The organism is Acinetobacter sp. SwsAc2 (genome assembly GCF_013391465.1).
In the GTDB taxonomy this organism is placed as follows: Bacteria; Pseudomonadota; Gammaproteobacteria; order Pseudomonadales; family Moraxellaceae; genus Acinetobacter; species Acinetobacter johnsonii.
Genome location: NZ_JACBEZ010000024.1, coordinates 1 through 54,901, shown reverse-complemented (window position 1 = coordinate 54,901; position 54,901 = coordinate 1). Strand labels below are relative to the sequence as shown.

54 protein-coding genes, 1 other RNA gene and 2 pseudogenes are annotated in these 54,901 nt (G+C 42.5%); 38 read left to right on the top strand and 19 right to left on the bottom strand.

Annotation, left to right across the window (positions count from 1 at the left end):
• Nucleotides 1-126, top strand: a pseudogene (locus tag HYI04_RS11530) (elongation factor Tu); the annotation flags it as partial.
• 61 nt (nucleotides 127-187) lie between these two features.
• Here the strand turns inward: HYI04_RS11530 and HYI04_RS11525 are convergent.
• Together HYI04_RS11525 and HYI04_RS11520 are read right to left on the bottom strand one after the other, a co-directional pair.
• Complete coding sequence (locus HYI04_RS11525) at nucleotides 188-460, bottom strand: helix-turn-helix domain-containing protein (RefSeq protein ID WP_159152999.1); 273 nt, start codon at nucleotides 458-460, stop codon at nucleotides 188-190.
• Nucleotides 461-465: 5 nt separating this feature from the next.
• Nucleotides 466-1,224: an AraC family transcriptional regulator ligand-binding domain-containing protein gene (locus HYI04_RS11520; RefSeq protein WP_159153000.1), complete on the bottom strand. Its 759-nt coding sequence runs from the start codon at nucleotides 1,222-1,224 to the stop codon at nucleotides 466-468.
• A gap of 111 nt (nucleotides 1,225-1,335) precedes the next feature.
• On the opposite strand from HYI04_RS11520, the gene HYI04_RS11515 reads away from it, so the two are divergent.
• From HYI04_RS11515 to rimI, 4 genes are all read left to right on the top strand, one after another.
• The gene (locus HYI04_RS11515) at nucleotides 1,336-2,826 is read left to right on the top strand and encodes an NAD(P)/FAD-dependent oxidoreductase (RefSeq protein ID WP_178896176.1); all 1,491 of its coding nucleotides are present in this window, start codon (nucleotides 1,336-1,338) and stop codon (nucleotides 2,824-2,826) included.
• 73 nt (nucleotides 2,827-2,899) lie between these two features.
• A complete protein-coding gene (locus tag HYI04_RS11510) occupies nucleotides 2,900-3,805 on the top strand; it encodes an alpha/beta hydrolase (protein WP_178896175.1) in 906 nt (301 codons plus the stop codon).
• A gap of 203 nt (nucleotides 3,806-4,008) precedes the next feature.
• Nucleotides 4,009-4,872, top strand: a complete 864-nt coding sequence (locus HYI04_RS11505; protein ID WP_178896174.1) for a metal-dependent hydrolase — start codon at nucleotides 4,009-4,011, stop codon at nucleotides 4,870-4,872.
• Between the two features lie 122 nt (nucleotides 4,873-4,994).
• Nucleotides 4,995-5,453 carry a ribosomal protein S18-alanine N-acetyltransferase gene (gene rimI, locus HYI04_RS11500; protein WP_159153004.1) on the top strand — a complete coding sequence of 153 codons (459 nt, stop codon included), beginning with the start codon at nucleotides 4,995-4,997 and terminating at the stop codon, nucleotides 5,451-5,453.
• A gap of 29 nt (nucleotides 5,454-5,482) precedes the next feature.
• On the opposite strand, the gene HYI04_RS11495 is transcribed toward rimI, so the two are convergent.
• The 3 genes from HYI04_RS11495 to trxB form a co-directional block, all read right to left on the bottom strand.
• The gene (locus tag HYI04_RS11495) at nucleotides 5,483-6,298 is read right to left on the bottom strand and encodes an arginyltransferase (protein ID WP_004694916.1); all 816 of its coding nucleotides are present in this window, start codon (nucleotides 6,296-6,298) and stop codon (nucleotides 5,483-5,485) included.
• A gap of 21 nt (nucleotides 6,299-6,319) precedes the next feature.
• Nucleotides 6,320-7,051: a leucyl/phenylalanyl-tRNA--protein transferase gene (gene aat / locus HYI04_RS11490; RefSeq protein ID WP_130235182.1), complete on the bottom strand. Its 732-nt coding sequence runs from the start codon at nucleotides 7,049-7,051 to the stop codon at nucleotides 6,320-6,322.
• Nucleotides 7,052-7,137: 86 nt separating this feature from the next.
• Nucleotides 7,138-8,091, bottom strand: coding sequence for a thioredoxin-disulfide reductase (gene trxB / locus HYI04_RS11485; protein WP_004694912.1), 954 nt, complete (start codon nucleotides 8,089-8,091; stop codon nucleotides 7,138-7,140).
• Between the two features lie 295 nt (nucleotides 8,092-8,386).
• On the opposite strand from trxB, the gene HYI04_RS11480 reads away from it, so the two are divergent.
• Together HYI04_RS11480 and HYI04_RS11475 are read left to right on the top strand one after the other, a co-directional pair.
• Nucleotides 8,387-11,482 (top strand): DNA translocase FtsK, encoded by a 3,096-nt coding sequence (locus tag HYI04_RS11480; RefSeq protein ID WP_159153005.1) that lies wholly within the window; start codon nucleotides 8,387-8,389, stop codon nucleotides 11,480-11,482.
• A gap of 57 nt (nucleotides 11,483-11,539) precedes the next feature.
• On the top strand, nucleotides 11,540-12,445 hold the full coding sequence (locus tag HYI04_RS11475; protein ID WP_159153006.1) for an AEC family transporter: 906 nt from the start codon (nucleotides 11,540-11,542) through the stop codon (nucleotides 12,443-12,445).
• A gap of 64 nt (nucleotides 12,446-12,509) precedes the next feature.
• On the opposite strand, the gene HYI04_RS11470 is transcribed toward HYI04_RS11475, so the two are convergent.
• From HYI04_RS11470 to HYI04_RS11445, 6 genes are all read right to left on the bottom strand, one after another.
• Nucleotides 12,510-12,797 (bottom strand): PA4642 family protein, encoded by a 288-nt coding sequence (locus HYI04_RS11470; protein ID WP_159153007.1) that lies wholly within the window; start codon nucleotides 12,795-12,797, stop codon nucleotides 12,510-12,512.
• A gap of 121 nt (nucleotides 12,798-12,918) precedes the next feature.
• On the bottom strand, nucleotides 12,919-13,191 hold the full coding sequence (minE, locus tag HYI04_RS11465) for a cell division topological specificity factor MinE (protein WP_004694905.1): 273 nt from the start codon (nucleotides 13,189-13,191) through the stop codon (nucleotides 12,919-12,921).
• A 2-nt stretch (nucleotides 13,192-13,193) separates the two neighbouring features.
• Nucleotides 13,194-14,006: a septum site-determining protein MinD gene (gene minD / locus HYI04_RS11460; protein WP_039889843.1), complete on the bottom strand. Its 813-nt coding sequence runs from the start codon at nucleotides 14,004-14,006 to the stop codon at nucleotides 13,194-13,196.
• A gap of 69 nt (nucleotides 14,007-14,075) precedes the next feature.
• Complete coding sequence (gene minC / locus HYI04_RS11455; RefSeq protein ID WP_148826645.1) at nucleotides 14,076-14,801, bottom strand: septum site-determining protein MinC; 726 nt, start codon at nucleotides 14,799-14,801, stop codon at nucleotides 14,076-14,078.
• Between the two features lie 123 nt (nucleotides 14,802-14,924).
• Complete coding sequence (locus HYI04_RS11450) at nucleotides 14,925-15,974, bottom strand: preprotein translocase subunit SecA (protein ID WP_372239169.1); 1,050 nt, start codon at nucleotides 15,972-15,974, stop codon at nucleotides 14,925-14,927.
• A 10-nt stretch (nucleotides 15,975-15,984) separates the two neighbouring features.
• The gene (locus HYI04_RS11445) at nucleotides 15,985-16,917 is read right to left on the bottom strand and encodes an acyltransferase (protein ID WP_159153008.1); all 933 of its coding nucleotides are present in this window, start codon (nucleotides 16,915-16,917) and stop codon (nucleotides 15,985-15,987) included.
• A gap of 257 nt (nucleotides 16,918-17,174) precedes the next feature.
• Here HYI04_RS11445 and HYI04_RS11440 point away from each other — a divergent pair, with 257 nt between their 5' ends.
• From HYI04_RS11440 to HYI04_RS11400, 9 genes are all read left to right on the top strand, one after another.
• Nucleotides 17,175-17,825: an OmpA family protein gene (locus HYI04_RS11440; RefSeq protein WP_062034242.1), complete on the top strand. Its 651-nt coding sequence runs from the start codon at nucleotides 17,175-17,177 to the stop codon at nucleotides 17,823-17,825.
• A gap of 126 nt (nucleotides 17,826-17,951) precedes the next feature.
• A complete protein-coding gene (locus HYI04_RS11435; protein ID WP_159153009.1) occupies nucleotides 17,952-19,991 on the top strand; it encodes a UvrD-helicase domain-containing protein in 2,040 nt (679 codons plus the stop codon).
• 43 nt (nucleotides 19,992-20,034) lie between these two features.
• A complete protein-coding gene (gene dut / locus HYI04_RS11430; RefSeq protein WP_004694889.1) occupies nucleotides 20,035-20,487 on the top strand; it encodes a dUTP diphosphatase in 453 nt (150 codons plus the stop codon).
• Nucleotides 20,488-20,683: 196 nt separating this feature from the next.
• Nucleotides 20,684-22,111: a phosphomannomutase/phosphoglucomutase gene (locus tag HYI04_RS11425; protein ID WP_159153010.1), complete on the top strand. Its 1,428-nt coding sequence runs from the start codon at nucleotides 20,684-20,686 to the stop codon at nucleotides 22,109-22,111.
• Between the two features lie 10 nt (nucleotides 22,112-22,121).
• Nucleotides 22,122-23,024 (top strand): acetylglutamate kinase, encoded by a 903-nt coding sequence (gene argB / locus HYI04_RS11420; RefSeq protein WP_110974846.1) that lies wholly within the window; start codon nucleotides 22,122-22,124, stop codon nucleotides 23,022-23,024.
• A gap of 168 nt (nucleotides 23,025-23,192) precedes the next feature.
• Nucleotides 23,193-24,041 carry a class II glutamine amidotransferase gene (locus tag HYI04_RS11415; protein WP_159153011.1) on the top strand — a complete coding sequence of 283 codons (849 nt, stop codon included), beginning with the start codon at nucleotides 23,193-23,195 and terminating at the stop codon, nucleotides 24,039-24,041.
• Nucleotides 24,042-24,315: 274 nt separating this feature from the next.
• Nucleotides 24,316-24,771 (top strand): bacteriohemerythrin, encoded by a 456-nt coding sequence (locus HYI04_RS11410; protein WP_005400160.1) that lies wholly within the window; start codon nucleotides 24,316-24,318, stop codon nucleotides 24,769-24,771.
• Between the two features lie 142 nt (nucleotides 24,772-24,913).
• A complete protein-coding gene (locus HYI04_RS11405; protein ID WP_159153012.1) occupies nucleotides 24,914-25,996 on the top strand; it encodes a hypothetical protein in 1,083 nt (360 codons plus the stop codon).
• Nucleotides 25,996-26,319 (top strand): RnfH family protein, encoded by a 324-nt coding sequence (locus HYI04_RS11400; RefSeq protein WP_159153013.1) that lies wholly within the window; start codon nucleotides 25,996-25,998, stop codon nucleotides 26,317-26,319. The genes HYI04_RS11405 and HYI04_RS11400 overlap by 1 nt, the downstream gene beginning before the upstream one ends.
• A gap of 46 nt (nucleotides 26,320-26,365) precedes the next feature.
• On the opposite strand, the gene HYI04_RS11395 is transcribed toward HYI04_RS11400, so the two are convergent.
• Complete coding sequence (locus tag HYI04_RS11395; RefSeq protein ID WP_087528300.1) at nucleotides 26,366-26,764, bottom strand: outer membrane protein assembly factor BamE; 399 nt, start codon at nucleotides 26,762-26,764, stop codon at nucleotides 26,366-26,368.
• Nucleotides 26,765-26,876: 112 nt separating this feature from the next.
• On the opposite strand from HYI04_RS11395, the gene fur reads away from it, so the two are divergent.
• Nucleotides 26,877-27,314 (top strand): ferric iron uptake transcriptional regulator, encoded by a 438-nt coding sequence (gene fur / locus HYI04_RS11390; RefSeq protein ID WP_004694866.1) that lies wholly within the window; start codon nucleotides 26,877-26,879, stop codon nucleotides 27,312-27,314.
• Nucleotides 27,315-27,372: 58 nt separating this feature from the next.
• Here fur and HYI04_RS11385 read toward each other — a convergent pair whose 3' ends face one another.
• Both HYI04_RS11385 and HYI04_RS11380 read right to left on the bottom strand, forming a co-directional pair.
• A complete protein-coding gene (locus tag HYI04_RS11385; RefSeq protein ID WP_010326019.1) occupies nucleotides 27,373-28,494 on the bottom strand; it encodes a PilT/PilU family type 4a pilus ATPase in 1,122 nt (373 codons plus the stop codon).
• A gap of 26 nt (nucleotides 28,495-28,520) precedes the next feature.
• Complete coding sequence (locus HYI04_RS11380) at nucleotides 28,521-29,558, bottom strand: type IV pilus twitching motility protein PilT (RefSeq protein WP_004694862.1); 1,038 nt, start codon at nucleotides 29,556-29,558, stop codon at nucleotides 28,521-28,523.
• 122 nt (nucleotides 29,559-29,680) lie between these two features.
• Between HYI04_RS11380 and HYI04_RS11375 the strand changes: the two genes are divergently transcribed.
• Complete coding sequence (locus HYI04_RS11375; RefSeq protein ID WP_159153014.1) at nucleotides 29,681-30,370, top strand: YggS family pyridoxal phosphate-dependent enzyme; 690 nt, start codon at nucleotides 29,681-29,683, stop codon at nucleotides 30,368-30,370.
• A 190-nt stretch (nucleotides 30,371-30,560) separates the two neighbouring features.
• A complete protein-coding gene (locus HYI04_RS11370; RefSeq protein ID WP_159153015.1) occupies nucleotides 30,561-31,295 on the top strand; it encodes a hypothetical protein in 735 nt (244 codons plus the stop codon).
• 116 nt (nucleotides 31,296-31,411) lie between these two features.
• Here HYI04_RS11370 and HYI04_RS11365 read toward each other — a convergent pair whose 3' ends face one another.
• Complete coding sequence (locus tag HYI04_RS11365; RefSeq protein WP_178896173.1) at nucleotides 31,412-35,008, bottom strand: AAA family ATPase; 3,597 nt, start codon at nucleotides 35,006-35,008, stop codon at nucleotides 31,412-31,414.
• A gap of 9 nt (nucleotides 35,009-35,017) precedes the next feature.
• Nucleotides 35,018-36,271, bottom strand: a complete 1,254-nt coding sequence (locus tag HYI04_RS11360) for an exonuclease SbcCD subunit D (protein ID WP_159153017.1) — start codon at nucleotides 36,269-36,271, stop codon at nucleotides 35,018-35,020.
• 397 nt (nucleotides 36,272-36,668) lie between these two features.
• Here HYI04_RS11360 and HYI04_RS11355 point away from each other — a divergent pair, with 397 nt between their 5' ends.
• The 3 genes from HYI04_RS11355 (at nucleotide 36,669) to HYI04_RS11345 (ending at nucleotide 39,407) form a co-directional block, all read left to right on the top strand.
• Complete coding sequence (locus tag HYI04_RS11355) at nucleotides 36,669-37,646, top strand: sensor domain-containing diguanylate cyclase (protein WP_159153018.1); 978 nt, start codon at nucleotides 36,669-36,671, stop codon at nucleotides 37,644-37,646.
• Nucleotides 37,647-37,980: 334 nt separating this feature from the next.
• On the top strand, nucleotides 37,981-38,433 hold the full coding sequence (locus tag HYI04_RS11350; RefSeq protein ID WP_058952295.1) for an ABZJ_00895 family protein: 453 nt from the start codon (nucleotides 37,981-37,983) through the stop codon (nucleotides 38,431-38,433).
• Nucleotides 38,434-38,486: 53 nt separating this feature from the next.
• Nucleotides 38,487-39,407, top strand: coding sequence for a TIGR01777 family oxidoreductase (locus HYI04_RS11345; RefSeq protein ID WP_178896172.1), 921 nt, complete (start codon nucleotides 38,487-38,489; stop codon nucleotides 39,405-39,407).
• Between the two features lie 7 nt (nucleotides 39,408-39,414).
• On the opposite strand, the gene thiO is transcribed toward HYI04_RS11345, so the two are convergent.
• Both thiO and hemB read right to left on the bottom strand, forming a co-directional pair.
• Complete coding sequence (gene thiO, locus HYI04_RS11340; RefSeq protein ID WP_178896171.1) at nucleotides 39,415-40,524, bottom strand: glycine oxidase ThiO; 1,110 nt, start codon at nucleotides 40,522-40,524, stop codon at nucleotides 39,415-39,417.
• Nucleotides 40,525-40,551: 27 nt separating this feature from the next.
• Nucleotides 40,552-41,565, bottom strand: a complete 1,014-nt coding sequence (hemB, locus tag HYI04_RS11335; RefSeq protein WP_058869046.1) for a porphobilinogen synthase — start codon at nucleotides 41,563-41,565, stop codon at nucleotides 40,552-40,554.
• Nucleotides 41,566-41,673: 108 nt separating this feature from the next.
• Between hemB and HYI04_RS11330 the strand changes: the two genes are divergently transcribed.
• The 3 genes from HYI04_RS11330 (at nucleotide 41,674) to HYI04_RS11320 (ending at nucleotide 45,106) form a co-directional block, all read left to right on the top strand.
• Nucleotides 41,674-42,171 carry a thioesterase family protein gene (locus tag HYI04_RS11330; protein ID WP_004694841.1) on the top strand — a complete coding sequence of 166 codons (498 nt, stop codon included), beginning with the start codon at nucleotides 41,674-41,676 and terminating at the stop codon, nucleotides 42,169-42,171.
• Between the two features lie 247 nt (nucleotides 42,172-42,418).
• A complete protein-coding gene (locus HYI04_RS11325; protein ID WP_159153021.1) occupies nucleotides 42,419-43,570 on the top strand; it encodes an efflux RND transporter periplasmic adaptor subunit in 1,152 nt (383 codons plus the stop codon).
• 6 nt (nucleotides 43,571-43,576) lie between these two features.
• Nucleotides 43,577-45,106: a DHA2 family efflux MFS transporter permease subunit gene (locus HYI04_RS11320; RefSeq protein ID WP_148826630.1), complete on the top strand. Its 1,530-nt coding sequence runs from the start codon at nucleotides 43,577-43,579 to the stop codon at nucleotides 45,104-45,106.
• Nucleotides 45,107-45,200: 94 nt separating this feature from the next.
• Here HYI04_RS11320 and glpK read toward each other — a convergent pair whose 3' ends face one another.
• Entirely contained in the window at nucleotides 45,201-46,685 is a 1,485-nt protein-coding gene (glpK, locus tag HYI04_RS11315; protein ID WP_159153022.1) for a glycerol kinase GlpK, read from the bottom strand.
• A 130-nt stretch (nucleotides 46,686-46,815) separates the two neighbouring features.
• On the opposite strand from glpK, the gene ssrA reads away from it, so the two are divergent.
• The 13 genes and pseudogenes from ssrA to HYI04_RS11250 form a co-directional block, all read left to right on the top strand.
• Nucleotides 46,816-47,174, top strand: a transfer-messenger RNA (tmRNA) gene (ssrA, locus tag HYI04_RS11310).
• A 179-nt stretch (nucleotides 47,175-47,353) separates the two neighbouring features.
• Nucleotides 47,354-48,583, top strand: a complete 1,230-nt coding sequence (locus tag HYI04_RS11305; RefSeq protein ID WP_178896170.1) for a tyrosine-type recombinase/integrase — start codon at nucleotides 47,354-47,356, stop codon at nucleotides 48,581-48,583.
• Nucleotides 48,584-48,734: 151 nt separating this feature from the next.
• Nucleotides 48,735-50,213, top strand: a complete 1,479-nt coding sequence (locus tag HYI04_RS11300) for a hypothetical protein (protein WP_178896169.1) — start codon at nucleotides 48,735-48,737, stop codon at nucleotides 50,211-50,213.
• Nucleotides 50,214-50,298: 85 nt separating this feature from the next.
• A complete protein-coding gene (locus HYI04_RS11295) occupies nucleotides 50,299-50,514 on the top strand; it encodes a hypothetical protein (RefSeq protein ID WP_004815244.1) in 216 nt (71 codons plus the stop codon).
• 2 nt (nucleotides 50,515-50,516) lie between these two features.
• Complete coding sequence (locus tag HYI04_RS11290) at nucleotides 50,517-51,113, top strand: hypothetical protein (protein WP_178896168.1); 597 nt, start codon at nucleotides 50,517-50,519, stop codon at nucleotides 51,111-51,113.
• Between the two features lie 4 nt (nucleotides 51,114-51,117).
• Nucleotides 51,118-51,333: a helix-turn-helix domain-containing protein gene (locus HYI04_RS11285; protein WP_178896167.1), complete on the top strand. Its 216-nt coding sequence runs from the start codon at nucleotides 51,118-51,120 to the stop codon at nucleotides 51,331-51,333.
• The gene (locus HYI04_RS11280; RefSeq protein ID WP_178896166.1) at nucleotides 51,330-51,836 is read left to right on the top strand and encodes a BRO family protein; all 507 of its coding nucleotides are present in this window, start codon (nucleotides 51,330-51,332) and stop codon (nucleotides 51,834-51,836) included. The genes HYI04_RS11285 and HYI04_RS11280 overlap by 4 nt, the downstream gene beginning before the upstream one ends.
• Nucleotides 51,829-52,197, top strand: a complete 369-nt coding sequence (locus tag HYI04_RS11275) for a hypothetical protein (RefSeq protein WP_178896165.1) — start codon at nucleotides 51,829-51,831, stop codon at nucleotides 52,195-52,197. Before HYI04_RS11280 ends, HYI04_RS11275 begins: the two co-directional genes overlap by 8 nt.
• A gap of 9 nt (nucleotides 52,198-52,206) precedes the next feature.
• Nucleotides 52,207-52,446, top strand: coding sequence for a hypothetical protein (locus HYI04_RS11270; RefSeq protein ID WP_178896164.1), 240 nt, complete (start codon nucleotides 52,207-52,209; stop codon nucleotides 52,444-52,446).
• On the top strand, nucleotides 52,443-52,751 hold the full coding sequence (locus HYI04_RS11265; protein WP_178896163.1) for a hypothetical protein: 309 nt from the start codon (nucleotides 52,443-52,445) through the stop codon (nucleotides 52,749-52,751). The genes HYI04_RS11270 and HYI04_RS11265 overlap by 4 nt, the downstream gene beginning before the upstream one ends.
• On the top strand, nucleotides 52,744-53,058 hold the full coding sequence (locus tag HYI04_RS11260) for a hypothetical protein (protein WP_178896162.1): 315 nt from the start codon (nucleotides 52,744-52,746) through the stop codon (nucleotides 53,056-53,058). The genes HYI04_RS11265 and HYI04_RS11260 overlap by 8 nt, the downstream gene beginning before the upstream one ends.
• Nucleotides 53,051-54,718 carry a DUF3987 domain-containing protein gene (locus HYI04_RS11255; RefSeq protein ID WP_372239168.1) on the top strand — a complete coding sequence of 556 codons (1,668 nt, stop codon included), beginning with the start codon at nucleotides 53,051-53,053 and terminating at the stop codon, nucleotides 54,716-54,718. Before HYI04_RS11260 ends, HYI04_RS11255 begins: the two co-directional genes overlap by 8 nt.
• 27 nt (nucleotides 54,719-54,745) lie before the next feature.
• Nucleotides 54,746-54,901: pseudogene (locus HYI04_RS11250) on the top strand (IS5/IS1182 family transposase); the annotation flags it as partial.

The following is a 54,901-nucleotide window of genomic DNA, read 5'->3' as shown; positions in this document are numbered from 1 at the left end:
GGTGACAACGTAGAAATGTCAGTAGAATTAATCCACCCAATCGCAATGGACCCAGGTCTACGTTTTGCGATCCGTGAAGGTGGCCGTACAGTTGGTGCTGGTGTAGTTGCTAAAGTAACTGCATAATCATCTGATTGTGTGAAAAAAAGCGCTCCTTTGGGGCGCTTTTTTTATAATTGTATTTCATTCATTTGTTTAACTTGTTGGAGATAAGGGGCTCGAGTTTTCCTTTTTGTTGACGCAATTGTTTCGGCGGAAGTTCAAACCAGCGTTTAGTGGCCCGGCTTAAGGTTGGTTGCTCAGAAAATCCTAAAATATCGGTCAGTTGACTCATTGAGATATCAGTTTGCCAAAGATACTGTAAAGAGAGCTCTTTACGAATATCGTCTTTGATGGCATCAAATGAAGCACCTTCCTGCGCCAATTTTCGCTGTAAGGTACGCGGATGTAATGCGAGCATGCTGGCTACATGTATTTTATTTGCACGTGGTGTGGATAAATGAAGGCGGAGGGCTTTCGTACGTTTGCGCTGACTTTTCCGGCAGAATTTCGAAAGTAGCGATGAATATAATCTTCTGCAATTTCCCGCAAGGCAGGGTTTGTACTATGCGGTTGGCTGTCTAAAGTGTGTCTACTTAGGTGTAAAGCAGCACGGTTTTGATTAATTAAAATAGGTGCACCAAAGAAACGTTGATATTCCTTGATTGAAACTAAAGGCATATGCGGAAGTGATACAGCCTTCAGTTTATAATTTTCTGCTGCTAGCCATTTGAGAATACAGTGTGTGGTCCCCAAACAATTATCAATGGTCTGTCGTTGTGGTACATAACTATTAATTCGAATTTCAAAGATTACATCTATCGCATCTTCAAAAAGAGAACTTTGCTCTTTTAAAGAGATTGCTAAGCCAGGTCCATGTAAAAATAAAAAGTCAGAGGTATAGTCAATTACGCCACGCATCGATGAAGCGCTTTGCATAATGAGGCCCAATATTCCTAAGATGCTAATATCTTGATGTTTCGAAATCCGTAGCCCAAGATCAGGACACCTTGCTAGATATGCCGTGTGCTCGTAAAGGTCTATAACGCTTTTTTGGTCGAGCCAAGCATCGTCCTGTCTGATTTGTTCAAGTGTGATCTCGTGTTGTGCAAGCAGAGGTTTAGGGTCAAAGTTAAGGTCTTGCATCACCTCAAGATAACCCCGAATTCCACTTGCATGAACCATTATTGTCATGTCTTCTAAAGTTAAATATATGTCTCCTCAAGTCAAGTTAAAATTTAATCAATTGCTAGTATAAATACGGAATAACAAAAACCGCGACATGGAGCCGCAAAAATGCAAATGGAATATGATGTTGTAATCATTGGAGCAGGTTTGTCTGGAATTGGCATGGCTTGCCAACTTGTTCAGCAAAACCCGAATAAAACCTACACAATTTTAGAACGTCGACAAGACTTAGGAGGCACTTGGGATTTATTCCGCTATCCTGGTATTCGTTCTGATTCAGATGTCATTAGCTTCGGTTATAAATATAATCCATGGAAAACAGACACCGTTCTTGCAACAGCGGACAAGATCAAAGCATATTTGCGCGAAACAGCACAAAAGTTTGGTGTTGATCAAAAAATTCGTTATGGCGTTAAAATTGTTTCAGCAAATTTTTCAACTCAAACCAACAAATGGACGGTAGAAACTGTTAATGAGTCGAATGGTGAAACTCAAAAATTTACGTGTAATTTTCTGGTTTCTGCAACGGGTTACTATAATCATGATCAGGGTTATACGCCAAAGTTTGAGGGTCTAGAAAACTTTAAAGGTCAATTTGTGCATCCACAAAAATGGCCTGAAGACTTAGATCATCGTAATAAGCGTGTGGTGGTGATTGGCAGCGGTGCAACAGCAGTGACCTTAATTCCAGCGATGGCTAATGAAACTGCACATATCACCATGCTACAACGCTCACCAAGCTACGTAATTAACGTACCAAATACTGATAAGTTATTTGATGCTGCGCGCAAAGTGTTCTCTGAAGAATTGGTTTATAAATTTTTCCGTAAACGTAATATTTTCATGCAACGCGGTATTTATAAGATTTCACGTCGCTTCCCGAAACAAATGCGTTCATTCCTACTTTCTAATGCACAGAAAGAATTAGGTGAACAATACGATATGACGCATTTTACCCCGAAATATATGCCATGGGACGAGCGTTTATGTGCAATTCCTGACAATGACTTATTTGAAGTGATTCGTGAGGGTAAAGCTTCAATCGTAACCGATCAGATTGAACGCATTACAGAAACTGGAATTTTACTCAAATCAGGGCAAACGCTAGACGCAGATATTATTGTGTCAGCAACAGGTCTAGAATTGCAGATGTTGGGTGGAGTTAATCTTTCCGTTGATCAAGAACAAATTCGTCCAAGTGATAAATTAAGCTATCGTGGTGTCTTGCTTGAAGATGTACCTAACTTTGCTTATTTATTCGGTTACACCAATGCACCTTGGACCTTAAAAATTGATTTAGCCAATGATTATATTTGCCGATTAATTAATGAGTTGGATATTCGTCAAATGACTGCAGTGAAGCCTGTAGCCCCTGCTGGCGAAAATACTGGCGAAAGTATTATTTCAAGTTTACAAGCAGGCTATGTACAGCGTGGCTGTCACGAATTGCCTCGCCAAGGGAAGTCTAAAGACTGGTTTGTTAGCCATAACTACGAAGTGGACTCTGAAATGTTTGCTCAATCTTTAGAAAGCCCAGGTCTGGTCTGGTCTACCGAAGCCAAGCAAATAAAGACGAAAGGTAAAGTCAAAGCTGCATAGGAATTGCGCACTATTTTGCTCATATGGCATCCGCCATATGAGTGCAAATACAAGACATAATGGAATAAGTATAATGAACACGTCACAACTCAACTTTATTAGCCAAGGCACGCGTTGCGCTGGCACCTTGCAGTTACCCTCTCAAAATCGTAAACCTCCAGTCATTATTATGGCGCAAGGCTTTGGGATGATTAAGGATGCAGGCTTACCCAAATTTGCAGAACGCTTCGTAGCACAAGGCTACGCTGTGTTTTCTTTTGATTATCGTGGCTTTGGTGAAAGCGGTGGACAACCACGTCATTGGGTCAGTCCTAAACGCCATTTAGAAGACTGGAAAGCTGCGCTCGACTTCGTAAGAACACTCGATTCAGTCGATACGCAACAAATTATCCTATGGGGCTATTCATTTTCTGGTGGACATGCCATTCAAACTGCGGCGCGTGATGGAAAAATCAAAGCCATTGTTTTACAAGCACCTCACGTCGATGGTAAGTCGAGCCTAAAAGGGGTTCCACTGACTAAATTGGCAAAATTGAGTGCTGCTGGCTTTATGGACTTGTTGGGAGGCTGGGTCAACAAACCTGTTTATCGTCCAATTATTGGTCGTGGGCATGAAGTTGCAGCAATGACCACACCTGATGCTTGGGATGGGTATTTATCTCAATTACCTGAAAATGCTAAATGGGAAAATAAAACTCGTGCACGTATCTTTTTAGAAATAGCCAACTATAACCCTGTACGTTTTGCACATCAGTTATCTATGCCCGTGGTGGTCATTTCAGGTCAACGCGATACCATTATTCCCGAACAATGCATACGTGCTGCAGCACAGAAAATGCCAAATGCTGAATACTATATGCTGAACAGCAATCACTTTGAGTTATGTGATGGGGAGCTATTTGAGCAAAATATTACTTTGCAAATTAACTTCCTCAAGAAGCATTGTCCAGCACATGCTGAGCTTACTGTCGCGGCATAATTAAAAAGAGGCTTTTAGCCTCTTTTTTTATATTCACATGATTTTATATTTTAATTGTCTAACAATCTGCCTTCAAAACTGTCCTAAACTGATATTTTGCTGACCCTAACTGCACTTATGGGCGGAGCCCAATCACGTAAGATAAAAAGACGAAAACAACTATAAGCAGTGGATGTCTTCAGGATATTCATAGGAGCAAAAAGATGAATGCGAAGGTAAAAATCACCAACCGTGCGGGCGCGAGTTTCCCTGTACGTCGGATGAACTTTGAGTTTGAAAGCGTACCTGAATATTGGATGAATGGTTCAGCTGGACTGACCCATTTTATGACCGCACTGTCAGCACTCTTTCCAGCAGGTGAAATGTTTTTTATCGATAGTGTTCGTACGGTCAGACAGCATCCTTCGATCAAAGACAATGTCGAATTACAAAAAGAGATTTCAGCCTTTATTGGTCAAGAAGCGATGCATACGCAAGAACATGAAGGTTTTAATGCATCTGCGCAAAAGTATGGGCACGATGTTGCAACACTTGATCGCTATACGGATCGTGCAATTCAAACCACGCGTAAAGTATTTGCTTTTCTAGGCAAGCCTGTGGGTATTACACAAGAGATGGTGGATTTAACAGCAACCACCGCGTTGGAACATTTTACTGCAACTATTGCCTCTCAGTTGTTGGTCAATAACCACATTCAAGAGCTAATGAGCGATGAAACCATGAAAACCATGTGGTTATGGCATGCCATTGAAGAAAATGAGCACAAAGCTGTGGCTTATGATGTATTTGAAGGAGTTTTTGGAAAGGGAGTCAAATCCTATTTACTGAGAACAGGATCGCTGGTTGCAGCCATGGCCATTTTATTCTGCGTGCAGTCGTATTTTGTGTTTCGGTTATTAAAGCAAGATAAACAACTGAACAGGGCGGCGTTGAAGGATATTTATACCTATGCATATAGTCCATCGAAAGGAATTATTACAGGGATGGCACGTGAAATGATCATGTACTTTAAACCGGGTTTTCATCCTAATCATCACGACACCGATGCGTTACTTGAGAAGTGGTAGCTAAAATTAGGGTTTTAAGCAGTTTTGGCTCTTTGAGCGATGTAAATCGCTCTTTTTTTTGTTCGGTTTTTAGCACAAATTTTTTATACTGTGACCTCCACATTTTAGAAAGATAAACGAAGATGATTCGTTTAATGCAAGCTGCGGACTTAAGCCAAGTTGCGCAGATTGAAAATTTAGTTCAAACCCATCCTTGGAGCCTACAACAGTTCCAAGAGTCCATGCAGTCTTATCACAGTACCGTGATTGAACAGGCAGGGAAGGTCGTAGGCTTTTGTATCCTCCAACCCGTTCTTGATGAAGCTAATTTATTGTTGATGGCCATTCATCCAAGCCAGCAAGGCAAAGGGTTGGGGTATCAGCTGTTAGATGCGTCACTGGCACAACTCAAAAACAACCCGATACAAGTGTTCTTAGAAGTCCGTGAGAGCAATCAAGCAGCGATTGCCTTGTATGAGAAGTCCGGCTTTCATCAAATTGATTTGCGTAAAAATTATTATCCTAAACCAGATGGTGGCCGTGAGCATGCCATTATTATGGTGAAATCGTGTAGTGATGATTTTTCCGAGTTATTTAAATGATAGAACAGTTAAGCTTCTGTATGGCGCCATTATTTAATAATGGCGTTATTCCACCCCGAAGGTAGGGTGGTCATTAAGGAGTTTCCCAGTTGCTGCACTTCCTCGCTGCTCAGACTATGATTGAGTCTGCGCCACTGACCATCAATCAACAATTCTAGCGGTAAATACTGCGATTTGTAGTTCATTTTTTCTGAGTGCGGCACCCAATAGCCCAAATACACAAACTGTAAAGCGCGTGCTTTGGCGAGCTCGATTTGTTTTAAAATGGCGAAAGTCCCTAGTGAGCGTTTGTTTTCATCGGGATCAAAAAAGGTATAAACCGCAGATAAGCCATCATCTAAAGGGTCGCAGGTTGAAACACAGATGAGCTGGTCTTCTTTCCACAGCTCTAAGAAAAAGCTCTCGGTACAGCTATGCACGAGGAATTTATCAAATTGATCGCGGCTAGGTGGGAACATGTCTCCATCGGCATGGCGTTTAAAAATATAACGCTCATATAAGTCATAATGTTTTTTGGTGGCATCCGCAGTGCGGGTAATTTTTAAAGTCAGATCTTGATTGCGTTTCCATGCTTTTTTTTGACTGCTGTTCATTTTAAATTCGCGCACTGGTACGCGGCTAGATAGGCACTGTCGACACAGATGACACTCTGGGCGGTAGACAAAATCACCACTCCGGCGAAAACCCACCCGAGAAAGTTCAGACAGCGTGACGACATCAATACGATGTGCTGGATCGAGAAATACCATCCGAGCTGACTTTTTTTCTAGATAGCTACAGTCATGCGGTGGCGTGATGTAATACTGTAAATCATTCAGTAGGGACTTCGGGTGATACGAATTCATGATAAATCCCTCTATTATTCTTTATTCAGTCAGTCGCGCATTTTGCGCTATTGTTTTACTTGAAAATACACCCTCCTGATACATTTTCCAATCGATAGCGGGTTGATTTACAACATCTTGTAACGATTTTAAGTAGGTTTGCCGAGAAAGTGTACAAGCACCAAGGCTTAAAAGATGATCATTGACCAATTGGCAGTCGATCCAAGGTAGCTTATTTTCACGTCCAATCAACATCAGCGTATAAAATGCCATTTTTGAGACATCCGTTTCGGTGCTGAACATGGACTCCCCAAAACAGCCGTGTCCAATGCTAATACCGTATAATCCACCAACCAAGCGTGTTTGGTCCCAAACTTCAACGCTATAGCCATAACCCGCATCAAACATTGCACAGTAGCCATCAATAATATCTTCACTGATCCACGTGTCATCAGCATAGCTGCGTGGTAGTGAGCAGGCGCGGATCACTCGTTCAAAAGCTTGATTGATGGTGATGCGATAATCCTGCTTTTTCATGCTACGAATGAGGGTTTTGCTGGGCTGATAATCCTGCGGACGGATGATGCAACGTGGCTCGGGGCACCACCAGCAAATGGGCTCGCCTGTTGAGAACCATGGAAACAAACCATGGGTGTAGGCTTCAAATAAGGTAGAAGGGGAGAGGTCTGCACCAATACAAATTAAGCCTTCACCTTCGGGGTCAACTTCAAGTGGATCGGGAAAGATATACTCAGAAGGTGGTAACTGCTGCATAGTGGTGTGTATACATGATAAAAAATGACTTTAAGATCATACATAAAAAAACCGCCTATGGAAGGCGGTCTTTTTCAAGGCTCAGATTATTCGCCTAAAGCATCCAAATACTTTTCTGCATCTAGCGCAGCCATACAGCCAGAACCTGCTGAAGTGATCGCTTGACGATAAACGCTATCAGCAATGTCACCTGCTGCGAATACACCTGCAACAGAAGCAGCTGTGGCATTACCAGATGTACCGCTTTGAACTTGAATATAGCCATCACGTAAGTTCAATTGACCATCAAACATCGCGCTGTTTGGCTTGTGGCCAATGGCAACAAACAAACCTTGGACATCAATATCTTGTGTAGATTCGTCTTGAGTCGATTTTAGGCGAACTGCGGTTACACCCGTGTTGTCACCTAAAACCTCATCCACTTGGTGATTCCAAATGATGCTAATTTTGCCTTCTTTTTCCTTTTCAAATAAATGATCTTGAAGGATCTTTTCAGAACGCAATGAGTCACGACGGTGAACCAAAGTCACATGCGATGCAATGTTAGACAAATATAGTGCTTCTTCAACGGCAGTATTGCCGCCACCCACAACCATCACTTTTTGGTTTTTGTAGAAGAAACCATCACAGGTTGCACATGCGCTTACGCCTTGGCCCATAAAAGCAGCTTCAGATTCAAGACCTAAGTACTGAGCGGTCGCACCTGTGGCAATAATCAGTGCATCACAAGTGAACTCATCCATGTCACCTTTGAGTACAAATGGACGTACAGAAAGATCGACTTCATTGATATGATCGTAGATGATTTCAGTACCAAAACGTTCCGCGTGCGCTTGCATACGTTCCATCAGTGCAGGACCTGTTAAGCCTTCAGGGTCACCCGGCCAGTTATCGACTTCAGTCGTTGTCGTTAGTTGACCACCGAGTTGGATACCCGCAATCAATGTAGGCTTTAAGTTGGCACGCGCAGCATATACCGCAGCGCTGTAACCCGCAGGGCCTGAACCGAGAATAATCAAACGTGAGTGACGAGCGCTCATACGTAGAATCCTTTTTTTATTTAGAAATTTGTGGAATTATACGTGAAACTCTATAACAGTTGTGTGAGTTCAATGTCGATATTATTGATCAATCAAATCGATTTGAGCTATATAGAAGAAATATGCGGTGTAGAGCGGGAAAAAGTGGAAAAATCATCTGCTCGCTATACATAAAGCATTTAAGAATAGTGCATCTTTTTATAAAGAAGAGGTGCATAATATGACGTTTATTGTGAAACTTTTGCTTTAGGTTTCGAACAAAAACATTAATGAAGAATTTGTTACAGGACAGTATATGACTGAGGTGTCGGGTGCTTATGCACAGCGCTTATTAATGACATTATTTTTAGTCTCGTTTGGCATTTATTTGTTCCTTGCTACCGTGACCTATACCCCATTTGATCCGGGCTGGATGCATATATCAAGTGATACTTTGCAAGTCTCGAATGCCAGTGGCGTTGCAGGGGCGTGGATTGCTGACTTACTGTTCGGTTTTTTAGGCTGGGCAAGTCTACTTATTCCTGTGTTTTTGTTCATTGAAGCCATTCAAGTATGGTGGCCGCATAGTTTTTTAAACCGTCCATTTCGTTATGCTGCACAATTCTTTATTTTGCTTGCAACCGCTAGCTTACTGTTCTTGTTTTGGAAAGTTCCAGCGGACACATTAGACAATGCCTCTGGTGGCATTATTGGTTATGAACTGGGACAAAGTTTGTCGCAGATTTTAACCATTTACGGTGCAACCTTATTTTTGGTCGTGTTTACCGTGGTCTTATTGACCTTGGCTTTCGGTATCAAATGGAACCGTACTTTCGCGACCCTCAAAGCAACTCCTGCGTATTTACAAGATTTATTTTACCGTAACGTACCTGAAAGCGAGTCTGCCTTTGATCGTACGACGCCAAGCGTCAAAAAAGAAGTGATTGCAACGGCACCGAAAAAGAGTGTTGAAGCAACGGAATTGGTCGAGGCGCCAGTAGCCGTGCAAGAGGCATCAGTTAAAGCACCTCAGCGCGACTATTCAGCAGAGCATTTGTTTAATGACATGGTGGCTAAAGAGCAACGTGTTCAAGAACAACAGGTGGATGTGGATGATGAAGTAGAGCTTGAGCGGACTATAGAAAAAGCGCACCAATTAGAACAAGACAGTCAACGCGTGGTGGCGACAGGGGAAGTGTGGCGTGCATTAAACTCAGGTGAAGATCAACGTCATAAAAATGATATTGATGCTTTACTTCGTGCTGCCGAAGAAGATCGCCCATTTAGCCCAGAACAACACTTTCAAGCAGTGGTGCAAGATCATACAGCGGCAATTGCTGATCCTAATTATTTCCAAGACGATGCTCCTGCACAGAAGAAAAATGTTGATTGGGATGATGATGAAATCTTTGACGAGCTGCTTGCTGCCGTACCCAATGGCAAAACAGCAACGGATGTTCACAGCCCCTTCAATACGCCTGAACCGGTGTCTCATTTACATGTGGTTGAAGATCCAATTGCGGTAGCCGAGGTTGCAACCTTAAGTGCTGCTGCAAGTCCCGTTGCATTACAACCAGCGCCGAGTGGAATTGCAAAAGCACAGCTTGATGAATTGGATGATTTAGACGAATTCCTTGCTGAAGATTGGTCGGAGCAGAAAGTTGCTGCTTCAGATGTGCGGACCAGCAGTAGCTATGCGCAGTCATCAGCTTTTGTACAAGCACCTATTCAGCATCATAATACCGTAAGCACAAGTGCTACAGCGGCTGTAGCCAAAGAAGTTTTGTCCAAAGAAGCGTTTATTGAAGCATGGCAGGACACTGCTGGAAAACCGCAAGAAGAAGACGACTTCGATTTTGATGCGCCACTGACGGATGCATCAGGCCGTCCAATGTCTTTGTCCATGCAAGTAGCAGAGCGTCGTCGTGATTTATCACCGCTGCCAGGACTGGATTTACTGGATGAAGTTGACCTCAATAAAAAAGTCAATTTCACTGCGGAACAGCTAGCTCGGTTATCTGAATTGCTTGAAATTAAGCTACAAGAATTTAATGTCAAGGCTAAAGTAGTCGAAGCACAGCCGGGGCCTGTGGTAACTCGTTTTGAGTTGGATTTAGCACCAGGTGTGAAAGCCTCTAAAGTGACCAATATCTCACGAGATCTGGCACGTTCAATGTCCATGGCATCTGTACGCGTGGTTGAAGTCATTCCGGGTAAACCGTATATCGGGATTGAAGTGCCGAATAGCACACGTGAAATGGTGCGTTTAATCGAGTTGTTGACTATTCCTGCTTTTACCGATCCGAATAGCATTCTTTCGATGGCAATGGGTAAAGATATTTCAGGTAATCCTGTCATTGCTGACTTAGGTAAAGCGCCGCATATGCTGGTTGCAGGCACCACAGGTTCAGGTAAGTCTGTTGCAGTGAACTCGATGATTTTATCGATGTTGTTGAAATATACGCCGAATGAGCTGCGTTTAATTTTGATTGACCCGAAACAGTTAGAACTTGCTAACTATAACGATATTCCACATTTGCTTACCCCTGTGGTCACGGACATGAAGGATGCAGTCAGTGCCTTGAACTGGTGTGTGAATGAAATGGAACGTCGCTATAAGCTGATGTCTTTCTTAAAAATTCGTAAGCTTGCGGACTATAACCGTAAAGTGGAAGAAGCGATTGCCAATGGCGAAGAGCTGATTGATCCGACTTGGAAAGCCAGTGATTCGGTTGCAGGTGAGCGTGCACCACGTTTGACTCCATTACCCTCGATTGTGATTGTGGCGGACGAGTTTGCCGATATGATTATGCAGGTCGGTAAGAAAGCTGAAGAAATGATTACGCGTTTGGCACAAAAGTCACGTGCCGCAGGCATTCATTTGTTACTTGCAACGCAGCGTCCATCGGTCGATGTAATTACGGGGCTGATTAAAGCCAACATTCCAACACGTGTGGCTTTACGTGTGAACTCGAAAATTGACTCTCGCACGATTTTGGATGCTGGTGGAGCGGAAGACTTACTGGGTCATGGTGATATGTTGTTCTTAGGCCCGGGTAAAATTGAACCTGAACGTGTACATGGTGCCTTTATTGCCGATGATGAAGTGAACCGCATCTGTGATGCTTGGCGTGAACGTGGCTCGCCAAATTATGTTGATGAAATCCTAACGCCATTTGATGAAGAGCCAAGTTCTCGTGGCTTTGAAGATGGTGATGGCGATCCAAACCGTGATGCACTTTATGACCAGTGCGTATCCTTTGTATTGGAAACACGCAAGGTTTCGGTGTCCTCGCTACAACGTAAGTTTAGTTTGGGCTATAACCGTGCCGCGCGGATTGTCGACCAAATGGAAGAAAATGGGATCGTGAGCGCGCAAGGTGCGAACGGTAAGCGAGAAATTTTAGTTTAAAAAGAAAGCCTGCGGATTGCAGGCTTTTTCTTAATCATTCAGTTTAGGCATCCAGTCATGCAAATTATTGATGCATTAATTCCATTGGTAGTACTCATTGCCATGGGGTATGTATTAAAGCGGTATCGCTTTTTAACGGTGGAATTTTGGCAAGGCGCTGAAAGACTGAATTATTGGATTTTATTTCCTGTTTTGCTGTTCAGTAGTCTAGCCACCGTTCATTTTAATGTCGGGCAAGTCCTGCCAGCGCTTGCTGTGGTCTTTACTGTGACCTTGCTGATGAGTGTGGTGCTGTGGGTATTAAAAGCGCTGTATGGTACGCCTGTGGCGCAATTTGGCGTCTATTTACAGAGTCATATTCGCTTTAATACTTATATTGGTTTGACTAGTATGGCTTTGATTTTTGGCGCTGCGGGGATGCAAGTCTTTGCTATGATTATTGCCTTTGTCATTCCTTTGGTGAATGTACTGTCCGTACTTGGTTTTTCTCAAGGGCAGGGACTATCTTATAAAAATATTGCGTGGTCAGTTGCGAAAAATCCGCTGATTCTGGCCTGTCTGGTCGGGATTACTTTTAATTTTTCAGGTATGCATTTGCTCGAGAGCATCAGCCAATCTTTAAAGCTAGTAGCAGGGATGAGCCTTCCGCTTGGGCTCTTGTGTGTGGGCGCAGCACTCCAGTTTAATGCGTTAAAATATGCGGGTCGAGCGCTAATCTTAAACACTTTTGGACGTTTAATCTTGGTGCCTATTTTAGCCTATGTAGGCTGTCTTTTATTTGGTTTAGCAACATTTGAAACCATGATTGTAGTGGTATTCTTCTCGCTCCCAACGGCCTCAGCAGCCTATGTCCTAACCAAATATTTTCAAGGGGACAGCCAGCTCATGGCAGCGGTCATTAGTTTGCAAACCTTGTGTTTCGGTTTGACTTTTCCACTTTGGATGTGGTTTTTACAGACATAAAAAATGCCAGTCTCATAGAAATAAGCTGGCATTTGTAGATCCTGCGCATTGAGCAGATCTAGACTTAGGCAAATTTAGCCAAAACGTCTAAGAAGGGAGCTGCTTGACGTGGGTAAGCGGCAATTACGTCATGAATGCGCAGACCTTCTGGATTGGTAGCGTTAATATTGCGGCCATCCGTTTTAAATTGGGTGAGCAGACGCTCATAATCACTTGGGCGCATGTGTTTAAAGGCATGGTACAACACATGAAAGTCGCCATTCACACCTTCAGGAGGAAGCTGAGTTAAGTAGGCAAATACACGCTCATCTGACCATTCTTCATTGAACGTTGCTGGCTGAGATAATGCCATAGCAATCTCCTTGCTGGTTTAATCATTAAAAAAGGCAAAATATGGGAGACAAAGAAAATACTTTCTTGTGTCTGCGCATATTCTGCCTTGATTCAATTTACTTGACTAATCAAAAATCAGATTAACGTTCTTCAGGCAAATTGATATTCATTTCAAGCATTTCAATATTCGCTTCAGAGCGTACAGCCATTTGAATGTGCTGTTCATCTACACCGCGAACATAGCGATTCACCACTTGCATGATTTCTTTCTTCATTTGGTCGATTTTGTCTTGGCTAAGACGTTTACCTAAACCACTTTCAGACGCTACGATGACTTTCAAACGATCCTTCGCTGTTTGAGCACTAGACGGTTTTTCATCATTACTAAAAAGCTTACTCCAAAATCCTGCCATGTCTACGCTCCAAATAATCGTGCTAACCAGCCTTTAGGCTTTACGGTAATATGACGGTAAGGACGTTCGTCACCTAAGAAACGTGCTACAAGGTCATCATAGGCTTGGCCTGCGGATTCTTCAGTAAAGAGAATGACAGGTTTACCTTCGTTCGATGCTTGTAAAACGCTCTTACATTCAGGAATTACTCCCAAAGTTGGCACACGTAAAATATCTTTAGAAATGTCGTCAATGGTTAACATTTCTTGTTTATCGGCACGTTCAGGGTTGAAACGTGTGATACACAAGTGTTTACGAATACGACCTTCATTCATTTCAACTTTTTTGGTTTTGCTGTCGAGCATACCAATAATACGGTCAGAGTCACGTACAGATGAAATTTCAGGGTTGGTCACAATAATCGCTTCATCGGCATGGTACATTGCTAAAATTGCACCGCGTTCGATCCCTGCAGGTGAGTCACAAATAATGTAGTCAAACTCTTGTGACAACTCATCCATGACACGTGCTACGCCTTCATCAGTTAAGGCATCTTTATCACGGGTTTGCGACGCAGGTAAAATATATAAGTTCTCGATATCTTTATCGCGGATAAGCGCTTGTTGTAATCGAGCTTCGTTATTTAATACATTGACAAAATCATACACAACGCGGCGTTCACAACCCATGATCAAATCAAGGTTACGTAAACCTACGTCAAAATCGATCACAACAGTTTTGTGACCACGTAGGGCTAAACCTGTTGCAAAAGATGCGCTTGTCGTAGTTTTGCCTACGCCACCTTTGCCTGATGTTACGACAACAATTTTCGCCACCGAATCCACTCCTGTTATGGTTTAAATCCCCTTATTTATCATTTGGGGCTTTTGGTGTTTATTTATACATTAAAATTCAAGCGCTTCAAATACAAGCTCTTGTTGATCATTTAAGTAAATATGTGTTGGGCGTTTTAAATGCTGCGCTGGAATATCATCTGCAACACAATAGGTCCCTGCAATTGAAACCAATTCAGCTTCTAAAGCATGACAGAAGATGCGTGCAGCGCTGTTTCCGCCCGCGCCGGCAATGACTCTACCACGAGCACTACCATAAATATGTATATTTCCTGAAGCAATCACTTCCGAGCCACTGTTAATACCTGCGGTAATAATGATATCGCCTTGATTTTGAACCAAGCACTGACCCGTACGTAAAATTTCGTCATGGTATGAAGTTGCATGGCGAATGACAGGTGCTGTCGCAACTGGTGCATTGGTCGAAGCTGTCGCAGCAGGAGCTTCAACCACTTGCTCTTTGGTTGCTTTGACTTCTTGAAGTTGCGAGCTAATACCATGTCCTTGTGCTGGAATCACAGGGAACTGAATGGCGCGGGCTTGTTCCGCCAAAATTCCTTCTTGTACTGCCATTGGCTGTACATCCAGATCCAGTAATAATTGAATCAAGGAAATTAACTCTTGCTCAACGCTACTTTCCAGAACAACTAACGCCCCAGCAGTCGATGCATTTTGTAATGTTTTACTTAATTGCTGTCGGATTGCATCATGATCATTGGTGTCAAGGGTAATGCGAATCGCATTGACCATTCTGCCAGTTATCCGGATATCAGCCATAATTTTTCCTTAAGACTTCTCAGATTTATTTTTTACTAAAGAAGTGATGTTGTAAATAGAGCAAATCCTAGAACAAAATGAAGGATTGCACTAGCTGCGTTTGTAATATTTTTACCTTAATGCTTATTCTTTGGCTTGATCATCTTTTTCAAGCTCTTCTAACCACTGTTTCACCTTAACTTGCTTGCGAATGGCATCCAAACTTTCATAAACAACAGACTCAACCAACTGTTCCAAAGACTGATTGTCGATTTTTAAATCACTGACTTTTTCAGCTATCAAGCGATAGGTGGCATTGGGCTGTGCTGGATTTCCCACCACCATCGGTTCCAGTAAACCTTGTGTGATGTTTTCACCAAGTCGTTGTCCGATACTTTGAATTTGTTGCTCAATTCTTCCCCCCACAATTGGTATTAAACGCAGTAATTGGGTGAGTTCAGGGGTATCTTCAATCGCACGATTCACAATCAGACCAACATTTTGAGCAATTAAATATTGACGTTGTTTCAGTTCAGTGGCGAGAGATTCTTGTAAAATTTCAGCCAATGCCTGTGCAAATAAAGCCCGATGATGATCGACGAGATCATGGATAATTTTTTTATGGGTCGAACTGGTATTTAATTCGTGCTTCACCCCATCCAATACAGTAATCACGACGCGGTCAGAGAGCTCTTCCATCACCACGCGGTAGTAAAATTTGGCCTTGGCTTGTACCGACTCAGGAATTACGTTATAGCCCAATTCATGCAGGCGAAAAGCAATCACCCCTGCGCGAAATAATCTTAAAAAACGTAAATGAGGAATAATCGCTAAAATTTCGTACCAATGAATAAAGGGAAAGAAAAACCAGCGACGATGGTGTCGATAAACGATGGCAATGCCCCAACGCACCAATAATTCAGTAATCAAGAACAGAATAAACCAAGCTTCTGTGGTGATGACCCACGGATGTAAATGCTCACGATAGAAGCTTAAGACACTTTCTAGGTGAATGGCATGGAAAAACCATCCACCGATATTGCTCATGATAAAAAAATTAGCACACAAACAAAACAAGTTAAAAATGATGAGAAACACCATAAAAATGTCATAGATCAAAAACAGTTTGAAATACAAACTTTGTGGATCAACCTGATGATATTTAGACTTTTTGACTTGGTTATTCTGCATCATGCATAGACCCTTACTCGGTTAAATTGGACGTTGAGTATTTGGCTTTCATTTTTTCAATCAACTGGTCTTTTTCAGTCCAAAGTTGATCGACCCACTTTTGGAATTGTTTACGAAAGTCTGCATCGTCTTCATAGTTTCCAGCGAGTACCCATGCAGGAATATCAATTTTACGCAAATTGACCGCAATCCGTGGGACGTCCCCGAGCCAAAATTCGCTATAGCCAGGCGCGCCGTCGGGATAGACAATGGTCATATCTACCAAGGCATCAATGTCATTACCTAAAATACTTAAGGCTAGGGCCAAGCCACCCGCTTTCGGTTTAAGTAAATTTTGATAAGGCGATTGCTGTTGTGCATGTTTTTCAGGAGTAAAACGCGTGCCTTCCAAATAGTTTAACAGGGTGAATGGTTGGCTAAGCAGTTGTTCACAAGACTTGCGTGCCTCTTCCATATCGCGTGTTTTCAACGCAGGATTTTTCGCAATTTGTTCTTTACTATGCCGCTTCATCATCGGGAAGCCTAGAATTTTAAAAGCTTGGCCGACAAATGGAATAAAAATAAGTTCCCACTTAGTAAAGAAACGGGTGAGGGGCATACGGGTTAAACCAAAATATTGGTTAACCGTGGTGTCGACCCAACTTTGATGGTTGCAAGTCATCAGGTAACGACCCTGCATACTTAGCTCAAGATCATCATCGACAGAAATGTCCCATTTCGTGTTGGGTAGGACATGATCGATTAAATAATTGTTCACAGCCAGCCAGCTGTTGGTGATTTGAATATTGGTCTCATCCACTTTTTTTGATTTTTTAAACAGTTTGGTCAGGCCGAGTGCCAGCACTGGCGGACCATGAAAAAAAGTACTGCCTGTAATGACTGAACCAACAGTTAAACCACGTGTGATTTTTTTTAATAAAGGTTGTTTTTGGTTTGGTGATGACATAAAAATAAACCCTAGAATATAATGCGTTTCGCAACTCGTTCTATTTTCTAAAGGTCAATATAGTACGGGATGATCAAATAGAAAAGCACCAAACATTAACTGTGTAGAAATTGTGACGAAGAAAGCATTGAAAAGGAAATTTTTTATTACATATTGTAAATAAAGGCTTTATTATTAACAAAAAATCAATGGTCTAGATCATCGTTTTACGACAATATTCGTTCTATAAACAAAACACACAAAGAAGGAGGCATGCGATGCGTGCACTAGCAATTTCCGCAGTCGTTGGGGCAATGGTTCTTACAGGTTGTCAAAGCACTGGTAATAACATTGGTGGTGTGGAATACGATAAAGCTGCTCTAGGGACCTTAATTGGTGCTGCTGCGGGTTATGGTATTTCTAAAGGAAACGCAAACACGAGTCGTCAAAACAACCGTGCTGCAGCGATTGGCGCAGTTGTCGGTGGTGCAACTGGTGTTTACCTTGACAACAAAGAGAAGAAACTTCGTCAACAAATGGCGGGGACTGGTGTAGAAGTTAACCGTAATCCAGATGGTTCTGTAGGTTTGGTTATGCCGGGTAACATTACCTTTGATACCAACAAATCAAACATCAAGCCGAACTTCTATTCAACTTTAAACAAAGTTGCGCAAACCTTAACTGAAGATAACAAGAGCGGTATTCTTGTAACAGGTTATACAGATAGTACAGGTAATGATTCAATTAACATTCCTCTGTCTCAAGCGCGTGCGCAATCTGTAGCAAGTTACTTGGCATCTCAAGGTGTTTCTACAACACGTATTAATGCACAAGGTCAAGGTTCAGCAAACCCAATCGCGTCTAACGCCACTGCTGAAGGCCGTGAGCAAAACCGTCGTGTAGAAATCAGCATCTACGCAATTCAATAATTTTTATTGAAGACTGAAAAACCACCTTCGGGTGGTTTTTTTATGACTGTTAAAATATGAATTTGCATTATGCATCTGTAGCGGAGATGACTATAATCGAGCTCGGAATGAAATAGAGGAAAGACTATGTCACTGGCAAGTCAGTTAAACGACAAGCAACTTGAAGCCATGAAATACACTCAAGGACCCTTGTTAGTACTTGCAGGGGCTGGTTCAGGTAAAACTTCGGTGATTACCCGTAAGATTGCCTACTTGGTGAAACATTGCGGCATTCCTGCTTATCGTATTACCGCGATGACGTTTACGAACAAAGCAGCACGTGAAATGAAAGAACGTGTTACCAAGTTGCTGTCACGTGAAGAGGCAAAGGGGCTTTCAGTCTCGACCTTCCACACCTTTGGCCTAAACATGCTGCGTTTAGAGCTGAAACACACGCCATTAAAAAATAATTTTTCTATTTTAGATGCAGACGACTGTAAGCGTATTTTGATGGACTTGATGCACCGTGACAATTTATCCGGTGCGGAAAGTAAAGAACTGATTGCCAAAGCCATGAAGATGATTTCAGATTGGAAAAATGACCTGATTCCGCCTGAGCAAGCACACACCACCTGTGAAACCGCAGAAGATGTTCAGTTTGCGCACTTATATCAACTGTATGAGCGTAATTTACGTGCCTATAATGCGGTCGATTTTGATGACCTAATTGTGATGCCGACGCGTCTTTTACAAGAAAACTCAGAAGTTCGTGAGCGCTGGCAAAACCGTATTCGCTATTTATTGGTCGATGAGTATCAAGACACCAACACCGCACAGTATATTTTGGTGAAATTGCTGGTCGGGGTGATGGGACAGTTCACTGCGGTGGGTGATGATGACCAATCGATCTACGCATGGCGTGGTGCCAAGCCTGAAAATATGGCTTTGCTGAATGAAGATTTTCACAATTTAAAAGTGATTAAACTCGAACAGAACTATCGTTCGACCAGTCGTATTTTGAAAGCAGCCAATACCGTGATTGGTAACAACCCGCATATTTTTGATAAAAAACTGTGGTCAGATAAAGGTCATGGTGAAGTAATTCGAGTGATTACGTGCCGCAATGATGACGATGAGTCAGAACGCGTAGTGAAAGACTTAATTACGCATAAACTGATGAATGGTAAAAATTGGAAAGATTACGCCATTTTGTATCGGGGGAACTTCCAAGCACGTGCATTGGAAACACAACTGCGTCAAATGCAGATTCCGTATAAATTATCGGGAGGTCAGTCATTCTTCGGACGGGCTGAAATCAAAGACGTGATGAGCTATTTGCGCGTCATTATTAATCCTGAAGATGACAGTGCATTTTTACGGATTATCAATACACCTAAACGTGCCATTGGGCCTGTGACTTTAGAAAAGCTGGGTTTGTTTGCACAAGAAAATCATTTGTCGTTGCTCTCTGCCGCGGGTGATCAGCGACTCACCATGGTGATTCCTAAAAAAGCCACCACGCAGTTGGCGGAGTTTGCAGACTTCATTACCACCTTTACGCGTGAGTTGCTTGAGGATGATGAACCTGTACCGATTATTCGCAAGATGATGGTTGAAGCGGGTTACATCGACTATGTCAAAGAGTCTGCGGCGACGCCTGCGCAAGAAAAAACCAAGCTAGATAATATTGAAGTGCTGTATAGCAGTATTCAAAGTTTGATTAACCGTGCTGAAGATGTTGATGAGAAAAACATTGAAAGCGTAATTCGTAAAATGGTGTTGCTGGATATGTTAGAGCAGCAGCAAGAAGAAGAAGACACTGACAAAGTAAACTTGCTTACGCTGCATGCGTCTAAAGGTCTTGAGTTTCCATATGTCTATCTGATTGGTCTTGAGGAAGAGTTGCTGCCGCATAAAAACTCGATTGCCGCAGATACAGTTGAGGAAGAGCGTCGCCTGATGTACGTGGGCATCACTCGTGCGCGTCAGGGTTTAACCATCACGCTTGCAGAACAACGTAAGGCGGGTGGTCAAATGAAGCAAATGACACCAAGTCGCTTCTTGGATGAGTTGCCGCAAGATGAGTTGGAATGGCTGGGGCGTAAAAAGAAACTGGCGGGCAATGTCGATCCGAAGTTACAAGCGCAGCATTATTTAGACAATTTACGTGCGTTGATTAAGCGCTAAATATTTTTTTGTTTTAGAAATTTATTGTACTAGGAAAAAGAGAATGAAAGTTCAGGTTAAAGTGTTGGATTCACGTTTAGGCAATGAATGGCCAATGCCAACCTATGCGACAACGGGTTCAGCAGGCTTAGACCTTCGTGCATGTGTCGATGCTGCGACTGTCATTGAACCGGGACAAACTGTTTTGGTGAAAACGGGTCTATCTATTTATATTGAAGATCCACACTTTGCAGGTTTAATTTTACCGCGTTCAGGTTTAGGTCATAAGCACGGCATTGTTTTGGGTAACTTGGTGGGTTTAATTGATTCGGACTATCAAGGTGAATTGATGGTATCAGTTTGGAACCGCAGCCAAACAGCTTTCAGTTTAGAACCGGGTGAACGTCTTGCACAGTATGTACTTGTACCTGTGATTCAAGCACAGTTTGATATTGTAAATGAATTTGAAGCGACAGAACGTGGTGCAGGTGGTTTTGGACATACTGGTCAAAACTAATCTCTCAGTGATAAAGTAAAACAACAAAGCCTCTCCATGAAAGAGGCTTTGTTGTTTTAATGCTGAATGATCATTTTTAGTTCATAAAAAGTTACAACTCTTTTTTGAATCCTTAGTAAAATTAAATGCAGCGTTAAGCATAACAACAAGGACAGCTGAAAGAGCTGTTGATCTGAATAAATTAGAAGTTAGACCTATGGATTTTCAGCCAAAATTTCCTGCACATATTTTTCGTGCCTATGACATTCGTGGCAAATTGGATGTCATGAGTGCTGAGCTGATTCGTGCCATTGCACAAGCGCTCGCAACTCAATATTTAAAGACTGGGCAGACACGTTTAGCTATTGGTTATGATGCTAGACAAAGCAGTCCTGCTTTTGCAGAAATTATTTACAAAGAATGTCTTAAACAGGGCTTAGATGCGAAAATTATCGGATGCTGTGCTAGCCCTGTGTTGTATTACACGGCACGCCAGTTTGATGGCAATGGCATTATGGTGACAGCCAGCCACAATCCGAAGTCGGATAATGGGGTCAAATGGATTATGCAGGGTGAGCCTCCTTTACCTGAGGCAATCCAGCAGGTGGCACGCGATACAAATGAATATTTTGACAGCCATGCAGAGATGAACTGGCAAACGTCGCCACATCTGATTGTACCTGAATATTGTCTGGCTTATCAGGCGGCATTGCTCAATGATATACAGCTCATGCCTCAACCTCGATCCTATAAAGTTGTGGTGGATGGTTTATACGGTTCAGCGGGTCGTTGTGCCGTTTTGGTCTTAAAGAAACTCGGCTGTGAGGTGCATGCTTTACGCTGTGAGGCCAATGGTGAATTTCCTGAACATGCCCCCGATCCATCTCAAGCCAAACATCTAGATCTGCTGCGTAACGCCGTACAACAGCAGCATGCTGATATCGGTATTGCCTTTGATGGTGATGGTGATCGTGTTGTATTGATTGATGAAAAGGGCGTAATCATTTCAGCAGACCGTTTATTGTCCTTGTTTGCGCACATGTGTTTGGCCGATCATCCTGAGCATGAAGTGGTTTTTGATGTGAAATGTTCTACCATGGTTCGCAATACTGTACTGGCCCATCAGGGTATTCCAAAAATGATTCGCACAGGCAGTTCTTTTCTACGTAAATACTTGGCGCAATCTGAAGGACAAGCTATTTTTGGCGGTGAATATGCAGGGCATTATGTGTTTAATGATGGTCGTGGCTTTGGCTATGACGATGGTTTATATGCCGCATTACGTGTATTGGAATACTTAAGCCTGAAGCAATGCACTTTGTCGGAAGCGTTAGCAGACTACCCAGAACGTGCCAGTACAGAGGATATTTATATCAGCACCCATCAGATTTCACCCGCGCTGGTTTTAGCGAATGTGGAAAAACAAAGTCAGCACTTTCAAGCAGAAATGAGTAAAATTGATGGCGTAAGACTTGATTTTGAGGATGGATTTGGCATTATTCGAGCATCGAATACGGGCGAGTATTTTACTGTGCGTTTCGACGCGGACAGTGATCAGCGGCTCCATCAAATTCGCCATAACTTTGTGCACATGCTGACGGCAGATTATCCGCAGATTGCACAAGACCTATTAGACGCCCATTAAGGAGAGGCACATGCCACATCAACATACTGGCCTCGACAAAGCACAAGTCCTGACTGAAGCTTTGCCGTACATTCAACGTTTTGCTGGAAAAACGCTAGTAGTGAAATATGGTGGCAATGCAATGACCGATCCTGAGCTTGAGAGCTCGTTTGCACGTGACATCGTTTTGTTAAAAACCGTCGGTTTAAATCCAATCGTGGTGCATGGCGGTGGTCCACAAGTGGACTCGTTTTTAAAGCAATTGGGGCGTGAGTCTGACCGTATTGATGGCATGCGAGTGACCGATCCAGCGACCATGGAAGTGGTTGAAATGGTGTTGGGTGGTAGTGTGAATAAATCCATCGTGAACTTGATTAACCAACATGGCGGTCGTGCCATTGGTTTAACGGGTAAAGATGGTAATTTACTGCGTGCACAAAAGTTACTGATGGAAAAAACTGCGGAAGATGGCACAGTACAAAAAATTGATCTTGGCCTAGTCGGCGAAGTGACCAGTGTTAAAACTGATGTATTGGAAATGTTTAGCAGTGGTGATTTTATTCCTGTGATTGCACCCTTAGGTGTGGATGAAGAGGGCAATACCTACAACATCAACGCGGATTTGGTGGCTGGAAAAGTGGCTGAAGCCCTCGGTGCTGAAAAGCTGATTTTGTTGACTAATATTTCAGGTGTTTTAGATGAAAATAAAAACCTGCTCACTGGTCTAACCACTCAAGAAGTTGACCGTCTCATTGAAACGGGCGTGATTTACGGAGGGATGATTCCGAAAGTGGGTTGTGCTCTAGATGCGGTGAAAGGTGGTGTGGTAAGCGCGCATATTGTAGATGGTCGTGTGCCACATGCAACGCTGTTGGAGATTTTCACCGATCATGGTGTCGGTACATTGATTACCAATCGCAGTAATAAACACTAGCATTTTTAAAAAGCCTCCTCGGAGGCTTTTTTTAGGCCGATGCATTTTATAAAAATAGTTTTATGCCTGAATGTGTTCGGGTTATGAAGCATTGTGAATTGCAAGCCAGTCAGGACTCATGCACAATAAAACCATCATAAATAAATATGTTTAAATAAGATCAAGATTATGTGCCAACTGCTCGGAATGAACTGTGCAACACCGACTGATATTACCTTTTCATTTCGAGGCTTTTCACAGCGCGCGGGGATTACTTCAGACCATTGTGACGGTTTCGGGATTGCTTTTTTTGAGGATAAAGCTTGCCGTTTATTCGTTGACAATCAATCTGCAGTTGAGTCCCCGATTGCTGAATTAATTCGTAATTATCCAATCAAATCACGCAATGTGATTGCACATATCCGCAAAGCGACACAAGGAAAAATCAACTTAGAAAACTCACATCCATTTAGCCGTGAGCTATGGGGACGGCAGTGGATTTTTGCGCATAATGGCGATTTGCATGACTTTGATCCTGTACTTTCAGGACGCTTTACCCCAGTGGGCAATACCGACAGCGAACGTGCATTTTGTTATTTACTGGATCAGCTGGTGAACAAGTTTGGCTATACCGAGCCAAGTCTAGATCAAGTTTTTGATTTATTAACTGATATTTCTCCACGGATTGCGGAGCATGGCACGTTCAATTTTTGTTTATCGAATGGACAAGCCCTGTTTAGTTATGCCATTACCAAACTGCATTGGTTGGTGCGTGAGTACCCATTTAAACCTGCACAGTTGATCGATATTGATGTTGAAGTCGATTTCAGCCAAGTCACAACCGCAGAGGATCGCGTGGCCGTGATTACCACCGAACCATTGACTCAAAATGAAGCGTGGACGGCCTTTGCACCCGGTGAAATGATTTTATTTCAATATGGCAAAGCGATCCGCCACCAAATGACCCATGTGGAACGTTTAATCCGAGAAGCCAAAGATCCATCTTTAAAACGTGTTACTAAAGCGGATCAATATTAATTTATTTCAAAATGATTAGAATATAAAAGCATGTTGATAATAATATAAAACATGCTTTTATTTTGATAAGTACTTGTCAAATAATAAAATCGATTAAATAATAACTGATTCTTTTGGTCGGGTTTAAATTTATTTACTTATTTAAAATAGACACTTAAGTTTAATTTAATGAAAATACTATAAAACCAACCAATTTGATTCACTTTTATTTTTAATTCTAATCGATATGATTAATTCATGTAATTGATCTATTAATTTTTATTGGGTGGTCGGAATGATAATGAAGTGGGTTCCAGAATATAATACTGGTATCGATGTGATTGACGATCAACACCGTCGTATTCTCGATTATATCAATGAAATTGATGCAATTGATGTCAATACTGACCGTGAACGCGTGAAACAGATTTTAGAAAATATTATTGATTACACACAGTCTCACTTTACTTTTGAAGAGTCTCTCCAAGAAGAAGCAGGTTATAAATACCGTGTACCTCACAAACGCGTACATGATTTATTTATTAAAAAAATTGAATCTTATCGTGACCGTTTTGAGTTGGGTCATTCAATCGAAGCGGAACTGCATGAAGTGTTGTCGAAATGGCTGATTAATCATATCCAGCACGATGATGCAGATTATGTCGGTGCCGTAAAAGAAAATATGATGGGTATTATCAAAGAAAAAGAAAAGAAAAAAGGGAAAAACTGGTTTGCTCGTTTCTTTTCATAAGTGAGCCAAACGAGGGATAAAAACAATAAATTTTAATTATATTTAGCGCAGCAAATCATCAGTTTTGATGGTTTGCTTTTTGTTTTTGATTTTCATAAGCGAGCAAGGCAAAATAGCGCAAGACTTATTGAAGGAACGCATCATGCAAGACAATGCTCTGTCACGATGGTTATCGCCGCTGATGGCATTTTGTTTATCATTTATTATCATTGCCACACTTGCACCCTTGGTGGGAATTCAGGTTGAACGTCAGCTCGACTTTTGGTTACTTTGGTTAGTGACCATGGTGATCTTGGCTTTACCTGTGTGTTACTTAGAAATTGCCTTAGCCAAGCGTTCAAAAACCACGGCATTGAATGCTTTGTTGAGTTTGACGCGTGATGCCGATGCTTCTCAGACGTGGCGTCTTGTTGGATGGCTTGCTGTCATCTTTATTCCTTTTTTAGCGGGCGGCATGTTGTCTAATGCTGCGCAATTATTAAATCAATATGCACTGGCCGATATGACATCGTCCGTGATCTTTATTGCTTTGGCTGTGGTTGCCATCGCGTTGTCTTTTGCCCCACGTCTGTTGACCTTAGCGTTAATGGCGGTCGGTGTGCTGATCTCCTTAGTGCTTGCAAACCTTTTTGGTACAGGAACCGCTGAGTGGCAGGTGACACCGGTTGAATTTTCAGAATGGGGCAGTGCAACGGTATTGGCTTTGGTGGCAAGTGGTTTAGGACTCGGCCTGTACTGGCAAAATAGTTTGGTACAAGTTCAGCAGCAAGATGCTGCAAGCAAGACTGTTTTACCGATTTGGATTGCACAAATTTTGGCGGTAGTTGCTTTTGCATTTTTTGCCGTCCAAGCGGCATTACCTGCGTATGCGATTGCTTTAACTGCGGTTGCAGCGGCAGCCGTGCTGTTACAGATGGCACGTGAGCAGTTGGCACAGCGCCAATTAAATATTGTGATTCAGTGGCTCGTATTGCTGGCTGCAACGTTGGTGTGGTTGATTCCAGCCACTGGCCCGATTTTTAACATCTTACTGATGCTGTGGGGCTTAGTGATTTGTTTGATTTATGCCATTTTTGCTGGTTGGATTATGAAAATTAGCCATTTACGTAAGTCGATGAACTTTAGTAATGAAGCTTTTTATAATATTTGGCGCATTGCTGTGCGTGTTGTATTACCCGTTTCTATTGTATTGGCAATTGTAGCCGTGCTTGGAAAACTGATTTAATGAGCATGCTTCAACAAGTCTGGGTTGCCTATGCAACAGCAGACCAGCAGTTTCATATCAGTGTGCCATTTTCTGAAGGAATGACGGCGCAGGATGCGATTCAGCTGAGTGGCATAGGTTCGCAGGTTGAATTGCCTGAGCCTTTACAATTGGGCATCTTTGGTGTCCGATTGAAAGACCTTCAACAGGTTTTACAGGCAGGGGATCGTGTTGAAATTTATCGCCCTTTGAGTATTAATCCTAAAGATATTCGAAGGATACGTGCACAAAATAACCCTGTGGGTCGCTTTGCTAAAGGCAATCGCTTAAAACAATCGAAATGATATGAAAAACCCCTCAGTTGAGGGGTTTCTTTTTTAGAATAAGGCTTTATAGTGGGGGCGCGTTTAGAATCGCTTCTTTCGATGCTGGTAAGCCTGGCTGAGATGCAGGAATGGTTTCTAAGCCTTCAATTTTTTGCACAATACCATTTGAGTCGAAATAGACTTTTAGGTGTTGACCTTGTGCAGCAGGAATCTTGGCTTTTTTAGCATACGTTCCTGGGGTATAATTGTAGATGTAGTCCCAACGTAGCGGATTCATTGGATCTGAAACTGTCGGGCTGCCAAGCAAAAAGCGAACTTGTTGATGGCTCATGCCAACTTGTATTTTTGACGCTTGTGCTTGAGTTAATGGCGTACCTTGAGGAATATCAACTTTATAAACGCCCAAGGTCGAACAGCCTGCGAGCAGTGAAGTGACGAATAACGCCAACATGATTTTTTGCATTTTGCTACACTATCCCAAATTAATTATGATGCAATTGAGCCACGGATAGATCATACTGCATCTACACTTTGTTGCATATTCTAACTTTAAATTTGTTGAGAGACCTTTTTACATGCCAATTTCAAATCAAGATCTACGCAAAGCTGGACTTAAAGTTACACTTCCACGAATTAAAATATTAGAACTATTAGAAAATTCAAAGCAACACCATTTAAGTGCGGAAGATATTTATAAGACTTTACTTGAACAAGGTGAAGATGTCGGTTTAGCAACTGTTTACCGCGTGTTAACGCAGTTTGAAGCAGCGGGCATTATTCAGCGCCATCACTTTGAAAATAACCATTCTGTTTTCGAAATCATGCAAGACGATCATCATGATCATATTGTTTGTCAAAACTGCAACAAAGTGGTTGAGTTTAGCAACGAAGTAATTGAGCATGAGCAGCATGAAGTCGCTGAAAAGCATGGCTTTACTTTAACAGGTCACTCACTCAACCTATACGGTTACTGTGATGCTGCGGAGTGCCAAGAAGCACTGCGTAAAAAGTAATAACTTAGATCTAAAAAAGGGCTTCATGAGAAGCCCTTTTTGTTGTTTAAAGAAATGCTTAAGCTTGGCCGTCAAACGTGATGTTTGCACTGGCATGCAATAGACGATCACCGCCTTCTTCAGACAACTTGATTTGTAATCGTAAGTCGTTTGGAGAGTCGGCGTGTTTCAGCGCATCTTTATAGGTAATCTGCTTAGCTTTGTACAAATCGAATAAGGCTTGGTCAAAGGTTTGCATACCGAGTTCACGAGAACGCTTCATCAGGTCTTTAATTTCGTGGATTTCACCTTTACGGATCAAATCGGAAATTAACGGTGAGTTAATCAAAATCTCAATCGCAGCACGACGAGAATTGCCGTCTGGTGTTGGAATCAACTGCTGTGCAACCATGGCTTTAAGGTTTAAAGACAAGTCCATAAACAATTGGCTATGACGGTCTGCTTCAAAAAAGTGAATAATACGGTCGATGGCTTGGTTGGCGTTGTTGGCGTGCAGCGTCGCAAATACCAAGTGACCTGTTTCAGCAAAGGCAATCGCATAATCCATGGTTTCACGGGAACGAATCTCACCAATCAGGATCACATCGGGTGCCTGACGTAAGGTGTTTTTCAGCGCGATTTCAAAAGAGTCCGTATCAATGCCCACTTCACGCTGCGTAATGATACAGCCTGCATGCTCATGAATAAATTCAATTGGGTCTTCAATGGTAATGATATGACCTTTCGAGTTTTGGTTACGATAACCAATGATCGAAGCCAAAGAGGTCGATTTACCCGTACCTGTTGCACCGACAAAGATGATGATGCCACGTTTGGTCATGGCCAACTCTTTGAGCACAGGCGGGAGTTTTAACTCATCCATGGTTGGAATTTGCGTCTCAATTCGACGCAAAACCATACCTGGCATATCACGCTGTTGAAAGGCACTGACACGAAAACGTGCAGTTTTATCCCGATTCATAATCGCGAAGTTACACTCACGTGTGTCTGCAAATTCTTTGCGCTGTTTCTCACTCATAATCGAGTTGAGCAGTTGCCCCGCGACATCACCTGTCAGCTTGCCTTTAGCTACAGGCACAATTTGACCGTTAATTTTCATGGAGGGCTCAACATCAGCGGTGATAAATAAATCCGACGCTTTTTGTTGAATCATATAATTGAGTAAGTCGTTAAAATCCATATCTATACCCCAAATCCATTGTTTTCTTATAAGAAGGTTTCAGGTTGCTTGGCAGCTGTACGTGCGGTCTGCGGACTGATCACCCCTTTGGTGACCAAGTTTTTCAAACTTTGATCCAGTGTGGTCATACCGTAGTTTGCACCAGTCTGAATAGCAGAATACATCTGTGCCACTTTGTTTTCACGAATTAAGTTACGAATGGCAGGAATACCAATCATGATTTCATGCGCGGCAACACGACCACCGCCATTTTTCTTGAGTAGGGTTTGAGAAATCACGGCTTGTAGCGATTCAGATAACATGGCACGAACCATGTCTTTTTCTTCAGCAGGGAATACATCAATCACACGGTCAATGGTTTTTGCCGCAGAGGTGGTGTGGAGTGTACCGAAGACCAAGTGACCCGTTTCAGCGGCAGTAAGCGCCAAACGAATGGTTTCAAGGTCACGCATCTCACCCACGAGGATAATATCGGGGTCTTCACGGAGTGCAGAACGCAGCGCTTCGTTAAAACCATGCGTATCACGGTGTACTTCACGTTGGTTGATCAAACATTTTTTTGACTGGTGTACAAATTCGATTGGGTCTTCAACCGTTAAGATGTGGTCATAGCGGTTATCGTTAATATAATCGATCATTGCCGCCAACGTGGTAGATTTACCAGAACCAGTAGGTCCCGTCACTAAAACCAAGCCACGTGGCAATTCACACAACTCTTTAAAGGTTTGTCCTAAACCTAAGTCTTCCATGGTCAGGACTTTGGACGGAATGGTACGGAATACTGCACCTGCACCGCGGTTTTGGTTGAATGCGTTCACACGAAAGCGAGCAATACTTGGAACTTCAAAGGAAAAGTCCGTTTCTAATTTTTCTTCGAAATCACGACGTTGTTTGTCATTCATGATGTCATAGACCAGTTTATGCACTTCTTTGTGTTCTAAAGCTGGTAAATTGATACGACGAACTTCACCATCGACACGAATCATCGGTGGCATACCTGCAGATAAGTGTAAATCTGATGCCCCATTCTTAGCCGAAAAGGCTAGTAATTCTGTGATATCCATTATTTCCCCGAGTTCATTTAAATGCTAATTATTTTGATAGAATAATAAGGCTTTCAATCAACTTAACCAACAGTTTGTTGAAAGGCAAAGCAAAAAAGATGACCGAAATGAGACCCTCGTCAATGAATATCTTGCAAAATTCACGTCAACACGTGTTATCCCAAATTCAGCAGGCCTGCGAAATTTCAGGACGTGACGTGGAGTCTGTAGAACTTTTGGCGGTTTCTAAAACACATCCCAGTGAAGTGTTACGAGACATGTACGCTTGTGGTCAACGCGCCTTTGGTGAGAACTACTTACAAGAGGCTTTGCAGAAGATAGAGGCGCTACAGAATTTAGACATTGAATGGCACTTTATTGGGCATGTACAACGCAATAAAACCAAACATTTGGCTGAACAGTTTGCATGGGTGCATGGAGTTGATCGTTTAATTATTGCAGAGCGTTTATCGGCGCAGCGTCTGATAACACAACCACCATTAAATCTTTGTCTACAGGTCAATATCGATGCTCAAGACAGCAAAGATGGCTGCCAACCTGATGAAGTTGCTGAGTTGGTAAAAAGTATCAGTCAGTTGCCTCACATCAAACTGCGTGGGTTGATGGTGATTCCTGCACCGAACAATACTCAAGCCTTTAAGGCGGCGAAAGTGTTATTTGACCAAGTAAAAGAGCTGCATGTTCACCCTGAAGACTGGGATACCTTAAGCATGGGTATGTCAGGCGATATGGTCGATGCAATTGCAGCTGGGTCGACTATGGTTCGCGTTGGAACTGCCTTGTTCGGGGCGAGAGATTATTCACAGCATTAAGTTTAAATAGGGCTTCTTGAGCTTGAAGGCCGCGAGAAGTGCTTAATTTACAATTATATAAAACTAATAGGCTGCTGAAAAAATAGGCTTAATTTAAACTCATGAATTGAACCGTCTATAGATTAGATAGATGAACCCTGAAAAATGATTGCCTGACAACGATAAAAATTGCATTTAGGATGAAGCCAAAATGAAAAAACTCTATTTATTTATCTCCCTGCTTCTGAGCTTATTTGTAGCAGCTTGTAGCAGTACAAATACCAAAATGAGCGAGATGAGTGCGGAATCTACGGTTCAGAATGCTCAGGTCGCTAAAAGTGAAAAATTAGGCACCAAGTGGGGCGATGAGATCAGTTCAAAGGTCAAGGAAGTCAATTTAAAACGTTTATCCAGTAGCCCAATTGCTGAATCACAAGTTCGCTATGCCAGCAAAAAATACGTGGGGAAAGCCGTGAACAGTCTGTCATTGGCGGCTGGAAAAATTAGCTTTTCGATTGTAGATGATGCACAGCGTCCACTGCCTTTATTTCGAGATGGTCAGCAGTATTATTTATCTGGTAAAGATGGACAAAGTTATCAGCTCAAATACCAGAACCATAGCAATAGCACGTTTGAAGTGGTTGCCAGTGTGGATGGTTTAGATGTTATTGATGGACGTGCAGCATCACGTAGCAATTCAGGTTATGTGCTTCGTCCACAGGGGGAGTTGATTATAGAAGGCTTCCGTAAGAGTGACTCTGCGGTGGCATCTTTTACCTTTAGTCGACCTGAAGATGCCTATGCTGCAAACTCAGATCATGGTTCCATCCAAAATACAGGTGTGATTGGTACTGTGATCTATCCGCTACAGTCTATGGCGGCTACAGACAAAGCAGCAGATGCATCTAAATATGCACCTCCACCAAAAGCACTCCCAGCGGATTAAAGCATTCGTTTGGATCTCACAGGGAGCATTTACATCAAGTAGGATGCTCCCTTTATTTCTAACCGAGAGATGGTGTCTTAAAACAAATCAAACTTTGACATTTCAAAAATGTGAAATTATCCGACCACCTCAATAGTACTGGCACCTGCGCCCAAAGCTTTAACTTGGATTTGTACAGGAATACGTTCATGCATTTCTTGGATGTGTGAAATCAGCACCACTTTACGACCTTGATTCTGTAATTGGTCGAGAGCATTCATGACCATGTGCAGGGACGATACATCTAAAGTTCCAAAGCCTTCATCAATAAATAGAGATTCGATTTTCATTGACCCTGAGGCCATATTGGCAATGGCAAGAGATAGGGCAAGGGCAGTCAGGAAAGACTCACCCCCAGAAAGTGATGCAACGGAGCGGGTCTCTCCATCCATATCATGATCAATAATAGCTAGACTCAGCGAATGCTCTAAACGCTTTAAGGTATAACGCTGTGAGAGTTGGTTGAGCTGTTGGTTGGCATGCTCCAGTAAAATATCGAGATTATATTGCTGCGCATAATCACGGAATTTTTTGCCTGTGGCATCTCCCATCAGACCTGAAATTTTACCCCAACGGTGTTCTTTCTGTTGTATCGCTTGAATCTGATCTGCAAATTGCTTTTGTTTGGCGACATTTTGCTGATGCAACTCAAGTTTGAGTTTGAGTTGATCGCGTATTTCAAGTTGTGTTTGCAGTGCGACTTGATGCTCCTGCATTTGCTGTTGTAACTGTGTTGGGTCAATTTTAGGTTGATGGCCCAGATGTTCACTCAACTGCTCTTGCATAGTTTTCAATGCAGCATGTGCTTCATTTACTAGGCGTTCTGCATGCTGTAATTTCTGACGGATCTGTTGTTCCTGAGCCGAGCTAATTTGAGCCAGCGCATCTAAATCAGGCTTATGGAAATCAGGGTGCGCATTGAGCCAGTGCTGAAGGGTATTTTCTACTTGGCTGGCACTGGTCTGATTCTGCTGTAACTGGGCTTTGAGCTGTTCTAGCTGATTTTTTTCTTGTTCGAATTGATGGCGTAATTGCTCAAAATGTTGTTTTAGCTGTTGATAATGGCTTTGCGTCTGCTGACGATGTTGATCGTGCTGGATGAGCCACTCATTGGCTTTGATGTCAGTTAAGCCTGTCATTTGTTGGATTAATTGATTGGCTATTTCTGTATTTTGCTGTCCTCTTTGTTTGATCTCACTAAGCTGCTTGTTAGTTTCAGCGATGTGCCTACTTGTATTTTCGATATTCAGTTGATTGGTCTTGAACTGTTGCGTGGTTTGTTCGCATTGCTGACGCCATTGTTCCAGCTGTTCCAGTTGTTGCGAACGGGTATTTAGGCGTATCAAGATTTGCTGAGCGGTTTGGGTGGTCTGCTGTTGCCAAGTTATTTTTTCAGCCTCAGATAAACACTGCACGATATGCTGAACTTGGTTGTGCAAACCGTTTGCTGTTTGTAGTAAATGTTCAATCTGTTGAATGTTTTGGATGCATTGTTGCTGGATTTTAATATTGTGTTGGAGCTGCTCAGACTGTTGTTTGAGTTGTTGCAAATCCGAGTGATATTGCTCAGCCATTTGCATGAACTGAGTCTTCAATTCCGATGCCATTAGGGTGAAGTCGAGTGCCATATTTGCTGCTTGACTGTGCTCGATTAACACGTGTTGCAAAGCACTGATTTTTTCAGAAAGTTGCTGAATTAGAGTTTGCCGTTGTTCTATTTCAGTATTCAATTTAGTCAGCTGTTGCTGCGCTTGTTGCCAGCCATCAAAGCAATTCTGTTCTTTTAGCGTTGCCTGTTGTTCCTGCTGTTGTTGAAGCTCAAACAGGGCCTTGGAGAGCGCAGTATCTTCCACTTTATAAGGATGTGAGGTACTGCCACAGACTAAACAGGGTTCGCCGTCTTGGAGTGCCGAGCGTAAATCTGCGATATTTTCAGCATGTAAAAGTCGCTGCTGTTGCAAAACCTGTTGCAGTTGGATGCGTTCACTTTTGGCAGCCTGAAAGGCCTGTTCAGCTTGTCGGCTATTGTGCTGCACGGCTTGAAGCTGTGTTTTGGCGTTGTCGAGCAGTACTTGCTGTTCTGTAGACTCAGCCTGTAAGTCAAAAAACTGCTGAATTTTTTGCTGAATCAGCTCGAATTGACTGAGTTGATTGATTTTTAACTCGCGTTGCTGCTGTGTCTGCGCAACTTTGATTTCAAGCTGTTCGATCGTCCCGAACTGTTGTATCGACTGCTGTAATTGTTCTTTTTCTGATGCTAGCCGATGTTCCGTTTGAGCACGTGGCCCGAGTTGATGTTCAATTTTTTGATATTGATGAATGAACTGTTCTAGCTGTTGAGTATGGGCACTGAGGCCTTTGTCTAAGTTTACAAACTGTTGTGAGCTTTCCAGTTGCTGATTACACTCGGTTTGCTGTCGATCAATGTGTTGAATCTGCTGTTCAAGCTTTTGTTGTTGCTGGGTTAGGGGTAGCTTAGACTGCTCTAAAGCCTGCAATTTTTCCTGAACTTTCTTAAACTCAGCCCCAATAAAATCCCGTTCTTGAATACATTTACGCACCTCATTCAATGCATCATGATGGGTACGTTCAAACTGTTGTAGTTCATTCACTGCCATTTCAGCTTGCGTGAATTGGGCTTTTTCGCTTTCAAATCTAAGCTGTAAATGATCGAACAGTTGTTGCTGTTGTTGAATACGGGGCGTCAGTTGCTGCACCGTTTGCTGTAACTGTTGTTGCTGGAAGACCACAGCACGAATTTCAGAAAAGATCTCCAAACGAGCCAAGTGTTCGCGCTCAGGAGCTAAATCCTGTTGTAAATTGCTTTGTGTATTGAAGAGTTGTTGTTTGTTGATGATTTCACTGTCGAGTTTATGTTTGCGTTCAAACCATTGTTGTTGTTTTTCCAGTTGCGACTTTTGAGCTTCAAGCTGTTTATAATCCCTGTCACACTGCTGAAACTGTGTCGATAATGCAGTGACTTGTTCATCAGTTAACAGTTCAATATGACCTAGTACATTTTCGAGTTCTTTGCGCTGCGTGGCGACAGATTTGGTTTTTTCATATGCCAGTTGACCAATTTTCCCAAAAATAGCGGAATTGGTCAGATATTCCAGCAATTCGCCGCGTTCATTGTCCCGTGCTTTTAAAAAAACAGTGACTTCAGATTGGGCCAACAAAACGGCACGAGTAAATTGTTCAAAACTGAGTTGAGTGATGCGTTTAATATTTTCATCGACGGCTTTGGCTTTATCAGCAACCACAACACCATCGGTGACACATTTTAAAGAACGTTGCACACTTTGTAGTTTGCCATCAGCTTTTTCACGCGAACGTTTTAATTCCCAACGTGCGATATAGCGTTTTTGGTCCTGTGCAATAAAGTAAAGCTCGGCATAACCATGTGCAGTGCCACGACGCAGTACGGTCAAGGGGGAGTTAGTGAGCAGCTCTGAGCCATCGACATCTTGTAGTTTGCCATCACTGTCTTTTAGCCGTGGAATACGGTTAAACAGGGCCAAACACATGGCATCTAAAATGGTGGATTTACCTGCGCCTGTTTTCCCCACAATGGCAATCAGACCTGCACTGGCTAAGGGATCACTTTCAAAATCAATCAAATGTTCGCCAGAAAGTGAAGCAAGGTTCTTAATTCGAATCGATAAAATATTCATACTAAACCTTTAAGCCTCGTGTTCATCTGCAAGGGATTGTTCTGCTTCACGCATTAAGCTCATAAAATCGTTCAATACTTCTGCATCACTGTGATAACCCTGTTTTTCCCAAATTTGCTGAAACAGTTTTTCTGGTGTTGGCGGTTCTAAACTTACTTTAGCGGGTGCATTGGGGTCTTGCTCAGTCGCTAAATATTGGCGCGAAATACGGACTAAACGATAACGGTCTTTGGGTAGAGCCTCTTCGAATTGTTGTCTTAAATTGGGCTGCGGTGGAACAGCAGTATGGTATTCAATATCGACATATTCACGTTGATCAATATCCGTGATGGCGCCTTGAGGCAATGCTTGCAGCTTTTCCAGTACCTCATTGAGTTCACCGCGTATTTTATGCAGTTGAATGCTTCGTGGTATCGCTAAAACATTCAACTGAAAACGGGAGGAATCGTTTTGTGTGGGATCAAGTGTCACTTCAACAACTTGATGTTTATAGTTAATTTCACTAAAAGATAGTGGAATTGGGGAGCCACTATAGCGAATATGCTCTTCACCGACTTTTTGCGGTTTATGCAAATGCCCGAGTGCCACATAGTCAATGATTTCATCAAATAATGTCGTGGAGAGTGCTTCTTCATTCCCAATCACAATAGGCCGTTCAGAGTCTGAGGTTTCGCCGCCTTGCATATGTGCATGAGACATTAAAATCAGGGCTTGATCTGCTGTTTTGCGCGCTTTGGCCTCGGCAATCAATTGTTGATGCAAATAAGCAATCGCGTTTTGGCTATTGGTGGTGTGTTCATTAAAGCCTGTAATTTCAGCAGGACGTAAAAAGGGCAGACTCAGACACCATGCCACAGTATTTTGTTGCTCATCTAAAATCGGGACCAATAAGTGCTCAAGATCAATCTGCTGTTGGCTATTTTTATGAATCACTCCCACCGCTTTGGCATTGTATTTGGCCAGTAACGGTTCAACTTGTTCAATGCGGTAGCCTGAGTCATGGTTGCCTGCAATCATCAGGGTTTGCATATGCGGTGCACGTGCATGCGCATCTGCTAAGAACTGATAGAGTTGCTTTTGTGCGGACGATGCAGGGTTGATGACATCGAAAATATCTCCTGCAATCAAAAGCGCATGCGGTTGTCTTGCACTGATTTGCTCCAGTAGCCATGCTAAAAACTGTTCATGTTCATACTGGCGGGAATGGTTATAAAAAAACTGTCCCAAATGCCAATCAGATGTATGAAAAAAACGAACAGCCATAGATACCCCAAGCTCAAAGCGCAATAGAGCTATAAGCTAACATAAATCAAAATTATTCGATGGATAATTGTCGCTACGACGACAATCTCTGACCTGACAGTTAAGTTTAGATTGGTAAGTTAAACTGCACAGAGAAATCAATGAGTGTTTATGTGAAAAAGAAAGCAATGGATTTATTTGATTAACACTATAGTAAAAAGATAAATTATGATTAAAAAATGTTCTTTTAATGGGGTATTATGTAAATCTATGAAATTGTATATCGTGTCATAGCCATAAAAGAAATGTGCAGCTCGTTCACGGATTCAATTTTGAGACTTTATAAGAATGATTTATGCAGAATGCCTAAAAAATAAGTCATGTATTGAGTAGGACAGGGTATAAGGAGAACGTAACTATGTCTGATTCTATTTTCAATTCGCCCCGTATTGTCAATGATCTGGTGTATAAGACGCTGATTGAATCAACACTTGCTATTCCTTGGAGTATTGATTGGGAAACCAAAACGTTTAGTTATATTGGCCCACAAATTGAAAAAGTGCTGGGTTGGAAGCAAGACTCGTGGAGAACAGTCGAAGATTGGGCGATGCGAATGCATGAAAATGATCGTGCATGGGTGGTTGATTTTTGTGTGGCGCAGTCGATTTCGGGGGTTGATCATGAGGCGGATTATCGCGCACTAACCATCAATGGAGAATATATTTGGATTCGCGATGTGGTGCATGTGGTGCGCAAACCCGATGGGGAAGTCGATAGTTTGGTCGGATTTATGTTCGATATTTCGGAGCGTAAAAAACAGGAACAAGAGCTAGAAACACTGAAAAAGCAACTGGAAGAATATTCGTATCAAGATGGTCTAACGGGGATTGCCAACCGCCGCTTCTTTGAAGATAGCTACCAACGCGAATGGCTCAATGCACAGCGTGAACAGCAACCACTGACTCTCATGTTACTAGACATCGATTATTTTAAACAATATAACGATTATAATGGCCATATTCTCGGTGATGCTTGCTTGAAACAAATTGCACAATTACTGAAAAAAAGTGTCTCACGACCACGTGATTTGGTGGCGCGTTTTGGTGGGGAAGAGTTTGTTTTGATATTACCTGATACAACACAAGCGTCTGCAATTGAAGTGGTGGAGCGTATTTTACAGAGTATTCGAACCGCTGATATTTGCCATAGTTCATCGCCATTGGATCAGCGTTTATCGGTCAGTTTAGGGGTGAAAACCATTATCCCAACCCAGAAAAATGACAAAATGGCCTTTTTAAAAGAGGTCGATCAGAATCTGTATTTGGCCAAAGAGCAGGGACGCAATGGTTATGTCATTCAGGATGCAGAAGACGTCCAGCACTTAAACTCATATTAAATTTTAAGGGTTTCTTCATCTATTGAGGTGGGGGAGCACTGAAAAATCAGTCCTCAAAAAAATAAAGACCGACGATTCGAGTGATGATGAAATCGTCGGTCAAAGAAAACTGCTTCACGCTTAAATGTCGGCTGCTGACAACATTTAAATTTGGAGCCAATCTTATTGCTCTAGGAAAGGTCACCGTACGTATTGTGGATGCCGGTACAATGTTGACGGTTGCTGCGACCTTGTACCCTATTTAACGCACATCAACTTCGATTGGTTGACATGAAAATGAAAAAAAACTGAATTTTTTTTATAATGATTTTTTGGCTGGGTTTAAAGTAGCGCTATGATTTCGCTAACACGATATTTTCTCTGGTTTTTTTTCATATGTTTTGTCTTTAGTTGTGTCTGTGGTGTGCTCGCTGCACTACTTCCGACAGGGATGGGAGCTGTATTAACGGCTGTACCTTATTTGGTGGCCATGATTTGGGTTTTACTTAAATTTATTAAGCAGCAGCGCCGTGCGCCAAGCCAAGCAGAGCGGAAGAAATTCACTTTAGGTTTTAGTCTAATTTTTTGGAGCTATAACTTTGCCTTTCTCATGTTAGGTTTATTTATCTTTGCGCAAGGAGATGCTGAAGTTTGGCAAAACTTTATGCTCTACGTCCAACAACCGCAATTTATCAGTATGGTGGTGATTCTGATTTTATTGATTGCGATTCCGCTGTATGTGCTGACTTACTGGTTTTATGGCAAACAAGCGGAGCGTATGGCAGCAAAAATGATCGATCAATCGTAAAGCTTTCCTCTAAATGCTATAGTTTGAGCAAAAGCATCATTTGAGATCACGCTATGCAAAAAGAACGTGTATTGGTGACAGGAGCAAGTGGTTTTATTGGTTCAAACTTGCTCGATTATTTATTAGAAAAAGATTATGAAGTGATCGGCTTAAGTCGACAGAAAAATTTGCCTAAAATTCACCCACATTTGACTTGGATTCGAGCTTTAGAAGAACTCAAGCATGATCGCATTGATTATGTGGTGAATTTGGCTGGGGAAAGTATTGCTCAGGGACGTTGGACAGATACCCGCAAGCAAAAGCTGATCGCCAGTCGTGTTGAAACGACGACGATGCTCTATCAATATCTCGCTAAAAGAAAGATTCAACCGAAATGTATTATTTCAGGTTCAGCAGTGGGCTATTATGGTATCGATCCGACTGAACAATGGACAGAGTGTTGTAATGAGCAGTCAGCGCCGCAGTCTATTTTTATGTCAGAGTTGTGTCAAAAATGGGAACAATCTGCACGGCAAGACACGTCGCAAAATACCAAAATTATTCGTTTAGGCGTGGTCTTTGGACGTGGGGCCGGCATTTTGCCGCAAATGTTGTTTCCGATCAAAATGAACTTATGTGGACGTATTGGTTCGGGGCGGCAACCTGCGGTCTGGGTGCATATTCAAGACGTGCTGCGAGCGATTGAGTTTTTAATGTTGCATGAAACGACTGAACAAGTTTTTAATGTCGTCAGTCCAGAAAAAGTTACCCAGTCAGCATTTGCACAAACTGCAGCGCAAATTCTAAAACGTAGACCTGTACTTTCTTTACCAGCTTTTGTGCTGAAGTTACTTTTAGGCGAGCAGTCTCAACTGGTGCTGAATGGTCAATTTGTTCGCCCCGAAGCATTGAAAGCACAGGGGTTTGAGTTTAAATATCCCACTTTAAAAGAAGCCTTGATCCACATTATTCAACCGCAAAATTTAGCCAAGTAGCGTTTGATCAAGCAAAGCTTACCAAACGCTCAGGATTATAGGCACTGGCGTTAACCGTTAAGCTTTGAGCCAACATCAATTCGCGTAGCAGTCGTGCAGATGCAGGCCCCATACATAGACCATTTCTATAGTGACCGAAGTTTGTCCAGAGATTGGCTATTTCAGGGAAGGGGCCGATATAAGGAACACCCGTTGGTGAACTTGGGCGTAGACCTGCCCAATGCTTCACAATTGGGAAATCTGCCAGCTCAGGCACCATATCCAAACAGGCTTTATAAATATTTTGCTGGGTTTGTAGCGAAGGGCGTTGGTCAAAACCGACATCCGCCATGCTTGAACCACAAACGATATGACCGTCCAAACGTGGAATCAGATACATAACCTGATTCATACACATGGTTGGTAGCCAGTTTTCAGGGGTTTTAAACAGTAACATTTGCCCTTGTACGGGGTTCACTGGAATGCTGCACTGGAGTTGTTCGGACCAGTGCTGTGACCATGCGCCTGTTGCAATCACCACATGATCTGCATGGTAGCTTTGTCCATCAGCAGTTTTTATCCCTTGAACTTGCTGATTGACTATGTCAAAGGTATGTACCCACGCTTGCTCATGAAAGGTGACTTGTGGCTGCCGTTTGAGGTATTCCACAATTGACTTGAGCAGTCGTGGATTACGGACGTTAGCCAATTGCGGAAAATGGATGGCTTGTTGAAAGCGCGTCGAAATGCGGGAATTGACCTGTTCCAGTTGCTCACGTTGCAAAAGCTCACAATGCTGCATCGGTTCTTGGTGTTGATCTTTATAATTTAGGCCAATGTCAAAATCAGCTTCATCAAAAATCAGCATACCTGTTTCGTGGATTTCAAAATCTATCCCCGAAACCGGACTAATTTTTTCATTCCATGCTTGATACATGCTTTTGCCATATTTGGCGAGGTCATTGACACTTTGTGGATAGCGCCATGGGTACATCGGGGAGAGAATCCCTCCACCTGCCCATGAAGCCGCTTGCCCCGCTTGTTGTTGATCAAAAATCTCAACAGAACAACCGTGTTCAATCAGCTCAAGCGCTGTCAGTAAACCACTGATTCCCGCGCCAACGATGGCAATATGCATTGCAACTCAATCCTTCTAAACGCGCTGTTATTTCATATCTTTTAGTTTTAGTGCAGCTTCTTCTGCAAAATAGGTCCAGATGCCATCTGCACCCGCGCGGCGGCAGCTCATCAGTGATTCAATAATCACGCTGTCCGATAACCAGCCGTTTTGGATGGCCGCTGCGAGCATGGCATATTCGCCACTGACTTGGTAAACGAAAGTCGGCACACCGAAGTTGTCTTTGACTTCACGGACAATGTCCAAATACGGCATACCCGGTTTCACAATCACCATGTCAGCCCCTTCTTGAATATCGAGGGCAATTTCATGTAATGCTTCTGCGCGGTTGCCGACATCCATTTGATAGTTGTATTTGTTGCCACCTTTGAGGTTGCTGGATGAACCGACCGCATCACGGAAAGGGCCATAGAAGCTCGACGCGTATTTTGCTGAATAGGCCATGATTGAGGTGTAGATATGACCATTGGCTTCAAAGGCTTGGCGAATCGCACCGATACGACCATCCATCATGTCACTTGGCGCAAAGACATCTGCTCCAGCTTCAGCGTGGCTTAATCCTTGTTTGATAAGGGCTTCAACGGTTTCGTCATTGAGTACATAACCTGTGTCATCAATGATGCCGTCTTGACCATGCGTGGTATACGGGTCAAGTGCGCCATCGGTAATCAGCACCATTTCAGGTAATTCTTTTTTGAGCAGACGTAGCGTGTTTTGAACCACACCATCTTCACGCCATGCTGCTTCGGCAGTTAAGCTTTTATCTTCTTGGGGAGTCACTGGAAATAGCGCCAGTTTCGATACGCCAAGTTCAAGTAAACGTTCTGCTTTTTTTAAGAGTAAGTCTGCAGATAGACGCTGCACCTTCGGCATACTGGGAATGTCTTGCGTTTGGTTTTGTCCCGGCAGTACAAATACTGGATAGATAAGATGATCTGTCGTTAAATGGGTCTCGCGAACCATAGAGCGCAGATGTTCATTTTTACGAATACGGCGCATGCGAGTAGCGGGGAAGGCGGGACGATTGAACGTATAGGTCATACAAATCTCGATAATCGGTATTAAACTAGGTCAGTATTGTAGACCTATCTTATGGCTTTGGGCACATATTGACGGGTTTTTATTGTTTTAAGAGTGAAGCAGATTGTTATGAGTAGTGGTGAAAAAAGCTGGACGGGCAGCATACACTTAGGAGCAAAAGTGGATATAGATGTAGTTTTTGAGCAGTTGGTTAAGGCTTTTAATGCGTCGCCATTTTTTAAGCACAACACCATGACTATGCGAGTCGTTGACGGGCAAATTGAAGCCTATATCGATATGCAAGATTACTTAATTGGCAATGTTGCGTTCCAAATTTTACACGGGGGCGTGGCTGCAACGGTTTTGGACAGTATTGGCGGTATTGTGGCGATGGGGGAGCTGTATAAAAAAGCGGAACCTGACACGATTGCGGACACCATTAAAAAGGTATCCCGTTTAGCTACAGTGGATATGCGAGTTGATTATCTTGCGCCGGGACGTGGAAAATACTTTATTGCCCGTGCTGAAACCCTAAGATTGGGGCGTAAAGGCTGCACGATGCGCATGACCATGGTCAATGATGAAGGCAAATCGATTGCCACAGCTATTGCTTCTTATGCTTATTAGTTTTAAATTAATTAAGTATTTAATATTCAAGTGAAATTTATAGCATCTAATAGGAAGTTGGATGCTGAAAACTAAAATAGACTGAGCAGTTACAATTTATTTTCTCAAAATGTGATTATTTGCTCTTAGAATGCATCAAATTTTATTGTGACTTTCTCATCGACACCAATGCAGACAATACTTGTCTGATGTCCCTTTCGCAGGGATGATGCCGGCTGACCAAGTCTGTTAGATTTAGGAAAAATCAATGACAGATGCCTCAAATACACTGCCAGATACTGATCCAGCCGATCAAATCAATGATCAAGCACTGAAAGCCAAACGTAAGAAAAGCTTAGGTTTCGTAGCTGTGATCCTGATCATTGCTGCCATTTTATTCTTGATTTGGAAACTGTTTTTTAACCATTCGGTTTCAACGGATAATGCTTATGTGGGCGCAGAAACGGCTTCGATTACCTCTATGGTGACAGGCCAAGTTGAAAAAGTGTTGGTCAGTGACACGCAAACTGTAAAGCAAGGCGATGTGCTGGTTTTGGTCGATCATCGTGATGCTGAAATTGCTGTAGCCCAAGCTCAGGCCGAATTACTTAAAGCACAGCGCCAATATAAACAAAGTGCGGCCAACAGCAGCTCTTTAAACTCACAAGTCTTTGTGAGTGATGACGCCATTCATAGTGCTGAAGCGCAAGTGGCTAAAGCCAAAGCAGAGTTGGATAAAGCGCAAGATGATTTGAACCGTCGTCAGCAGTTGAGTGCGACAGGCGCGATTTCTAAAGAAGAATTAAGCACAGCACAAGCTGCTTTAAATAATGCACAAGCGGGCTATAACTTGGCGCAAGCGGGTTGGGCGCAGGCTAAATCAAGTCAGAAAGCCGCGCAAAGTAACTTGGCTGCAAATGAAGCTTTAATTCAAGGCAGCAATGAAAATTCGACTCCCGATGTTTTGGTTGCTCAAGCAAAACTGAAACAAGCTTTACTTGATTTAGAACGTACTGAAATTAAAGCACCATTTGATGGGGTGGTGACGAGCCGAAAAATTCAAGTTGGACAGCGTGTGGCGCCGGGTTCGGTGCTCATGGTGGTGGTTCCAATTTCACAGTTATATGTCGACGCGAACTTTAAAGAAAGCCAGCTTGAAAATGTACGCCCAGGTCAAAAAGCGGTTTTAACCTCAGACCTCTATGGTAACTCGGTTGAGTTCCATGGCACGGTCTTGGGCTTCTCTGGTGGAACAGGTTCTGCCTTCGCGCTGATTCCTGCACAAAATGCCACAGGTAACTGGATTAAAGTGGTACAGCGTTTGCCTGTACGTATTCAACTCGACCCGAAAGAGTTGGCTGAACATCCTTTACGTGTTGGCTTGTCGATGGAAGCTCAAATCGATCTGAAATCGAAGTAGTTGCACATGAATAACTACGTTCCCTATGGTGACTTAAAGGGTGGTCGCCTGATGCTGGCGGCTTTCGTTCTTGCTTTGGCCAACTTTATGGTCGTGCTGGACATGACCATTGCCAATGTTTCTGTGCCTCATATTACGGGAAGTCTTGCCGTATCGAGTTCGCAAGGAACATGGGTGATTACCTCTTATGCCGTCGCTGAAGCGATTTGTGTTCCCTTAACAGGCTGGCTCGCAGGTCGTTTTGGCGGCGTGAGGGTTTTTACCTTAAGTCTGATTGGCTTCACCATATTTTCGGTACTGTGTGGTTTATCGACCAGTTTAGAAATGCTAGTTTTCTGCCGAATTGGTCAAGGTTTATTTGGTGGCCCGATCATGCCGCTCAGTCAGATGTTACTGATGCGGATTTTCCCTCCAGAAAAGCAATCCCAAGCGATGGGCATGTGGGCAATGACGACAGTGGTTGGCCCGATTCTTGGTCCAATTTTAGGAGGAACCATCAGTGACAACATGTCTTGGCATTGGATTTTCTTTATTAATATTCCTGTTGGGATCGCATGTGCTTTTGCTGCGATGCGTCTGCTTAAACCTGCGGAAACCGCAACGGCCAAACTCAAAATTGATCGGGGTGGATTGATCCTCCTGATTTTATGGATTGGGGCATTACAGCTCATGCTTGATTTAGGGCATGAACGTGATTGGTTTAATAGCCCTGCGATCGTGGTACTGGCTTTAACGGCTGTGATTGGCTTGGTGATTTTTACCATTTGGGAGCTGACCGAACGGCATCCAGTGGTGAATATCCAAATCTTTAGATACCGTAGTTTCACGATTTCTGTCTTGGCACTGGCCTTTGGCTTTGGCGCATTTTTTGGCAGTATTGTACTGATTCCGCAGTGGTTACAGATCAATTTGGGTTATACCGCAACTTGGGCTGGTTATTTAACCGCAACCATGGGTTTTGGTAGTTTAGCCATGTCACCCATTGTGGCGAAATTGGCAACCAAATATGACCAACGTGCACTGGCCAGTTTTGGTTTGAGCATCTTGGGCGGGGTGACTTTGATGCGTTCGTTCTGGACCACAGATGCTGACTTTTTTGCATTGGCACTTCCGCAAATCTTGCAGGGCTTTGCTGTACCATTTTTCTTTATCCCATTATCAAACATGGCACTGTCATCGGTATTACCACATGAAATGGCATCTGCCGCAGGTTTAATGAACTTCTTAAGAACCATGGCAGGGGCGATAGGCGCATCTATTGCTGTCACTATTTGGGACGACCATACTAAAGTTGCACGTAGCGAAATGGTCGGCAGTTTGCATACAGATCAAACCCAGTCGGTGTTGATGCAGCAGGGAATGAGCGCGGAAGGTGCATTAGGCTATATTTCTAGTTTAGTGGATAAAGAAGCATTGACCTTGTCGGCAAATTATATTTTCCTGATCTTGGCCTTGGTGTTCCTATTTGCAGCATCCATTATTTGGCTCTGTCCTAAACCTAAAATAGGGGCAGGCGGTGGTGGACATGCGCATTAGGCTAATAAAAAACCGCTTTTAGAAGCGGTTTTTTACTATGTATGTTATGCAGTTTTATGATGTTTTGATATTTCAAAACAATAGCGTTAAATAATCAAAGTTCTGACTTTGTGCGTCTTAAAGCGGACTGCCATTGTTGTAAGTGAAACTCACGTTGATCTGGACTCATTTTCGGTTCAAAGGCACGCTCAAGCTGCCAAGACTGTGCAATTTCGTCCAAACTTGAGAATACGCCACACCTTAAGCCGGCCATGGCTGCCGCGCCCCATGCGGTCGACTCCTGCATCTTAGGGCGTAGTACAGGCACATTTAAAATATCGGCTTGAAATTGCATAAGCATGTCATTTTGACTGGCACCACCATCGACGCGGAGCTCTTTCAGCGGCTGCTTAATATCGGCTTGCATGGCGGTCAGTACATCAGAGACTTGAAAGGCAATGGACTCTAAAGCCGCACGGGCGATATGGGCCTTATTGGTGCCGCGTGACATTCCACATAACAGGGCACGTGCTTCACTGTCCCAGTGTGGCGCACCGAGCCCAGTAAAGGCAGGAACAAGTATCACGCCATCGGTATCTTGAACTGTACAAGCTAATTTTTCAACATCGCTACTTTTTTGAATAATGCCTAAATTATCTCGTAGCCACTGAACAATCGCACCGGCCATAAATACACTGCCTTCTAGGGCATAAGTGGTTTGATGTTGCGTTTTCCAACCCAGCGTCGAAAGCAGTTTGTTCTTACTGTATTGAACGGTCTCGCCTGTATTGAACAGCATAAAACAACCTGTGCCATAGGTATTTTTGGCAGTCCCAATGTCAAAACAGGACTGTCCAAACAGCGCAGACTGTTGGTCGCCTAATATGCCTGTAATCGGAATATTGGCACCGAGTAAGCCTGCCGCGGTATCGGCGACATAGGTGTCCGAGTTGATGATTTTTGGCAGTAATGCAGACGGAATATTAAATAGATCTAACAGCTCTTCATCCCACTGCTGGGTACTTAAGTTCATGAGCATGGTGCGAGAGGCATTGCTGACTTCGATGACATGTTGAGCACCTTGGGTAAGATTCCAAATCAGCCAACTATCAATCGTGCCAAAGGCCACATGCCCCTGTTCAGCCAGTGTGCGTAGACCATTGACATGCTCGAGTAACCAGACCAATTTTCCTGCACTAAAGTAAGGGTCAATTCGGAGTCCAGTTTTGGATTGAATCTTATCTTTTAGGTTTTGCTGTAGGAGCTGATTGCACCATTCAAATGCACGACGGTCTTGCCAGATAATGGCAGGCGCAAGCGGTTGTCCTGTACGTTTATCCCATACGACAGTCGTTTCTCTTTGGTTAGTAAGACCAATTGCTTTGATGTCTTTGGCTAAAATACGAGCAGAAGCCAGAGCCTGCTGTACAACAGCAATTTGTGAGCTCCAAATCTCTTGGGCATCTTGTTCTACCCAGCCTGATTGGGGGGTATGTATACGTGTTTCGCGTTGCGCCGTTGCCTGAACTTGACCTTGTTCATTGAAAATAATGGCACGACTCGAAGTGGTTCCTTGGTCGAGTGCAAGTAAGTAGCTCATAAATTATTTTATTGTTGGACTTGAAAACCAAAATATTAGCGCAATTATGTAATTAAGCGCATCAATATGTGTGTTTGTTTAGAAAATAGATCGTATTTTCTAGCAACTATGCTATGATTGCCGCTACTTTGGGGGTGTTTCTGGCTTCGACGCTGGTGATGAAACTCATAGATGCATGTCGAGAGCGCATTTTCTCTCGTAAATCAAATTTGCATTTTTTAGTCGCAAACGACGAATCATACGCTCTAGCTGCCTAAGGGCAGCTTGTCCGCCTCTCCGAATACTTGTGGTTAGAGAGTCCGACTGAAGCGCACGCACACAAGTCCGTATAAAACCAAGCCTCGGGGTTTTGTACTAAATTAAGAGGATCGCGATTTGTACCCTGTTCGTCGGGTCACAAAGAGTTAAAACAGTAGACGATATCTAAGCATGTAGTATTCTCGAGCGTAGTGCTGGCGGACGCGGGTTCAACTCCCGCCACCTCCACCAAATACCTAACAAAACATGGCAAAATATGCCAAGTTTTAAAACGAAAAGGCTTGATTCTAAAGGGGTTGAGCCTTTTTTCTTGCCTAAACATAACCAAATATAACTAGCTACAGTGTACATGCACCGTGTACACTGTCTTGTACATTGCAAGATTTATTGAATCCGTTGGTGTACAAGCCATGAAAAGAACAGAAATTAAACGTAGACCTTTATCAGATACCGTACTGGCTAACTTAGAACCTGAATCGAAAGAGTATCGGGAGCTGGACGGTGATGGCTTATATTTTCGTGTGAAGCCTGATGGTAAAAAAGCATGGTTATTCAGATATAAAAAAGCTGATGGTAAATGGTCATGGCTTGGCATCGGAACCTATCCTGAATTGTCAGGCAAAGGCGCAAGAAAAAAAGCATCTGAGATAGTTCAAGACATTTCGCACGGCGATAATCCAATCATTACCAAACAAGAACGCAAGCGCAAAGAGCTTGAGCAGAATAATGCCACCTTTGAAGTATTGGCTCGTGAATGGCTGGACACAAAAGCCAACACTTGGGTACATGACACCATGATCAGAAACAAGGGTGCATTAGAAAAACATATATTCCCGATTTTTGGAAAACGCTTGTACACCAGCATAAAGCCTATTGAATGGATGAATCATTTAAAAGGTATTCAACAAAAGCAGGGTATATATGAACAAGTAAATCGAGTTCGGGCTATGTGTCGTGATATATACGATTTTGCAAAGGTGACAGGCCGTATTGATTATAATCCACTGGAGGGGCTGCAAAAGTTCCTACAGCAAGGTATTAAACAAAATATGTCGCATGTGAGTGAACAGGAGTTCCCAGCACTACTTAGGGCAATCAATAATTATCCAACTATGGACGTTCGGATGGGATTGCAGCTTTTAGCTATGTTGTTCTGCCGACCTACCGAGCTAAGAGAAGCCAAGTGGCAGGAGTTCGACCTAGATCAAGGGGTGTGGAATATACCAGCCGAGCGTATGAAGAAACGCCGTGAGCATATCGTACCTTTATCCACTCAAGCATTAGCAATATTAAAAGAGTTGCAGACCTACCAAACTAATTCAGATTATTTATTTCCGAGCAGATCGGATAAGAGTAAGCCAAAGTCAGACACCGTTTTCATTATGGCTTTGCGCCGTATGGGGTATGAGGGCAGACAGACACCGCATGGATTTAGGCATATTGCCAGCACCTTATTAAACAATCGTGGTTTTGATGAACGTCATATCGAGGCAGCACTGGCACACGTAAAGGACGGCGTGGCAGGGGTGTATAACAAGGCTCAATATTTAGATGACAGAGCAAGCATGATGCAATGGTATGCGAACCATTTAGAAGAAATTGCGGATCAGAGCATTATTCAATTTAAAAAGGCGAAGTGACAAGACTTGTCGCAGCAATTGCCACTAAATGCACAAATATAGGGAAATATAGATTATATTTAGTTTGCTAGGTATAGGCAGGCCAGCCGACAAGCAAGTACCCAACTTGTTTACCTAGCATCATTTTGGGGGGTGCTGTGGGAGGCATAAAGTGAAATTATTAGAGTTAGCGAAAAAAAACTTACAAGAATATATCTCTGTCAGAGAAACTCTTGAGCTTATTGCAAGTACACAGCAAACTCCTCTTAGCTATGTAGCTATATTTCTGATTAGTCAAAATTTTGATACAAATATTGCTACTTACGATGTAGATAGGTTCTTTATCGTTCACTCTAACGATGAGTTTAATTGGGGTACATTCCAATACACGAATTCTATACTTTCCAATTTAGCTGATAATGAGAAATATAAAGAAGTTTTTACTTTTGATGATAGTAGCTTGCCAGAAAACCTAGCAAATGCTTATTGGAAAAGAAGTGAGCTTTATAATTTGGATTTAATAAAGCAATTATCTATCGATTTCTATTTCCGTGTACAAGATATTAGAGAAATTTTTCATAATAGAAATTTGAATTTAAAGGATTTTCAGTTTCATGATGTATTTTCAGATAAAGAGGTAATCACTTTATTGAAAAGTGGCATTCCTTCATATCTTCCTGATAGTGTTGAGAAGTATAGTTTAATTGAGAGTTTTATCGATTCTAGCCTTAATTTTTTCGAACTTAATTTTGAGAGTGGCTTTGAAATAACGAGAACTGAGTTAAAGCAGTTATTTTTTGATAATCAAATTATTATTAAAAATTTTAATGATGATTTACTGAATAGTGAAGTATCAAACAGTCGTAATATTTGGGATGAAAATTATTTAGCTACTTTGGAATCTGGCTTATTGCTTGAAGCTGAAGAGACTTTTTTCTCTATAGAGAGTTTTCAAAATGTAGATGAAAGAATCCATATCCAAGAAGATCTGCCAGCATATTTAAAAATATTATTAATGAACGAATACTTTTCAGTCGTCGAAGCAGCTTGTCTAATATCTAAAGATGATCCAAGTAAGGTTCAGGCATTAATCGATAATAATGACCTTAGCTATGATGCTTGGCATTATAGTGAGCATATTCAAGCAATGACAGTTGTTAAAAATGCGATAAGTACACATAGACTTGATAGTGTAAATGAAGGTATTTCTAGAGTCTCTTTGCAAGTGTTTCTATTTGAGAAAAATTATATACTTCCTGGTTTCAATGATGCTTTACCAATAAATAATGGCATTGTTAATATTTCTACCTTAGCAAGCAATCATCACTCTCTTTCAGAAGAGAATGAATTTCTAAAACATCAATTGGAAAAAAAAGAAGATCAAATTCAGGAGCTAATAACAAAACTTAAAATCCAAACTAATGAATTGGCTACTAGTGAAGAATCCAAACTAAAAAGTACAAGAGCGGAAAATAACGTAGCAAAACTAATTTTAACCTTATCAAGTATGGCGAAAATTGATGTATCCAAGCCTTATTCTCCATATGAATCATTAAGAATCGAAGCTGATTTATTAGGAATTGATAGATTTCCTAGTGATGAAAACATCGCAGGTTGGCTCAAAAAAGCTAACAACCAAAATCCTAACTAGGATATAGGCTAATCCTAACTAGGATTAATCAAATAAATCATACCCATACTAAACCCACTATATTTTTGTATAAGTGGGCTTTTTTATGACTATCAAACCAATCCGCGTTCAATTCAAAACTGCTTGTGAACTACTAGACATAAGCCGCGAATCATTGCGCCATATCGTGCGTACTGATGCAGCATTTCCGCGACCAATCAAAACAGGGGATACCAAACAGGCTCCAGTCTATTTCGACTATGCCGAGCTTGTAGAGTGGCATAACAGCCAAAAGCAAAGCCTTGCTGTAATGGAGGCTTAATCATGGAAATTACCCTACAGGATGCAATCAGCATCACCCAGCAGGCACAAAGTAAACTTGAGCAAATCAACCATGCCGCAAATCAAGAACAGATAAAGAACCTTTTTATTGATGTGTCGGATTTCACTTGTCTGACCCTTGAGTGCTTCACTGATGAAGTTAAAACAGAAGCCAATACAAAACAGATTGAGCAGGCAATTGACCTGCTCGACCATGTTTCTATCCGAGCTTCTGAACTGGGCCGAGAAGTATTTTTAAAGCCTTATTCAATTGATGACTACCTAAAGGCCGAGGCCAACAAGCTAAAGACCTTCACACAATTGGTACTTGATGTATTGAGTATTACAAGCCCAGCCGATCTATACGTCTATGCACTTGCATCATATTGTGCGACTGGCGAAGCGGATCAGGAAGCAGATTTAATCGTAAATGATGACTCTATGAAGTTTTTAGAGGTTCGGGGCTTTAGTGGGACAGTCAAAGAGCTACGTGAAGAACGTGCCGACATGATGAAACATGCAGATGCCAAGGATGTTTTGATAGTTCATATCGGAACCATTCACAAGCTGTCTGATGCATTGTCAGGAATGGGAGCATAAGAACATGAATAACACCCAATTAGAACAGATTTTAGAACACCTCAAGCAAGGTAAGAGCATCACACCAATTGAAGCACTGGAGCAGTACGGCTGCTTTCGTTTAAGTGCAGTTATCTTAAAGCTACGTAAACAAGGCTGTGACATTGTGACCCATCATGAGCGCAATAGTTCAGGCATTGGCACCCATGCACGTTATGAGCTTAAGCAGGTGGCAGCATGAATCCATCTATATTTAACTTCAATGAACACGGCGTTCGAATTGTCCTAGATGACAGTAAAGAACCGTGGTTTTGTTTGACCGATGTTTATAAGTCTTTAGACATAAGCCGTACATCACGACTATTTCGTGAGTTAGATTCAAAGGGTGTGGCGGATTGCCACATCCCGACAAATGGCGGTACTCAAAAGCTCAAGTTTATCAATGAGCCAAATCTATACCGCATTATCTTTCGTTCTAATAAGCCTCAAGCATTGAGCTTTCAAGACTGGGTATTTGCTGAGGTATTGCCGAGCATCCGCAAGACTGGGAGTTATGTAGCACGGCAGACCGCCTATGAAGAACTGAACCGCCTATGTATGCAAGAAAAAGTTTCCAAGGACAAAGGTACATTTCACAGCTTAGGTATGCACCGCCGTAAACACGAAAAGCATTTAAACGCCGTCCGCATTGAAACATGCAAAGCAAATTTACAGCTAACTTTTGAGGGGGTAGACAATGAATAAATATGTAAACCCTGAGTTTTTCAAAGCTTTTGACCATTACAAAGCAATGCTTGCCCAGTATGGGGAACATCACCCCATCACAGAGCAGGCACTCATTTTGACAATGCACTACACGCCTGAGCATATCAAAGAAGAAATGCACCAAAAGGCCAAAGAACTAAACCTACTGCCACCGCCAAGCGGTTACACGGATGACGGCGAACCTATGTACCGCCTAGAGGACATTGCAAAGCATTTCGGCATTTCGTTTGAAGAAGCAGAACAGCGTTTATTGCAGATGATGGATAACTGCCAGCAAGTCGGATTATCAAATGACGGCGTTTTGATTAATTCAGATATTCATATCAACCGTGTGCAGTGAGGTGAAATCATGAAAGATTTTGTATTGGCTTCATACCGACCAATGAGAGAAGCAGAAACCGAGGCACATTTATTCGTGAATGATGAATCAATGGTATTTGTTGAACTTGATGCGGTGGACGGTGCAGAGCTGGAGATTTTAGCAACGCATGAAAAGTTGATGAAGAACCCCGATGCGGTGGACGTTGTTGTATTTCACTACGGCAGCTTAAAGACCTTGTTTGACAAGTTGGTAGAGGTGGGGGCATGAAAAACAAGTTATTCAATATTGCTAACATGCCAAAGTATGGTTATATTAATCAGGCTTTGAGCAAAATCTCAAAGTTAGCTTTGGTCGGCTATTACTATAAAGGCGCATACAGTCCGCTTCGGGCTTTTTTTATGCGTTCTAACTCTATGCGTTCGCATTTTATGGTGAAGCTGGAGGGGGACATCTTCGGATGTGCTGGGTTCCTTTGTAGCCAGTCGACCAACCCCTTTCAGCTTTGCCACCTTAATTACTTGGTCGTAATAGGCAAAGCTCCAATCTACAAAGGAGCGCATTCTCATGCCTAATCAAATCAATTCTACAAATACACCTAAAAAATACGATGCTAGCGATATGCACGACCTAGCTTCATTATCTGAATCGGATATGAACTGGATGTGTACAGCAATCAGCCATATCAGAAAAGAAGTAATGAAGTTAAACAAGCTGGCAGAGAGTGGAAAAGAAGTCAGTCAGTATCATTTTTCTGAGTTGGTCACTCATTTAGATATGTATGAATATTTAGCAGAAGACCGCCACCGCAACCATGCTAAAGGGGCGGAAGCATACAAGACTGAATGGGAGAAAATGAAAGGGGGTAGCCACAATGCTTGATTATGACCACCCCAAAGAACTAATAACACCCGATGACATTTTAAACGAATGCACACAGCTTGTATCGTTTAATGATGCTTATTCATCACATCCATTAATACAGCGTTTTGGCAGTCCTGAGCAGCCGATCTACGTTGATGATGGCAATGTGGATATAAACGGCGTTAGCTATGCACAGCCTTTGATTATGCCTATCTATGATGGGCAAATGGAGCTTGTTCAATGTGCTGTCATGCAAGATGGGCAGCGTGTAGAGGTCATGCCTGATGGATTGGCTAGAGGCTTTGCAAGGTATGGCGATTTTGACCATGCCCAGCCTGTCATTATCACTTACAGCCTAGAAGCATTCTTTAAAGTTGCCCAAACTGGCTACGCCGTTGTATTGGTGCTACTGCCTACCCTATGCAGCAATCATAAAACAGAACTCAAGCCGTATGATTTTGAACAAATACAGTTCGTTATTAACCAGCTATCACAGGCAGGCTATAAGCAGCTTTATCTACCTGTCCGAATTGAGCAAATGCACCTTGAGCCATTTAAAAAGCTGGAGCAAAACACGGCGGTTAGGCTGCTATGCCAGTATTTAAGAATCGGTGTAAATCAGTTCGAGATTGGATTAAGTCAGGATGAAAGTGTAAGTGAGGTACTGGCGTTTATTGAGGAAGCTATTGAGCTATTAAGTAAGCCTACCGATTGGGGCGAGTTATTGCCGTTATCTCAATCAGAAACCGTTTTAAATCCTTATCCGATACATGCGTTACCACCACTGGCACAGGAGGCAGTAAGGGCCATTTCTGAGCATGTGCAATCACCAATTGCCATGACTGCCCAATGTGTTATTGGTGCTATGTCGCATATTGCACAGGCCCGAGTTAATGCTCCCCATCCATTTAATGCACACGGAGAGCCGTGTAGCTTATTTTTGCTTACAGAGGGGCAAAGTGGCAGCCGTAAGAGTACAAGCCGAAACCTGGCGGATCAGGCAATTATTAAGCATGAACGCAAACAGTACGAGGCATACAGGCAAGAGCTGGAGCAATGGAAAAGCGGACAGGCTGGATTACCTAAAAAAGACCGTGAGGCATATTGTGCAGAGAATCCACCACCTAACGACCCTAGCACCCTATACAGCGATATAACCCTTGAATCTATTGCAGGGCTTTTCATTGATGGTGTTTTAAATAATGCATCCATTGCCAGTGATGAAGCAGGTCAATTTTTTGGTGGCCATAGCATGAAAGCCGATACACGTAACCAGGCACTAGGAGGATATGCAAAGTTATTTGATGATGGTTTTGTGGAGCGTACCCGATCCAAGTCTAATTTGAACGGCAGTGGACGAGCTTATGACGTTCGATTGACGTTTAATTTGCAGGGACAGCACGAAGTTCTAGCAGAAGCATTAAAAGACCCAGTGCTAAGGGGACAAGGTTTTTTGCCTAGATTCATTCTAACCATCCCTGAAAATCTAGCAGGCACACGCCTACAAGATGCAATCTATCGAAATAAGAATGCAAGCACTGACCATAGGCTTATAGCCTACTGGACACGATGCGAATATCTACTTGATGACTGCCCTCAAGTAAAAGCAGAGCATGAGTTACATAATGGGCGTTATGTTCTGCCTATGAATGGCTTTGTTGCACAAACCTATCTCTAAAGGCTTATTCCACAATATAATTCTCAAATGAATAAGCCCACACCTAAAATCTATCATACAACCAATTGGTCTTCTTATAACAGTGCATTAATAAATCGAGGAAATCTCTCAATTTGGTTTGATCCCAAGACTCAATGGTACGCTCAACCCAAAGGTAAACATGGTCGAAATCAAACTTATTCA

Bases quoted from the DNA above. Each gene is read 5' to 3' on its own strand.
- HYI04_RS11385 (WP_010326019.1), bottom strand. From the start codon at position 28,494: ATGGATTTTAACGACTTACTCAATTATATGATTCAACAAAAAGCGTCG.
- HYI04_RS11345 (WP_178896172.1), top strand. From the start codon at position 38,487: ATGCAAAAAGAACGTGTATTGGTGACAGGAGCAAGTGGTTTTATTGGT.
- argB (WP_110974846.1), top strand. From the start codon at position 22,122: ATGCCACATCAACATACTGGCCTCGACAAAGCACAAGTCCTGACTGAA.
- HYI04_RS11275 (WP_178896165.1), top strand. From the start codon at position 51,829: ATGAATAAATATGTAAACCCTGAGTTTTTCAAAGCTTTTGACCATTAC.
- HYI04_RS11380 (WP_004694862.1), bottom strand. From the start codon at position 29,558: ATGGATATCACAGAATTACTAGCCTTTTCGGCTAAGAATGGGGCATCA.
- HYI04_RS11495 (WP_004694916.1), bottom strand. From the start codon at position 6,298: ATGAATTCGTATCACCCGAAGTCCCTACTGAATGATTTACAGTATTAC.
- HYI04_RS11330 (WP_004694841.1), top strand. From the start codon at position 41,674: ATGAGTAGTGGTGAAAAAAGCTGGACGGGCAGCATACACTTAGGAGCA.
- HYI04_RS11445 (WP_159153008.1), bottom strand. From the start codon at position 16,917: ATGTCATCACCAAACCAAAAACAACCTTTATTAAAAAAAATCACACGT.
- fur (WP_004694866.1), top strand. From the start codon at position 26,877: ATGCCAATTTCAAATCAAGATCTACGCAAAGCTGGACTTAAAGTTACA.
- HYI04_RS11395 (WP_087528300.1), bottom strand. From the start codon at position 26,764: ATGCAAAAAATCATGTTGGCGTTATTCGTCACTTCACTGCTCGCAGGC.
- HYI04_RS11470 (WP_159153007.1), bottom strand. From the start codon at position 12,797: ATGGCATTATCTCAGCCAGCAACGTTCAATGAAGAATGGTCAGATGAG.
- HYI04_RS11525 (WP_159152999.1), bottom strand. From the start codon at position 460: ATGCTCGCATTACATCCGCGTACCTTACAGCGAAAATTGGCGCAGGAA.
- HYI04_RS11400 (WP_159153013.1), top strand. From the start codon at position 25,996: ATGAGCATGCTTCAACAAGTCTGGGTTGCCTATGCAACAGCAGACCAG.
- rimI (WP_159153004.1), top strand. From the start codon at position 4,995: ATGATTCGTTTAATGCAAGCTGCGGACTTAAGCCAAGTTGCGCAGATT.
- HYI04_RS11265 (WP_178896163.1), top strand. From the start codon at position 52,443: ATGAAAAACAAGTTATTCAATATTGCTAACATGCCAAAGTATGGTTAT.
- HYI04_RS11450 (WP_372239169.1), bottom strand. From the start codon at position 15,974: ATGATGCAGAATAACCAAGTCAAAAAGTCTAAATATCATCAGGTTGAT.
- HYI04_RS11520 (WP_159153000.1), bottom strand. From the start codon at position 1,224: ATGGTTCATGCAAGTGGAATTCGGGGTTATCTTGAGGTGATGCAAGAC.
- HYI04_RS11280 (WP_178896166.1), top strand. From the start codon at position 51,330: ATGAATCCATCTATATTTAACTTCAATGAACACGGCGTTCGAATTGTC.
- HYI04_RS11435 (WP_159153009.1), top strand. From the start codon at position 17,952: ATGTCACTGGCAAGTCAGTTAAACGACAAGCAACTTGAAGCCATGAAA.
- HYI04_RS11480 (WP_159153005.1), top strand. From the start codon at position 8,387: ATGACTGAGGTGTCGGGTGCTTATGCACAGCGCTTATTAATGACATTA.
- aat (WP_130235182.1), bottom strand. From the start codon at position 7,051: ATGCAGCAGTTACCACCTTCTGAGTATATCTTTCCCGATCCACTTGAA.
- HYI04_RS11415 (WP_159153011.1), top strand. From the start codon at position 23,193: ATGTGCCAACTGCTCGGAATGAACTGTGCAACACCGACTGATATTACC.
- thiO (WP_178896171.1), bottom strand. From the start codon at position 40,524: ATGCATATTGCCATCGTTGGCGCGGGAATCAGTGGTTTACTGACAGCG.
- HYI04_RS11405 (WP_159153012.1), top strand. From the start codon at position 24,914: ATGCAAGACAATGCTCTGTCACGATGGTTATCGCCGCTGATGGCATTT.
- HYI04_RS11425 (WP_159153010.1), top strand. From the start codon at position 20,684: ATGGATTTTCAGCCAAAATTTCCTGCACATATTTTTCGTGCCTATGAC.
- HYI04_RS11375 (WP_159153014.1), top strand. From the start codon at position 29,681: ATGAATATCTTGCAAAATTCACGTCAACACGTGTTATCCCAAATTCAG.
- HYI04_RS11410 (WP_005400160.1), top strand. From the start codon at position 24,316: ATGATAATGAAGTGGGTTCCAGAATATAATACTGGTATCGATGTGATT.
- HYI04_RS11505 (WP_178896174.1), top strand. From the start codon at position 4,009: ATGAATGCGAAGGTAAAAATCACCAACCGTGCGGGCGCGAGTTTCCCT.
- HYI04_RS11515 (WP_178896176.1), top strand. From the start codon at position 1,336: ATGCAAATGGAATATGATGTTGTAATCATTGGAGCAGGTTTGTCTGGA.
- HYI04_RS11260 (WP_178896162.1), top strand. From the start codon at position 52,744: ATGCCTAATCAAATCAATTCTACAAATACACCTAAAAAATACGATGCT.
- HYI04_RS11295 (WP_004815244.1), top strand. From the start codon at position 50,299: ATGACTATCAAACCAATCCGCGTTCAATTCAAAACTGCTTGTGAACTA.
- HYI04_RS11370 (WP_159153015.1), top strand. From the start codon at position 30,561: ATGAAAAAACTCTATTTATTTATCTCCCTGCTTCTGAGCTTATTTGTA.
- minC (WP_148826645.1), bottom strand. From the start codon at position 14,801: ATGGCTGATATCCGGATAACTGGCAGAATGGTCAATGCGATTCGCATT.
- HYI04_RS11475 (WP_159153006.1), top strand. From the start codon at position 11,540: ATGCAAATTATTGATGCATTAATTCCATTGGTAGTACTCATTGCCATG.
- HYI04_RS11290 (WP_178896168.1), top strand. From the start codon at position 50,517: ATGGAAATTACCCTACAGGATGCAATCAGCATCACCCAGCAGGCACAA.
- HYI04_RS11510 (WP_178896175.1), top strand. From the start codon at position 2,900: ATGAACACGTCACAACTCAACTTTATTAGCCAAGGCACGCGTTGCGCT.
- glpK (WP_159153022.1), bottom strand. From the start codon at position 46,685: ATGAGCTACTTACTTGCACTCGACCAAGGAACCACTTCGAGTCGTGCC.
- HYI04_RS11365 (WP_178896173.1), bottom strand. From the start codon at position 35,008: ATGAATATTTTATCGATTCGAATTAAGAACCTTGCTTCACTTTCTGGC.
- HYI04_RS11285 (WP_178896167.1), top strand. From the start codon at position 51,118: ATGAATAACACCCAATTAGAACAGATTTTAGAACACCTCAAGCAAGGT.
- dut (WP_004694889.1), top strand. From the start codon at position 20,035: ATGAAAGTTCAGGTTAAAGTGTTGGATTCACGTTTAGGCAATGAATGG.
- HYI04_RS11360 (WP_159153017.1), bottom strand. From the start codon at position 36,271: ATGGCTGTTCGTTTTTTTCATACATCTGATTGGCATTTGGGACAGTTT.
- HYI04_RS11325 (WP_159153021.1), top strand. From the start codon at position 42,419: ATGACAGATGCCTCAAATACACTGCCAGATACTGATCCAGCCGATCAA.
- HYI04_RS11355 (WP_159153018.1), top strand. From the start codon at position 36,669: ATGTCTGATTCTATTTTCAATTCGCCCCGTATTGTCAATGATCTGGTG.
- HYI04_RS11305 (WP_178896170.1), top strand. From the start codon at position 47,354: ATGAAAAGAACAGAAATTAAACGTAGACCTTTATCAGATACCGTACTG.
- trxB (WP_004694912.1), bottom strand. From the start codon at position 8,091: ATGAGCGCTCGTCACTCACGTTTGATTATTCTCGGTTCAGGCCCTGCG.
- HYI04_RS11255 (WP_372239168.1), top strand. From the start codon at position 53,051: ATGCTTGATTATGACCACCCCAAAGAACTAATAACACCCGATGACATT.
- hemB (WP_058869046.1), bottom strand. From the start codon at position 41,565: ATGACCTATACGTTCAATCGTCCCGCCTTCCCCGCTACTCGCATGCGC.
- HYI04_RS11270 (WP_178896164.1), top strand. From the start codon at position 52,207: ATGAAAGATTTTGTATTGGCTTCATACCGACCAATGAGAGAAGCAGAA.
- HYI04_RS11350 (WP_058952295.1), top strand. From the start codon at position 37,981: ATGATTTCGCTAACACGATATTTTCTCTGGTTTTTTTTCATATGTTTT.
- HYI04_RS11320 (WP_148826630.1), top strand. From the start codon at position 43,577: ATGAATAACTACGTTCCCTATGGTGACTTAAAGGGTGGTCGCCTGATG.
- HYI04_RS11440 (WP_062034242.1), top strand. From the start codon at position 17,175: ATGCGTGCACTAGCAATTTCCGCAGTCGTTGGGGCAATGGTTCTTACA.
- minE (WP_004694905.1), bottom strand. From the start codon at position 13,191: ATGGCAGGATTTTGGAGTAAGCTTTTTAGTAATGATGAAAAACCGTCT.